This window comes from Neisseria sp. HMSC067G12 (genome assembly GCF_001812725.1).
Classification (GTDB): domain Bacteria; phylum Pseudomonadota; class Gammaproteobacteria; order Burkholderiales; family Neisseriaceae; genus Neisseria; species Neisseria perflava.
In genome coordinates this window covers 235,203-282,276 of record NZ_KV810182.1, presented here as the reverse complement: position 1 = coordinate 282,276, position 47,074 = coordinate 235,203, and the positions used below count along the sequence as shown (strand labels likewise).

General features: G+C 49.1%; 38 protein-coding genes, 2 tRNA genes and 1 pseudogene (1 of these 41 running past the window's edge). 24 read left to right on the top strand and 17 right to left on the bottom strand.

What is annotated here, in order from left to right; all coding sequences use genetic code 11:
- Positions 1 to 44: 44 nt before the first annotated feature.
- The 4 genes from HMPREF2871_RS01410 to tgt all read right to left on the bottom strand — a co-directional run bounded on the left by HMPREF2871_RS01410 (position 45) and on the right by tgt (position 3,471).
- The gene (locus HMPREF2871_RS01410) at positions 45 to 536 is read right to left on the bottom strand and encodes a disulfide bond formation protein B (protein WP_049335519.1); all 492 of its coding nucleotides are present in this window, start codon (positions 534 to 536) and stop codon (positions 45 to 47) included.
- A 204-nt stretch (positions 537 to 740) separates the two neighbouring features.
- A complete protein-coding gene (locus tag HMPREF2871_RS01405; RefSeq protein ID WP_049335521.1) occupies positions 741 to 1,139 on the bottom strand; it encodes a c-type cytochrome in 399 nt (132 codons plus the stop codon).
- A gap of 120 nt (positions 1,140 to 1,259) precedes the next feature.
- Entirely contained in the window at positions 1,260 to 2,270 is a 1,011-nt protein-coding gene (gene hemH, locus HMPREF2871_RS01400) for a ferrochelatase (protein WP_049335522.1), read from the bottom strand.
- A gap of 85 nt (positions 2,271 to 2,355) precedes the next feature.
- The gene (tgt, locus tag HMPREF2871_RS01395; RefSeq protein ID WP_003745960.1) at positions 2,356 to 3,471 is read right to left on the bottom strand and encodes a tRNA guanosine(34) transglycosylase Tgt; all 1,116 of its coding nucleotides are present in this window, start codon (positions 3,469 to 3,471) and stop codon (positions 2,356 to 2,358) included.
- 238 nt (positions 3,472 to 3,709) lie between these two features.
- Here tgt and HMPREF2871_RS01390 point away from each other — a divergent pair.
- The 11 genes from HMPREF2871_RS01390 (at position 3,710) to accD (ending at position 13,511) form a co-directional block, all read left to right on the top strand.
- Positions 3,710 to 3,786 (top strand) — tRNA-Val (locus HMPREF2871_RS01390).
- Between the two features lie 52 nt (positions 3,787 to 3,838).
- Complete coding sequence (gene thrS / locus HMPREF2871_RS01385; RefSeq protein ID WP_049335607.1) at positions 3,839 to 5,752, top strand: threonine--tRNA ligase; 1,914 nt, start codon at positions 3,839 to 3,841, stop codon at positions 5,750 to 5,752.
- 17 nt (positions 5,753 to 5,769) lie between these two features.
- Positions 5,770 to 6,291, top strand: a complete 522-nt coding sequence (gene infC / locus HMPREF2871_RS01380) for a translation initiation factor IF-3 (RefSeq protein ID WP_079453677.1) — start codon at positions 5,770 to 5,772, stop codon at positions 6,289 to 6,291.
- Between the two features lie 143 nt (positions 6,292 to 6,434).
- The gene (gene rpmI / locus HMPREF2871_RS01375; RefSeq protein WP_003675505.1) at positions 6,435 to 6,632 is read left to right on the top strand and encodes a 50S ribosomal protein L35; all 198 of its coding nucleotides are present in this window, start codon (positions 6,435 to 6,437) and stop codon (positions 6,630 to 6,632) included.
- Positions 6,633 to 6,644: 12 nt separating this feature from the next.
- Entirely contained in the window at positions 6,645 to 7,004 is a 360-nt protein-coding gene (rplT, locus tag HMPREF2871_RS01370; RefSeq protein WP_003675502.1) for a 50S ribosomal protein L20, read from the top strand.
- Positions 7,005 to 7,252: 248 nt separating this feature from the next.
- Positions 7,253 to 8,242 (top strand): phenylalanine--tRNA ligase subunit alpha, encoded by a 990-nt coding sequence (gene pheS, locus HMPREF2871_RS01365; RefSeq protein ID WP_049335524.1) that lies wholly within the window; start codon positions 7,253 to 7,255, stop codon positions 8,240 to 8,242.
- Between the two features lie 103 nt (positions 8,243 to 8,345).
- Positions 8,346 to 10,709 carry a phenylalanine--tRNA ligase subunit beta gene (pheT, locus tag HMPREF2871_RS01360; RefSeq protein WP_049335526.1) on the top strand — a complete coding sequence of 788 codons (2,364 nt, stop codon included), beginning with the start codon at positions 8,346 to 8,348 and terminating at the stop codon, positions 10,707 to 10,709.
- Between the two features lie 114 nt (positions 10,710 to 10,823).
- A complete protein-coding gene (locus HMPREF2871_RS01355) occupies positions 10,824 to 11,126 on the top strand; it encodes an integration host factor subunit alpha (protein WP_003680933.1) in 303 nt (100 codons plus the stop codon).
- Positions 11,110 to 11,457: a hypothetical protein gene (locus HMPREF2871_RS01350; RefSeq protein ID WP_004519475.1), complete on the top strand. Its 348-nt coding sequence runs from the start codon at positions 11,110 to 11,112 to the stop codon at positions 11,455 to 11,457. Before HMPREF2871_RS01355 ends, HMPREF2871_RS01350 begins: the two co-directional genes overlap by 17 nt.
- 326 nt (positions 11,458 to 11,783) lie before the next feature.
- Positions 11,784 to 12,569 carry a tryptophan synthase subunit alpha gene (gene trpA / locus HMPREF2871_RS01345; protein WP_049335528.1) on the top strand — a complete coding sequence of 262 codons (786 nt, stop codon included), beginning with the start codon at positions 11,784 to 11,786 and terminating at the stop codon, positions 12,567 to 12,569.
- A gap of 75 nt (positions 12,570 to 12,644) precedes the next feature.
- Positions 12,645 to 13,511 carry an acetyl-CoA carboxylase, carboxyltransferase subunit beta gene (gene accD, locus HMPREF2871_RS01340; RefSeq protein ID WP_049331298.1) on the top strand — a complete coding sequence of 289 codons (867 nt, stop codon included), beginning with the start codon at positions 12,645 to 12,647 and terminating at the stop codon, positions 13,509 to 13,511.
- A gap of 63 nt (positions 13,512 to 13,574) precedes the next feature.
- Here the strand turns inward: accD and HMPREF2871_RS01335 are convergent, their stop codons facing one another.
- From HMPREF2871_RS01335 to HMPREF2871_RS01310, 6 genes are all read right to left on the bottom strand, one after another.
- On the bottom strand, positions 13,575 to 14,021 hold the full coding sequence (locus tag HMPREF2871_RS01335; RefSeq protein ID WP_049344106.1) for a GatB/YqeY domain-containing protein: 447 nt from the start codon (positions 14,019 to 14,021) through the stop codon (positions 13,575 to 13,577).
- A gap of 102 nt (positions 14,022 to 14,123) precedes the next feature.
- A complete protein-coding gene (gene rpsU, locus HMPREF2871_RS01330) occupies positions 14,124 to 14,336 on the bottom strand; it encodes a 30S ribosomal protein S21 (protein WP_003680926.1) in 213 nt (70 codons plus the stop codon).
- Between the two features lie 278 nt (positions 14,337 to 14,614).
- The gene (locus HMPREF2871_RS01325; protein WP_070629741.1) at positions 14,615 to 16,459 is read right to left on the bottom strand and encodes a lytic transglycosylase domain-containing protein; all 1,845 of its coding nucleotides are present in this window, start codon (positions 16,457 to 16,459) and stop codon (positions 14,615 to 14,617) included.
- Positions 16,460 to 16,637: 178 nt separating this feature from the next.
- Entirely contained in the window at positions 16,638 to 17,105 is a 468-nt protein-coding gene (locus HMPREF2871_RS01320; protein ID WP_049344110.1) for an FxsA family protein, read from the bottom strand.
- Between the two features lie 167 nt (positions 17,106 to 17,272).
- On the bottom strand, positions 17,273 to 18,790 hold the full coding sequence (locus HMPREF2871_RS01315) for a polyamine aminopropyltransferase (RefSeq protein ID WP_349267159.1): 1,518 nt from the start codon (positions 18,788 to 18,790) through the stop codon (positions 17,273 to 17,275).
- Positions 18,791 to 18,914: 124 nt separating this feature from the next.
- Entirely contained in the window at positions 18,915 to 19,985 is a 1,071-nt protein-coding gene (locus tag HMPREF2871_RS01310; RefSeq protein ID WP_049344113.1) for a porin, read from the bottom strand.
- A gap of 327 nt (positions 19,986 to 20,312) precedes the next feature.
- On the opposite strand from HMPREF2871_RS01310, the gene HMPREF2871_RS01305 reads away from it, so the two are divergent.
- The 5 genes from HMPREF2871_RS01305 (at position 20,313) to HMPREF2871_RS01285 (ending at position 27,567) form a co-directional block, all read left to right on the top strand.
- Positions 20,313 to 21,932 (top strand): ABC transporter substrate-binding protein, encoded by a 1,620-nt coding sequence (locus HMPREF2871_RS01305; protein WP_004519485.1) that lies wholly within the window; start codon positions 20,313 to 20,315, stop codon positions 21,930 to 21,932.
- A gap of 75 nt (positions 21,933 to 22,007) precedes the next feature.
- Positions 22,008 to 23,804: an aminopeptidase P family protein gene (locus HMPREF2871_RS01300; RefSeq protein WP_049335537.1), complete on the top strand. Its 1,797-nt coding sequence runs from the start codon at positions 22,008 to 22,010 to the stop codon at positions 23,802 to 23,804.
- A gap of 232 nt (positions 23,805 to 24,036) precedes the next feature.
- The gene (gene oppB, locus HMPREF2871_RS01295; protein ID WP_036472303.1) at positions 24,037 to 24,957 is read left to right on the top strand and encodes an oligopeptide ABC transporter permease OppB; all 921 of its coding nucleotides are present in this window, start codon (positions 24,037 to 24,039) and stop codon (positions 24,955 to 24,957) included.
- A gap of 72 nt (positions 24,958 to 25,029) precedes the next feature.
- A complete protein-coding gene (gene oppC, locus HMPREF2871_RS01290; protein ID WP_049335539.1) occupies positions 25,030 to 25,938 on the top strand; it encodes an oligopeptide ABC transporter permease OppC in 909 nt (302 codons plus the stop codon).
- Positions 25,939 to 25,962: 24 nt separating this feature from the next.
- Positions 25,963 to 27,567 carry an ABC transporter ATP-binding protein gene (locus HMPREF2871_RS01285; protein ID WP_049335541.1) on the top strand — a complete coding sequence of 535 codons (1,605 nt, stop codon included), beginning with the start codon at positions 25,963 to 25,965 and terminating at the stop codon, positions 27,565 to 27,567.
- A gap of 79 nt (positions 27,568 to 27,646) precedes the next feature.
- Here the strand turns inward: HMPREF2871_RS01285 and HMPREF2871_RS01280 are convergent, their stop codons facing one another.
- Positions 27,647 to 28,924, bottom strand: a complete 1,278-nt coding sequence (locus HMPREF2871_RS01280) for an O-acetylhomoserine aminocarboxypropyltransferase/cysteine synthase family protein (protein WP_049335542.1) — start codon at positions 28,922 to 28,924, stop codon at positions 27,647 to 27,649.
- A gap of 195 nt (positions 28,925 to 29,119) precedes the next feature.
- On the opposite strand from HMPREF2871_RS01280, the pseudogene HMPREF2871_RS12040 reads away from it, so the two are divergent.
- Positions 29,120 to 29,330 (top strand): annotated as a pseudogene (locus HMPREF2871_RS12040) (IS30 family transposase); the annotation flags it as partial.
- A 243-nt stretch (positions 29,331 to 29,573) separates the two neighbouring features.
- Here the strand turns inward: HMPREF2871_RS12040 and HMPREF2871_RS01270 are convergent.
- Together HMPREF2871_RS01270 and yaaA are read right to left on the bottom strand one after the other, a co-directional pair.
- Positions 29,574 to 29,664: transfer RNA gene (locus HMPREF2871_RS01270), tRNA-Ser, on the bottom strand.
- Positions 29,665 to 29,743: 79 nt separating this feature from the next.
- On the bottom strand, positions 29,744 to 30,523 hold the full coding sequence (gene yaaA, locus HMPREF2871_RS01265; RefSeq protein WP_049335610.1) for a peroxide stress protein YaaA: 780 nt from the start codon (positions 30,521 to 30,523) through the stop codon (positions 29,744 to 29,746).
- 170 nt (positions 30,524 to 30,693) lie between these two features.
- On the opposite strand from yaaA, the gene HMPREF2871_RS01260 reads away from it, so the two are divergent.
- Both HMPREF2871_RS01260 and HMPREF2871_RS01255 read left to right on the top strand, forming a co-directional pair.
- Entirely contained in the window at positions 30,694 to 31,083 is a 390-nt protein-coding gene (locus HMPREF2871_RS01260) for a RidA family protein (RefSeq protein WP_003746001.1), read from the top strand.
- 70 nt (positions 31,084 to 31,153) lie between these two features.
- Positions 31,154 to 31,984, top strand: coding sequence for a symmetrical bis(5'-nucleosyl)-tetraphosphatase (locus HMPREF2871_RS01255; RefSeq protein WP_004519496.1), 831 nt, complete (start codon positions 31,154 to 31,156; stop codon positions 31,982 to 31,984).
- A gap of 54 nt (positions 31,985 to 32,038) precedes the next feature.
- Here HMPREF2871_RS01255 and HMPREF2871_RS01250 read toward each other — a convergent pair whose 3' ends face one another.
- Positions 32,039 to 33,412 (bottom strand): FAD-binding oxidoreductase, encoded by a 1,374-nt coding sequence (locus HMPREF2871_RS01250; protein ID WP_049344121.1) that lies wholly within the window; start codon positions 33,410 to 33,412, stop codon positions 32,039 to 32,041.
- A 96-nt stretch (positions 33,413 to 33,508) separates the two neighbouring features.
- A complete protein-coding gene (locus HMPREF2871_RS01245) occupies positions 33,509 to 33,763 on the bottom strand; it encodes a hypothetical protein (protein WP_049335545.1) in 255 nt (84 codons plus the stop codon).
- Positions 33,764 to 34,272: 509 nt separating this feature from the next.
- Here HMPREF2871_RS01245 and HMPREF2871_RS01240 point away from each other — a divergent pair.
- The 4 genes from HMPREF2871_RS01240 (at position 34,273) to HMPREF2871_RS01225 (ending at position 44,185) form a co-directional block, all read left to right on the top strand.
- The gene (locus tag HMPREF2871_RS01240) at positions 34,273 to 34,755 is read left to right on the top strand and encodes an FKBP-type peptidyl-prolyl cis-trans isomerase (protein ID WP_003683125.1); all 483 of its coding nucleotides are present in this window, start codon (positions 34,273 to 34,275) and stop codon (positions 34,753 to 34,755) included.
- Between the two features lie 217 nt (positions 34,756 to 34,972).
- Positions 34,973 to 39,259, top strand: a complete 4,287-nt coding sequence (gene glgB, locus HMPREF2871_RS01235) for a 1,4-alpha-glucan branching protein GlgB (protein WP_070629739.1) — start codon at positions 34,973 to 34,975, stop codon at positions 39,257 to 39,259.
- 145 nt (positions 39,260 to 39,404) lie between these two features.
- Positions 39,405 to 41,390 (top strand): glycogen debranching protein GlgX, encoded by a 1,986-nt coding sequence (gene glgX / locus HMPREF2871_RS01230; RefSeq protein WP_070629735.1) that lies wholly within the window; start codon positions 39,405 to 39,407, stop codon positions 41,388 to 41,390.
- 314 nt (positions 41,391 to 41,704) lie between these two features.
- Complete coding sequence (locus HMPREF2871_RS01225; protein ID WP_049335548.1) at positions 41,705 to 44,185, top strand: glycogen/starch/alpha-glucan phosphorylase; 2,481 nt, start codon at positions 41,705 to 41,707, stop codon at positions 44,183 to 44,185.
- Positions 44,186 to 44,339: 154 nt separating this feature from the next.
- Here HMPREF2871_RS01225 and ribBA read toward each other — a convergent pair whose 3' ends face one another.
- Entirely contained in the window at positions 44,340 to 45,683 is a 1,344-nt protein-coding gene (ribBA, locus tag HMPREF2871_RS01220) for a bifunctional 3,4-dihydroxy-2-butanone-4-phosphate synthase/GTP cyclohydrolase II (protein ID WP_193388907.1), read from the bottom strand.
- A gap of 195 nt (positions 45,684 to 45,878) precedes the next feature.
- Between ribBA and HMPREF2871_RS01215 the strand changes: the two genes are divergently transcribed.
- The gene (locus HMPREF2871_RS01215) at positions 45,879 to 46,481 is read left to right on the top strand and encodes a DUF4230 domain-containing protein (protein ID WP_049344127.1); all 603 of its coding nucleotides are present in this window, start codon (positions 45,879 to 45,881) and stop codon (positions 46,479 to 46,481) included.
- Between the two features lie 65 nt (positions 46,482 to 46,546).
- Here HMPREF2871_RS01215 and HMPREF2871_RS01210 read toward each other — a convergent pair whose 3' ends face one another.
- A protein-coding gene (locus tag HMPREF2871_RS01210) for an N-acetylmuramoyl-L-alanine amidase (RefSeq protein ID WP_049344128.1) crosses the window boundary here: on the bottom strand, positions 46,547 to 47,074 show its final stretch. Its footprint extends 720 nt past the window's final position; the window shows 528 of its 1,248 coding nt (coding positions 721-1,248); its start codon lies off the right edge, out of view — the gene reads right to left on this strand; the stop codon is at positions 46,547 to 46,549.

Genomic DNA, 47,074 nt, shown 5'->3' with positions numbered 1-47,074 from the left:
AAGGCCGTCTGAAATTTCAGACGGCCTTTTTATATCGAAACCAATCAGATTTTTCTGGTTTTCAACCAAGCCCAAAGCAGCAGCAATACCACGAAGCTGAAATACAAAATACTCCACACCGGTAGGGCGACGCCGAATAGATAGTCCGGCTCGGCGCAGTTGCCAAAGCCGCGGACGATAGGTTCAAACCAATCGAACAAAGGCCAGTCGCGCAGGCGGAAGGTCCAAGGTGCGCCGCAAGAAGGGGCGGTGCCGGGCGGCAGGCTTTGCAGCCAAATTTGATAGGCGGCGACACCGGCGCCGTAAACGGCCGGAGTGGCAATCAACAATGCCGAGAGCGAGCGGGCAAATTTGGAAGATTGAGAACTGAATGCCGTAACAATGGCCAACAGCCCGACTGCCAATACGCACAAGCGTTGCAGGATGCACAATACGCACGGGTTCATGCCCAAAACGTATTGGGAAATAAAGGAGCCGCAGGCGGCAAATATGGAGAGGACGACTAAAAATAAAACAGTCTTGCGGAAAAAGTTCATGACATAAAACCTTTCAGACGGCCTGGACGCAAAACAGCCGATAAATAATGTTTACTTTAACACAAAACGCATATGCTTTTTTTCGGTTTGACGGTTTTTTGCGTATGTTTGTTGATGTTACGTAACCATAAATATAGAAACAAAAATGTGTCGTACAGAAAAGGCCGTCTGAAATATTCAGACGGCCTTTAGGGGAGAGACGTTTTATTTTTTCCCGTGAGATTTTTTGACATCTGTTTCAGTAATCGTACCGCCGCCATTATTAAAGGCGTTCATGATGTAAGTGGCAACGGCGGCAACATCGGCATCATTGATGGCGGTAGAAGGCATAAAGCCGTTGTAGGATTTGCCGTTTACTTTAATCGGGCCGTTGATGCCTTTGGTCATGCTTTGCAACAGCACTTGCGGTTTTTTATTAATATAGTCGGACTGGAATAAAGGCGGGAACATGGCACCCCGGCCTTCGCCTTTTTTCCCGTGGCAGGCGGCGCAGTTGGTTTCGTAAATTTTTTGTCCTTTGCTCATCAACGCGGCATCAGCGGCAAAAGCAGTTGGGAGGCTGAGTGCGGTCAGAAGGAGCAGGATAGGGCGGAGTGCAGTCATGATGTGTTCCTTTTTGAGTGGTATTTTTGATGGCCACACGCTTGGTTTGCGTTTTAATAGCTTGATGATAACGCTAAAGGCCGTCTGAAAGTGGATTTTTCAGACGGCCTTTGGTTTAAGTCAAATCCAGCCTTGCAGATTGGCTCGACTTAATTGTGCAAGTGCGGCAATCCAGTCGGCGGAATCGTTGAGGCAGGGGATGTAACGGTATTCTTTGCCGCCTGCGGCGTGGAATTGTTCGCGTCCCATAATGGCGATTTCTTCCATGGTTTCGAGGCAGTCGGCCAGGAAGCCGGGGCAGAATACGTCGAGTTTGGTTGTGCCTTGTTTCGGTAGCTGATCAAACAGGGCTTGCGTGCTGGGCTTGACCCATTGGGATTTGCCAAACTGGCTTTGGAAAGAAACGATGTATTCTTGTTCGGACAAGCCCAATGCCTGCGCCAGCAGTTTGGCAGTATGGTGGCACTCGTCAGGATAGGGGTCGCCGTCGTCGTGATGCTTTTGCGGAATACCGTGGAAACTCAACATCAGTTTTTCACCGCGTCCGTTTTGGGCCCAATAGGCTTCAATATGCTGCTTCATGGCTTGAATATAGGCGGCATCGTCGTAATAACGGGAGACAGTGCGGACGCTCATTTGGTTGCGTTGCAGCAATAACTCTTGAAACACTTTATCCAAAGCCGCGCCAGTAGAAGAGCCGGCATATTGCGGATAGAGCGGGATGACCAGCAATTTGCCCACGCCTTGGGCTTTGAGTTCCGCCAAAACATCGGCAACGCTTGGATTGCCGTAAGTCATGGCATGACGGACGATGACATCGGGCAAATGTTTGGCTAGGGCTTCTGCTTGGCGGTGTGTGTAAACCTCAAGCGGCGAACCTTCTTTAAACCAAACTTTTTCATAGGCATGCGCGCTTTTTTTCGGGCGAAAAGTCAATACCAAGCCGCGCAATATCGGTTGCCATAAAAGTTTAGGCAGTTCGACAACGCGTTGATCGGACAGAAATTCTTTCAAGTAAGGCTTGACTGCGGCAGCCGTCGGCGCGTCAGGCGTGCCGAGGTTGAGCAGCAGGACGGCGGTGCGGTTTTGTGCGGTGTAGGCTAAGGGAGGTTCGGTATGGAAACGGGACATGATTGTGCTTTATTAATTAAGAATATTGAGGCCGTCTGAAAAGCAGTTTGAATTAAAACCTGATTTCAGACGACCTTTTAAAGGATTAATCCACACCGCGGGCGCGGTTTTCATGGAATTGCGCCTGCCAATCGGCAAATTTGCCTTGTTCGATGGCTTCGCGCATTTCTGCCATGATGACTTGGTAGAAGTGCAGATTGTGGATGGTGTTGAGCTGTGCGCCCAAGATTTCGCCGACACGGTGCAGATGGTGCAGGTAGGAGCGGCTGAAATTCTGACAGGCGTAGCAGGTGCAGCTTTCATCAATCGGACGCTTGTCGAGTTTGTGTTTGGCGTTTTTGATTTTCAAATCGCCAAAACGGGTAAACAGCCAGCCGTTACGCGCATTGCGGGTAGGCATGACGCAGTCGAACATATCCACGCCGTGTGCCACGCCGTACACCAAGTCTTCAGGCGTGCCGACGCCCATCAAATAATGTGGCTTGTGTTCCGGCAGGATAGGGCCGACGGCGCGCAACATGCGGTACATTTCGGGCTTAGGTTCGCCAACGGACAAGCCGCCGATGGCCAAGCCGGGGAAGTCGAGCTCTTCCAAACCTTTCAGCGATTCTTCACGCAAATCTTCATACATCGCGCCTTGTACAATGCCAAACAGCGCATTTGGGTTTTTCAGGTCTTCAAAAGCCTTTTTGCTTCGTTCCGCCCAGCGCAGGCTCATTTGCAGCGATTTTTGCGCTTGGCTGTGCGTTGCTTCTCCAGGGGTACATTCGTCTAACTGCATCACAATGTCGGAATTCAACACAGTTTGGATTTTCATCGACACTTCGGGCGAGAGGAACAGTTTGTCGCCGTTGATCGGGCTTTGGAAGGTACAGCCTTCTTCGGTCAGCTTGCGCATGTCGGACAACGAGAATACTTGGAAGCCGCCTGAGTCGGTCAAAATCGGCTTATCCCAACCGATAAATTCGTGCAGGCCGCCGAATTGTTCGATGACTTCCAAACCGGGGCGCAGCCACAGATGGTAAGTGTTGCCTAAGATGATTTGTGCTTTGATGTCATGCAGGTTTTGCGGGTTCATCGCTTTGACCGAACCATATGTGCCGACCGGCATAAATACAGGCGTTTCGATTTTGCCGTGGTTCAGTTCCAAAGTACCGCGTCGGGCATGACCGTCTTTTTTGTGTAAGGTAAATTTGAGCATAATAATAAGAGATTGGATGTTCGCGTGTGTGCGAAATGAAAGGGCAGATTATAAAGGATTTTTCGCTGGTTGACGGCTGGATTTTATCTTCTCTAAAACAATGCTTCAGACGGTCTGAATAATAGAAGAAATAAAACAATGAGGCATAAATCAAACAAAATTATCTAGGCCGTCTGAAAAGTATTTACAGATGCTTGCAAAAGGGAACACGCTTCGTTACAATAAGCGCCTTAGATGAAGGCACATAGCTCAGTTGGTTAGAGCACCACCTTGACATGGTGGGGGTCGTTGGTTCGAGTCCAATTGTGCCTACCAAATTTCCATAACGGCTTTATGCCGTTATTTTTTAATGTTTTGGAGCTTTCTGATGTTGAACATTACCTTGCCGGACGGTTCGGTCCGCCAATATGAATCACCCGTTACCGTGGCGCAAATTGCAGCGTCTATCGGTGCAGGTCTGGCAAAGGCAACGGTAGCGGGCAAGGTTAACGGCAAATTGGTGGATGCTTGCGATCCGATTACCGAAGATGCCCACGTTCAAATCATTACGCCTAAAGACAAAGAAGGTGTGGAAATTATCCGCCACTCCTGCGCGCACTTGGTCGGTCATGCGGTCAAGCAGCTCTACCCTGATGCCAAAATGGTTATCGGCCCGGTCATTGAAGACGGATTCTATTACGATATCGCAACTGAAAAACCATTTACGCCTGATGATGTGGCCGCCATCGAAGCGCGCATGAAAGAGTTGATTGCACAAGACTATGACGTCATTAAAGTGATGACGCCCCGTGCAGAAACCATCAAAATTTTCCAAGATCGCGGCGAAGAGTACAAATTGCGTCTGATTGAAGACATGCCTGAAGTGGAAGCAATGGGTATGTATCATCATCAGGAATACGTCGATATGTGCCGCGGTCCTCACGTTCCCAATACCCGTTTCTTGAAAAACTTCAAGCTGACCAAACTGGCAGGCGCATACTGGCGCGGCGACAGCAATAATGAAATGTTGCAACGTATTTACGGTACGGCTTGGGCAAGTAAAGACGAATTGAAAGCCTATATCCAACGCATCGAGGAAGCAGAAAAACGCGACCACCGTAAGCTGGGTAAACAATTGGATTTGTTCCACCTGCAAGATGAAGCGCCGGGTATGGTGTTCTGGCATCCTAAAGGCTGGGCTTTGTGGCAGGTGATTGAGCAGCATATGCGCAAAGAGTTGAATGCTGCCGGTTATAAAGAGGTGAAAACGCCTCAGATTATGGATAAAACCTTCTGGGGAAAATCTGGCCACTGGGAAAACTATAAAGACAATATGTTTGTGACCAGTTCGGAAAAACGCGAATACGCGGTTAAGCCGATGAACTGTCCGGGTCATGTACAAATTTTTAATAACGGCCTGCGCTCATATCGCGATTTACCAATGCGTTTGGCTGAGTTTGGTTCTTGCCATCGTAATGAACCAAGCGGTGCGTTACATGGTCTGATGCGTGTTCGCGGTTTTGTGCAAGATGATGCGCATATCTTCTGTACCGAAGATCAAATCGTTGATGAAGCACGCGCATTCAATGAATTGCTGGTTCGCATTTACAAACAATTCGGCTTCCATGATGTTGCCGTGAAGCTGTCACTCCGCCCTGAACAACGTGCAGGTTCTGACGAAGTTTGGGATAAAGCCGAACAAGGTCTGCGTGATGCATTGACCGCTTGCGGCGTAGAGTGGGAAGAGCTGCCTGGCGAAGGCGCATTCTACGGTCCTAAGATTGAGTATCATGTTAAAGATGCTTTGGGTCGTTCTTGGCAGTGTGGTACCCTGCAGTTGGACTTCGTATTGCCGGAGCGTTTGAATGCCGAATATGTAACTGAAAACAACGACCGTGCGCGTCCTGTAATGTTGCACCGTGCTATTTTGGGTTCATTGGAGCGCTTCATCGGTATTCTGATTGAAAACCATGCAGGCTCATTCCCATTGTGGCTTGCGCCGGTTCAAATGGTGATTATGAATATCACCGAGAACCAAACAGATTATTGTCGCGAAGTGGCTGCCAAATTGCAGGCTGCAGGCTTCCGTGTCGAATTGGATTTGCGTAACGAAAAAATCGGTTACAAAATCCGTGACAACAGCCAATACCGTTTCCCTTATCAAATCGTTGTCGGCGATAAAGAGAAACAAGAAAACAAAGTTGCGGTACGCCGCAAAGCAGAAGACTTGGGTTCTTTGAATGTCGATGATTTTATTGCGCAATTGCAGCAAGAAATCACTGACGCCCTCGTCAATCATTAATTTTTATAGGAGTATTCATCATCGCTCAAGAACGCGAAGCACGAATCAATGGTGAAATTACCGCCAAAGAAGTGCGATTAATCAGTGAGTCAGGCGATCAGCTTGGTGTCGTTTCAGTTCGTGAAGCTCTGGCTATGGCCGAAGAGCAAGATGTCGATTTGGTAGAAATTTCCCCGACTGCCAAACCGCCCGTATGCAAACTGATGGATTACGGTAAATACAAATACCAACAAGCCAAGAAGCGCGACGAAGCCAAGAAAAACCAAAAGCAGGTACAAATCAAGGAAATTAAATTCCGTCCGGGTACTGATGAAGGCGACTATCAAATCAAGATGCGCAACATCAACCGCTTCCTTGCCGATGGTGACAAAGTCAAAGTGACATTGCGTTTCCGCGGTCGTGAGATGGCCCACCAACAATTGGGCGCCCAACTGCTTGAACGCGTAAAAGAAGAGTTGGCTGAAGTGGCACAAATCGAGTCCTTCCCTAAAATGGAAGGCCGCCAAATGGTGATGATGATTGCGCCTAAGAAGAAATAAAGCTATAATGCAAGGCTTATTTCGATTGCCGCTCGGAATAAGGTTTAATTAGCGGCAAAAACCGTGGTATTTTGGGTTCCAAGTGTTTGAAATTTTATTTCAAAACCCCTTATACCTTATCTAATAACGAATGGAGTTTTCCAATGCCTAAAATGAAAACCAAGTCTAGCGCGAAAAAACGCTTTAAAGTACTGGGTAACGGTGGTGTAAAACGCGGTCATGCGTTCAAAAGTCACATCCTGACCAAAAAAACCACTAAAACTAAACGTCAATTGCGCGGCACCGCTATGGTGGATTCACGCGATTTGGCTTCTGTTGCTAAAATGTTGCCCTACGCTTAAGGAGTTTAGAATATGCCACGCGTAAAACGCGGTGTTACCGCTCGTGCTCGTCACCAAAAAGTCTTCGCGTTAGCCAAAGGCTACCGCGGTCGTCGTAAAAACGTTTACCGTGTTGCCAAACAAGCGGTAATGAAAGCCGGTCAATACGCATACCGTGACCGTCGCCAACGCAAACGTCAATTCCGTCAACTGTGGATCGTTCGTATCAACGCAGGTGCCCGTGAAAATGGTCTGTCTTACAGCAAATTCATGAACGGCCTGAAACGCGCTGCTATCGAAATCGACCGCAAAGTATTGGCTGATTTGGCTGTATTCGACAAAGCTGCATTTGCACAATTGGTTGAAAAAGCTAAAGCTGCTTTGGCTGCTTAATTCGATAAGATTATTTAAAAAGGAAGCGTATGCTTCCTTTTTTCTTTTCTTAAAGAAATCCTATGTAGTTGATTTTCTTTCTTTAAACTCTATTTTTTTATACTAATTTGCGATAAAATAGGCCTCTCTTATCAAACGGATTGGCCGCAGTAAGACAAAAGGCCGTCTGAACGGGTTTGCAATCAAATCCAACAGACGGCTTTGTTGTTTCAGACGGCCTGCCATCAACAAACAGACGATAAACCACCATGGAAAATGTAAACCGTATCGTTGCAGAAGGTATTGCCGCTATTGAAGCCGCGCAAGACTTCAATGCCTTAGAACAAATTAAAGCACGCTATCTTGGTAAAACCGGCGAATTGACCGGACTTTTGAAAACTTTGGGTCAAATGTCTCCTGAAGAGCGTAAAACCATAGGCGCGCACATCAACGAATGTAAAAATCAGTTTCAGACGGCATTTAATAGCAAACGCGATGCCCTGAATGAAGCCAAGCTGCAAGCTCAATTGGCTGCAGAGGCCTTGGATATTACTTTGCCGGGCCGTGCACAAGAACATGGCGGTTTGCATCCAGTTACTTTGACTTTGCAACGTGTGGTTGAGCTGTTTCACGGTATGGGTTTTGAAGTGGCGGACGGCCCTGAAATCGAAGACGATTTCCATAATTTCCAAGCCTTGAATATTCCTGCAAATCACCCAGCGCGTGCGATGCAAGATACTTTCTATGTTGAAAATGGCGACGTTTTGCGCACACACACTTCGCCTATTCAAATCCGCTATATGCTCGACAAAAAAGAGCCACCTATCCGCATTATTGCTCCCGGCCGCGTTTACCGCGTGGACAGTGATGCCACTCACTCGCCTATGTTCCATCAGGCCGAAGGTTTGTGGGTAGAAGAGGGTGTGACTTTTGCCGACTTGAAAGCAGTGTTCACTGACTTTATCCGTCGCTTCTTTGAACGCGATGACCTGCAAGTACGTTTCCGTCCGTCTTTCTTCCCGTTCACCGAGCCTTCTGCCGAAATCGACATCATGGGCGAAAACGGCAAATGGTTGGAAGTCGGCGGTTGCGGTATGGTACATCCTAACGTGTTGAAAAACGTCGATATCGACCCTGAAAAATATACCGGTTTCGCTTTCGGTATCGGTCTCGACCGCTTTGCCATGTTGCGCTACAACGTCAATGACTTGCGTTTATTCTTCGATAACGATTTGAACTTTTTGAAGCAGTTTAAATAAATTTCAGATGGTCTTTTGATAGTCCGTCTGAAAAGTGAATAGATATTACTGATTTCGTCTGATAAAAATTTGTTTCAGACGGCCTGATAGTAGAGAAAATAATATGCAATTTCCTTATTCATGGCTGAGAACCCAAGCCAATCCTGATCTTTCTGCCGATAAACTGGAACATCTTTTGACCATGGCCGGTTTGGAAGTGGAAGAAATCGATACTGCTGCCCCTGCTTTCAGTGGCGTGGTTGTTGCCGAAGTAAAATCCGTTGAAAAACACCCTGATGCAGACCGTTTGAACGTTACCCAAGTTGATGCCGGTACGGGCGAGTTGGTTCAGATTGTTTGTGGTGCGCCGAATGTCAAGCCGGGCATTAAAGTGCCGTGTTCGTTGCCAGGTGCCGTTTTGCCGGGCAATTTCAAAATTAAGCCGACTAAAATGCGTGGTGTGCCATCAAACGGTATGCTGTGTTCGACCAATGAACTGGGTTTGCCTGATGACGGTGTAGACGGCCTGCACATTCTGCCTGAAGATGCGCCTGTCGGTACCAATATCCGTGAATACTTGGATTTGGACGATACGCTGTTTACATTGAAAATTACGCCTAACCGCGCTGATTGCTTGAGTGTTAAGGGTATTGCGCGTGAGGTTTCTGCGTTGACTCAATGTGCGTTTACGCCTGTTGAAATTCAGACGGCCTCTATCGACAGTGAGAAAAAACAGGCTGTCCGTATTGATACACCGGCCGATTGCGGTCGTTTTATCAGCCGCATTATTGAAAATGTCAATGCGAAAGCGGCTACACCCGATTGGATGAAACAACGTTTGGAACGCAGCGGTATCCGCAGCATTTCCGCATTGGTGGACATTGGCAACTATGTGATGCTGGAAATCGGTCAGCCTATGCATGTTTTCGATGCTGACAAGCTGTCAGGCAGCTTGATTGTCCGCCGTGCTCAAAATGGTGAGACTTTGGCGTGTCTGAATGAGAAGACGGTTACTTTGGCGGACAATACACTGGTGGTCGCTGATGAAAAAGGTGCGTTGAGCTTGGCCGGCTTGATGGGCGGCGAGGCAAGCGCGGTTTCTGATGAGACGCAAAATATTGTGTTGGAAGCTGCTTGGTTTGCCCCGGAGATTATTGCAGGTAAATCCCGTCAATACGGTTTTGGTTCGGATTCTTCTTTCCGTTTTGAGCGTGGTGTGGATTGCCGCTTGCAAGCTGATGCCATTGAGCGTGCTACCGAATTGGTGTTGCAGATTTGTGGTGGCGCAGCCGGTGAAATGGTTGAAGCACAAGGCAAATTGCCCGAGGCAAAACAGGTCGAATTGCGTTTAGGCCGTCTGAAAACGGTATTGGGCGTTGAAGTCCCTGCCGATCAAGTCGAAATTATCTTGCAACACTTGGGTTTGAAGCCTGAGAAAACTGCAGAAGGCTTCCGTGTCACTTCTCCTAGCTTCCGTTTCGACATCGAAATCGAAGCCGATTTGATTGAAGAAATCGGCCGCGTTTACGGTTATGAAAATATTCCCGACGACTATACTTCAGGCCGTCTGAAAATGTTGGCTTTGCCTGAAACCAAACGTCCGCGTTTTGCGGTTTATAATGAAATGGCGGCTCGCGGTTACCGCGAAGTGGTCAGCTATGCGTTTGTGGATGAGCAATGGGAGCAAGACTTTGCTGCCAATACCAATCCTATCCGCCTGCAAAATCCGTTGGCGGCGCAGTATGCCGTCATGCGTTCTACGCTTATCGGCGGTTTGGTGGAAGTTTTGCAAAACAATTTGAACCGCAAGCAAAACCGAGTACGCGTGTTTGAGATTGCCCGCGTGTTCAGCAAAGATTCGGCTGATCAATTTGTTCAAAACGAACGTATCGGCGGTTTGTGGTATGGCTCCGTGCTGCCTGAGCAATGGGGCGAGAAAACACGCAACGTGGATTTCTACGATATGAAAGCTGATGTTGAGAGCCTTTTGAAAAGCAAGGAAGTATCCTTTGTTAAGACCGAACATCCGGCATTGCATCCTGGACGTGCTGCTAATATTGTTTCAGACGGCCGAGTAGTTGGTTTTGTTGGCGAGTTGCATCCGAAATGGCTGCAAAAATATGATTTGCCACAAGCGCCGCTGGTATTTGAAATCGATATGGATGCGGTATTGGGTCGTGAGAAAACCCGTTATCAATCCGTATCCAAGTTCCAACCTGCACGCCGAGATTTGGCATTTGTAATGCCTGAAGCTGTGACGCATGATGATTTGTTAAATGTCCTGAAAGCGGCGGCGAACAAGCTGGTTCAAGAAATCAGTGTGTTTGACGTTTACCGCGGTACGGGCGTGCCTGAAGGCATGAAGAGCGTTGCCGTCAAAATCATTTTGCAAGATATGGAAAACACGTTGACAGATGAGGTCATCGAGCCTTTGGTTGCGAAAATGATTAAAGCGGCAGCCGAAAAAGACGCACAGCTTCGCGCTTAAAATAAGATAAAAGTTGTCGCTAAAAATCACTAATAATATTTAATTTTTTGGTGAGGACTTGATTTTTAAAAGAATTTTGGTAATAATTGCACCAGTTTGAATGAAGGTAAACACATGACACTAACTAAAGCAGAATTGGCTGATATTTTGGTCGACAAAGTCAGCAACGTCACCAAGAATGATGCCAAAGAAATCGTCGAGCTCTTTTTTGAAGAAATCCGCAGCACTTTGGCGCGTGGTGAAGAAATTAAAATTTCCGGTTTCGGCAATTTCCAATTGCGCGACAAACCTCAACGCCCTGGCCGTAACCCTAAAACAGGCGAAGAAGTGCCGATTACCGCACGCCGTGTGGTAACTTTCCATGCCAGCCAAAAACTCAAAGGCATGGTGGAGCATTACTATGACAAACAACAATAATCCGGTTATTCCTGCCAAGCGTTATTTTACGTTGGATGAAATGTGCCAATTGGTGCAAATCAGTCCGGCTCAGTTTGCCCAATGGCAACATGAAAATAATGTTGTGATTGGATACGGTGGCGATCGATATACGCGCTCAGATGTTGTTAAGTTGTTGAAACTGAAAGATACGTTTGAACCGTATATCGATACGTTCAGCCGTGGCGCTTTGGATGCAAACGGCAATCCTGCCGCCAATGCGGAAGAAGTCCGTCATGGTCTGACGCAAATTTTGTCTGATTTGGAGCGTCATCTAGGTTCTGAACAACAAAACCATCATGTTGAGCTGTAATCGATAGGGAAACTCTGATCAAAAGTGCGAAAGCATACAAAGATTTGCATAATTGATTCTAATAAAGGCTGTTTGAATGATTTTCAGACGGCCTTTATTGTTTTATATTGCTTTCAAAATATCAGAATCTTGATTGCAAATGATTCTATGAAATAGCCGTAAATGTTATACTTAGCCTCTTGTTTGCCGATTGGGAAGAAACAGTCATTAGATAATGCGGATAAATGCCGCTTTTTCATGGCAGACTGAGGTTTTTAAAACAAATGTAACGGCAGAATAAACAGGCTGCCGGACAACATTCAAATCGATGAAATGGATAGCAGAAAATGAGCAGAATCCAACAAACTTTCTCAGTGCTCAATGGCGCAAAAGCACTGATTCCTTATATTACAGTGGGTGATCCCAACCTTGAGACAACCTTGGCATTGATGCATAGCCTGGTGGCTAATGGTGCTGATATTTTGGAACTGGGTGTGCCGTTTTCTGACCCGATGGCGGATGGCCCGACTATTCAACGTGCGGCTGAAAGGGCGTTGGCAAATCATGTTTCTTTGCACGACGTATTGGAAACAGTACGCTTGTTCCGTCAAACCAATGATAAAACGCCGGTTGTCTTGATGGGCTATTTGAACCCTGTACATAAAATGGGCTATCAGGCGTTTGCGCAAGCGGCTGCCGACGCGGGCGTGGATGGCGTATTGACTGTGGATTCTCCGGTAGAAACCATTACCCCGCTGCATGACTCATTGAAAGCGCAAGGTATTGATTGTATTTTCCTTATTGCGCCAACAACGACTGAGGAGCGTATTCAAACGATTGCCAAAGTAGCCGGCGGTTTTGTGTATTATGTATCGCTCAAAGGCGTGACCGGTGCGGCAAGTTTGGATACTGAAGAAGTTTCGCGTAAAATAGAGCTTTTGCGCAAATACATCGATATTCCGATTGGTGTCGGCTTCGGCATCAATAATGCGGAGAGTGCGCGTAAGATTGGTGCGGTAGCGGATGCCGTTATTGTCGGCAGCCGTATCGTCAAAGAGATTGAAAGCCACGCAGGTAGCGAGGCCGAAGCAGTAGGCGCGTTGGTTAAAGAGTTGAAAGACGCGATTCGCTAAATTTTTCCATTCCATTGTTTCAGACGGCCTTACGTTCAACTGGCCGTCTGAATTCTGAATTCCAAGGAGTCATTCATGAGCTGGCTAGATAAAATTCTTCCTCCGAAAATTAAAAACCGAAGCAGTTCGTCCAGCGTCCCTGAAGGCCTGTGGCACAAATGTCCGTCTTGTTCGGCAACGGTTTATTCAACCGAGTTGAAGCAAAACAGCGAAGTCTGCCCGAAATGTAATCACCACAATCCGCTTTCTGCGCGCGAACGTTTGAATCTACTTTTGGATGAAGAAGGCCGTGAAGAGATTGCAGCCAATATTAAACCGACCGACCCGCTGAAATTCAAAGACAGCAAAAAATATCCCGACCGCCTCGCGGCTGCGCGTAAAGCAACCGGTGAAGACGATGCATTGGTTGTTATGAAAGGCACCATGAACGGCCTGCCTGTCGTAGTGGCTGCGTTTGAATTCCGTTTTATCGGCGGCTCTATGGGTTCGGTCGTGGGTGAGCGTTTCGTTCAGGGTGTACGTCGTGCCGTTGCAGATAATTGTTCGTTTATTTGCGTGGCGGCTTCCGGTGGTGCGCGTATGCAGGAAGGGATTAACTCTTTGATGCAGATGACGAAGACCAGCGCGGCTTTGCATTTGCTGACTGAAAAACGTCTGCCGTTTATTTCCGTATTGACTGACCCGACCATGGGCGGCGTGTCTGCCAGCTTTGCCTTCTTGGGTGATGTGGTTTTAGCAGAACCGAATGCGCTGATTGGTTTTGCCGGTCCGCGCGTTATCGAGCAGACTGTACGCGAAACCTTGCCGGAAGGTTTCCAACGTGCAGAATTCTTGTTGGAGAAGGGGGCAATCGACCAAATCGTCGATCGCCGTTCCATGAAAAAACGTATCAGCGATTTGATTACTTTGTTGCGTCATGAAGGTAAAGTAACTGCTGCTTGATTGGCACAATAAGAAAGGCCGTCTGAAAATAATATTTCAGACGGCCTTTTTGATTATTGAGGATTAAGCAGTCAATGCGGCTTTTAAAATCTTGTTGACTTCACCCATGTCGGCTTTGCCGGCCAGGCGGGTTTTCAATACGCCCATGACTTTGCCCATATCTGCCATGCCTGATGCACCGGTTTCTGCAATGACTGCTTCAACAACAGTCTTGATTTCTTCTGCAGACATCATTTGCGGCAGGTAGCAGTTGAGGATTTCGATTTCCGCGTTTTCTTTGTCAGCCAAATCTTGACGACCGGCTTCGGTGTAGATTTTGGCGCTGTCTTTGCGCTGTTTTACCATTTTGGTCAGGATAGAGATGACTTTTGCGTCATCGGCTTCAGTGCGCTCATCTACTTCAAATTGTTTGATGGCGGCATTAATCAGGCGGATGGTGCTTAAAGACACTTGGTCTTTGGCACGCATGGCGGTTTTCATGTCTTCGGTTAATTGTGTTTTTAGGCTCATAATGTTCTCACTTTATATCAATAAAAAAGTGCCGTCTGAAAAATAAAACACACCGCAAAGCTGCCCTTGCGGTGTGTCGTTTATCACAGGGCAGGCCTGTAATTAGTACATTTTAGGAGGCAGTTGTTGGCTGCGCAGACGTTTTTGCAGACGTTTGGCTGCAGCAGCTTTTTTGCGTTTGCGTTCGGTAGTTGGTTTTTCGTACGCTTCACGGGCGCGCAGTTCGGTCAACAGACCGGTTTTTTCTACGGCACGTTTGAAACGACGCATGGCAACTTCAAATGGTTCATTCTCTTTAACACGAATAGCAGGCATTTTATTTCCTTTAAATTTTGTTCAATCAAACCGTTTTAAGAAATAGGGGACGGTTTGTCATATATAGGGGAGTTGTTGTATCGCTGGTTTGCCGAGGGCAGGGCGGGATACGCGCCGTGATGTAAACATCACCTCCTAACAAGTCGGCTTTTGCCGTGCAAGTAACCTTTTCGGTCAGAAACAATCGGGCGATTATCTTATAAACCCGATAGCCTGTCAAGGTTGCAGGCCGTCTGAATGTTTGATTCTGTCTCACTTTTCAGACGGCCTATCGGGTATTAATAACGGCCGGGAACCGTACCCATACGTTGTTTCAACGAAGTTTGCGGTTCGTTGAACAATGACGCGTAATAAGTCGCATTGGTCATGACTTTTTTCACGTAATCGCGGGTTTCGGTAAATGGGATGGTTTCGGCGTAAATCGCGCCTTCCAACGGCGAAGAAGCCTGCCAGTTGCGGGCGCGGCCTGGGCCGGCGTTGTAGCCTGCGGTGGCCATCACTTCGTTATTTTGCAGGCGGCGTTTGGCATCTGCCATGTACCAAGTACCCATGCGGATGTTGCCGTCCATGGTGTAGAGTTCGCTGCTGCTCATGCCGATTTTGCCGGCGATTTCGCGGGCGGTTGCAGGCATGACCTGCATCAGGCCTTGTGCGCCGACGCTGGATTGCGCGCCCATGACAAAACGGCTCTCTTGACGAATCAAACCGTAAACCCATGCCGGGTCAACGCCTGCCTGTGCGGCATAGCGGACGGTCAGGTCTTTAAATGGAGAGATATAGCGCAATTTGTAGTTGAGTTTGTGGTCGGTACGGTCGGCGCTGTTGATTGCCATGTCGTAGAACTGGTTGTCGAAAGCGACTTGTGCGGCAGTCAGCAGGTTGTCTTCGTTGAAGTCGCGGGTGGCAAAACGCCATTCCGCCTGTGCCTGACGGCGCATTTTGGAATCGCCGTTGCTTTGGCTGTTTTTAAACAGAACCAATGCGCGTTTGATGGCACCGTCTTCGCTCATACGGCGGACGTCTCTGGCATCGGCAGAAACATTGTTGCGCGTATTGATGCGGCGGCCCAATTCTTCACCTGCCATTATGGCGTAGAAATTGCGGCCGGAAGCGGCGGCTTTTTCGTACATTTCTTTGGCTTGGCCGCTTTTGCCTTGTGCGGAAAAGCTGCGGCCCAGCCAATATTGCCATGTCGGGTCTTTTTGCAGTTTTTCAGGCATATGCTGAATCACGCTTGCCAATTCGTCCCAACGTTGCAGGCGCAAGGCGGCGCGTGCGTACCATTCCAATTGTTCGTCGGTCAGTTGTTTGCGGTCGGAAACGCGACCGTAGTAGCTCAAAGCGGTCGGCATATTTTGGTTTTGTGCATGGTAGTGGCCCAATACGCCCCATGCGAAGCTGCGTTGTTCGCGGCTGAGGCCTGATTCCATGTCGGACAGGGTAGTGGCGGCAGAAGCGGATTTGCGTGCATCTTTGCCGATTACGCTCAACAGGCTGTATTCGGTCGCACCTTGCGCACCACCTTCAAAGGGGCTGCCCAATGCGGCGGCGAGATTGCGTGCATCTGTGGTTTGACTGTTGCTCAACAGGCCGCGCACGCGACGCCATGCGTCGTTGGTGTTCAGACGGCCTGAAGCTGCCGCGCTTTCAACCAAGCGGGTACAACCGGCAGGCAGTTTGCCGGTGACGCGAACCAGCTCGGCGGCTTTGCTGTAATTGCCGCTGCTCAAATCGGCATAACATTGCACTTCTTGTGCGACGCCGGCGGCGTTCAATTTGCTGAATTCTTGACGGAACAAATCCCATTGGCCGCGCGCGCCCAAGGTTTTCAGCCATTCGTTGCGGACGTTTTCAGCCATTGCGCTGTCGCTGGCTTGGGATAAAAATTGTTGTACCCAAGCATCGTCGCCGCGTTTGGCGGCATCGATAGCGCTTTGGTATTGGCTGTAATCGGACAGGATTTTGGATTCGCTGTCGGCGCGGCGTGAAGGAATAGAAGTAGATTTAGGCTGAACGACGGTTTCGGTTTTCGAAGCAGTCGGTGTGTTTTGGGTGGCGCACGCCGATAAAACAGCGGCGGTAATCAAGCTGAGGGAGAGAGGGAAAAGACGTTGAACGTTCATTAGATACCGTGTCGTTTTTAGAATCAAAATAGTTGCTTATTTTAAATGATTTATGCGGAATAACCGAATTACAAACCGATATTTACATTTTCAAAGCCCAGAAATGACTAAGGCCGTCTGAAATATGAAACACTTTTGAGGTATTCCTAGTTCAGACGGCCTTTTATAAAGGAAGTCGTCAATCGGGTTTGTGTTCGATATAGTCTTGCGGTTTGTCGGCTTTGCTGGTGCGCGTAACCGTATATTCGCCTTCGATAATGTCTTCATCCTCTTTGGCGGAGCTGTAAGTCTGACGGCTTTGGAAAGACTGCGTAGAAGAAACGGCCGCGTTGCCTTTAAACGGAATCAGCAAGAGCAGGGCAACGGCGGTTGAAATAAAGCCTGGGCTGAGCAGGAAAACCGCGGCGGCGGTATAGCGAATCGGCCATAGCATTTGATAGAGGGAAATGTTTTGGCCGCTGCGGACGGCTGCGCCTGCGAGCAAAAGGCCGGAAATGCCGGTATGGCGCAGCATAAAGATACCGCTGATAAAGCTGAGAGCCATCACAAACAGCGTCCAGCCGCCACCTATCCAGTCGGCAACCCAGACGATGGACATGATTTCCAAAAAGATTAAAACCAAAAAACCGATTCCAAAATACTGCATAAGAGTTTGTTCCTTCATTCAACGGATAGTGTCGATTGTGTTCTATCTAGATAAAGATAAACCTTATTTTTTCAAGCAAATGCTGTGTGAAAAAGCGTAAACGGGCGAGGAGGCCGTTTGAACGGAGATAAAAAGAAGACAGATGTTTCAGACGGCCTTTAGATATTCTATCGCATCACATTGTTCCAATCGCTTTCAAAATAACTGACGAGAATTTGGTTGTTCAAATAATTTGCTTCCACCTTGCGCCTTGCCATATCAGGCGGAAAACGGAACATTTCGGCAACGGTCTGGGCATTGAGATAGCGGGTGGGTACGTCGAATTTTTGCGGAATAGGGAAATTTTGGTCAAAACCTGCCAACACAAATCCCCATTCGCCAAAGGAAGGGACGTAAACATGATAGGGCGCGGTATTCAATTTGGCCGCCTCGAGGGTGGCAACGACCGACCAGTAGGCATTGGGTGCGAAATAAGGCGAAGTGGATTGCACAACAATCTTACCCTGCGGCTCAAGATGGCGGGCAACGAGGCGGTACATGGGGACGGAGTAGAGTTTACCCAGCGAGAAATTGGACGGGTCGGGTAGGTCGATGATGATAACGTCGAATTTTTCAGACGACCCTTCCAGCCATTTGGCGGCATCGTCGTTGACGACGTGCATTTTGGGATGGGACAGCGAGCCTTGGTTGAGTGCGCTTAAGGTGGCGGAAGTTCTAAAAGTGGCGGTCATGTCGGGGTCGAGATCGACCAAAGTAACATTTTTGACCTGCGGATATTTCAAGGCTTCGCGTGCCGCCAATCCATCGCCGCCGCCGAGAATGAGGACGCGTTCGGCATTCGGCACCATCTGCATGGCGGGCAGAACGAGAGCTTCGTGGTAACGGGCTTCGTCGCGTGAGGAGAATTGCAAGTTGCCGTTGATGTAGAGGCGGGTATCGTCTTTCCAGCGGGTAACAACCAGCCTTTGGTAGGGCGAGTGGCTTTGATAAACGACGGGATCGCCGAAATAGCTTTGTTCGGCTTTAAAGGAAATACGGTCGGCGTAGACGAAGAGCGTAATGAGCGCGGTCAATACGATAAACGCACGCGTACGGATGGCGTGATAGCGGGGTAATTCGGATTTGAATACGCGGGCGGTCAGATAGGCGACGGCGGCGTTGAAGATGCCAAACAACAAGGCGGAACGCGCCATGCCGAGTTTGGGGGCGAGCAGGAGCGGAAATAATAACGAGACGGCAAGTGCGCCCAAATAGTCGAAGGTCAGGACTTTGGAAACGAGTTCTTTAAATTCCGCCCCTTTTTGGTTTAACACGCGCATGACCAAAGGAATTTCCATGCCGACAATCATGCCGACAATCAGTACAAAAGCGTAGAGCAGGGTGCGGAACGGGGCGGCGGAAAGCCCGAAGGCCACAAATAGTGCCAGCGCGGAAATACCGCCGATGATGCCGACTAGAAGTTCGATTTCGATAAAGCGGTGTAATACATCTTTATCTTTAATGTATTGGGTCAGGTGGGCGCCGATACCCATTGAAAACAGATAAAGCCCGATGACGGAGGAAAACTGCAAAATACTGTCGCCCAAAAGATAGCTTGCGAGCGCAGCGATGATGAGCTCGTAAGCGAGGCCGCAGCTGGCGACGATAAAAACGGAGATGATGAGGGTGCGATGGGCATTCATGATGACGTTTTTGTTGCTTGAGTGTGGGCAATGTAATGATTTTTAAGGTGGGCTGCAAGTTTAATTATAGGATGTAGAAAAGGCCGTCTGAACAAATTGTTTCAGACGGCCTTTAATCTGTTAGGCATTAATAGCGGTGTTTGAATACCATGCCCACGGCGTAAGAAGATTTTTTCGGCAAATCTTCGTCGTATTTCGGATTGACGTTTTCTTTCAACCAGCCGGCGCCGAGTGTGGCGGTTGTCCGTTTGGAGAAGCTGTAATCGGTGCTGACGGCGACGTGTTTGTAGTCTTCGCCGACAGAGCTTTTACCGTAGGCAAAGCCGATTTGAGGTTTGAAATTGCCCACTTTGTATGAGCCGGACACCATAAATTCTTTGGTGTTGTTGATTTCTTTGTCGTAAGAACCGGCTACGTTGCCTGCCGCATCTTTCCATACGCCCCAGCAGCTGAAGCCGTCGCAAGTATTTTTGGCGTATTGGAACGCGGCATCGACGGAGATTTTGTCTTTGCTGTATCCGGCCATGAATGCATGGGCTTGGAAGTCTTTGGTTTCGGTTGGAGAGTCGTTGGGTGCGTATTCGGCAGCGTAGTGGGCGTTAAAGCCGTTGTTGGGGTGGTAGTAGTCTACACCCCAGCCAAAGACCCAGTCGCCGTCACGTTTTTTGTCCGGATTCCAGTCATTGTTGTTGCGCGCGGCATTGGAACCGGGGGAAACGTTGAATTTGAATTGGAAACCGTTTTTCCAAGGCGACTCATAAGCCATGGAAACGCGGCGTTGGCCGAAACGGGAAATTTTACCGAATTCCAAAATCGGGCTGTTGGTGTCGAACGGATTCAGATAGATGCTGTTCATAGGGGTACTGATGTAACCCATTTTGACGGTGCCGAGGTTTTTGTAGCTGTTGAGCGCAACGTATGAGTCGGCAGTACCCCAGCCGCCCCAGCGGTCGGAATCGAAGTAAATAAAGGAGCCAAGTTGCCATTTCAACCATAAGTCGTTGTTGAGCGGTACTTCATCGGAGAGATAAAGACTGGAACTTTTATCGGAAATGGTTGTAGAGGTTACACCGGTTTTATTGTTGTGTTCGACCTCGGTCATGATGTAGATGGTGCCGCTCATTTTAGGTTCGGCGTGGGCGGCGCTTATGGAAGAGCCTATGAGGGCAGTGGCAATAAAGTAAGATAACTTCTTCATTTGATTCTCCTTTTTATGTCTTTTTCTTGCTTATGGCGAAAGAGTTCGGATAATCTTATTTGACAAATCATAAAAAATCAATACATTTGTAACTTATTGTAGGATAAATTGAAAAATAGTTTTCAGTTACGTATTTTTGTGTTAATTTGCCGACAATCTTAGACGGCTATTATTATTTCGATGGAATATGTGGTTTAAAACACTATTTTCATGGTTTGAAATAGATGATTTAACTATGCTGGAGAACTTCTAAATAAATGTAGTTGAGTGTAGTTTGAATAATTAGGCCGTCTGAAAAAGAAGAATACCCAAAAGAAGGAATGAAATATGGCCGGAAAAACCTATCCGCTGTTGGCTGCATCATTGGCTGCCGTATTCGCATTGTCGGCGTGCAGCCGCGATGTTAAGCCTGCTCCTGAGTTTAAACGTACCGATTATGAGCGCGTGGTGGTCAGCAACGGTGTTGAGCCGGGTACGCTGGATCCTCAAATGAGTGGCGATATGGCGGCCGGTGCGATTATCCGTCAGTTGATGGATGGTTTGGTCGGTACGGATGCCGAAGGTAAAACCATTCCTGCTTTGGCGGAAAAATGGGAGAGCGAGGGCGAGCGTATTTGGACCTTCCATCTGCGTGATGCCAAATGGAGCAATGGCGATCCGATTACCGCCGAAGATTTCGTGTACAGCTTTCGCCGTCTTGCCGATCCAGCCACCGGCGCACCTTTCGGCAGCTATTTGGTCGATGCCCAAGTGGAAAATGCGGAAGATATATTAAACGGCAAAGCCAAGCCTGAGACATTGGGTGTCAAGGCGTTGGACGCAAAAACCCTGCAATTTACGCTGATTGCGCCGGTACCTTATTTCCCCGATATGCTGATTCAGCAATTCACTTTCCCAGTTCATCGCGCCACTGTCGAAAAATACGGCAATAAGTGGACGCAGCCCGGTCATTATGTTTCCAGTGGCGCTTATCTGTTAACGGATTGGAAAGTCAACAGCCACATCAATATGGAACGTAATCCCAATTATTACGATAAAGACAAAGTGGCCATTCCAAAGGCGGTTTTTCTGTCAGGCAGCGGCGAGTACAACCGTTATCGCGCCAATGAAATTGATGTGACTTACGGCATTCCCAGCGATCAGGTCAAAGTGGCGGATATTGAGTTTCCAGGCCAAGTAAGACGCACGACTTCTTTGTGCAGCTGGTATTTGGAGCCGAACCACGAAGCGGCGCCGTTTAATGATCCGCGCGTCCGCAAGGCGCTCAATATGCTGACGCGCCGCGACATTGTCGTTAAAGTGGGCGGCCGCGGCGATACGCCTGCGTTCCAATTGACGCCGCCGCAAATGCAGGGCGTGATTCCCGTTTATCCTGAGTGGAAAGAGTGGACGCCTGAAAAACGCATCGAAACCGCGCGCAAACTGTTGAACGAAGCAGGCTACAACGATGACCATCCGCTTGAGTTCGATATTTTGTACAGCACCAGCGAAGCGTCCAAAAAACAAATTACTGCCGTGCAGTCGGTGTGGAAAGCCGCCATTCCGTTTATCCGTCCGACTTTGTCCAACGAGGAATGGAAAACTTATTTGGATACGCGCGCGCAAGGCAATTTCAAGGTTTCGTTCAGCGGCTGGTGTTCCGATTTCAACGATCCGGCGGGCATGCTCAATATCTTGAAATCCAACAACTCAAACAATGCATTCCGCTACAAAAGCGCGGCGTTTGATACATTTATGAACAATACGCTGAAAGATGGTGTCAGCAAGGAAGCGCGCAGCCAGCTCTATGCCGATGCGGAGAAGCAGCTTCAAGAAGACGCTGCACTGATTCCGCTGTATCATCAGGTTGAAGTGCGTATGGTCAAACCCGATATTATCGGCTATTCCGACAAAGACCCTTTGCGGAACTACACGGTCAAGAGCTGGTCGTTCGCACCGAAAAAATAGATTGATTATAGACAGTACAAGTTTTCAGACGGCCTTAATGACAGAGGCCGTCTGAAACAACAGGAGACATAACACATGAAATCTGTACAACAACGTTTGTCCGCTTTACACGAAGCCATGAAAAAACATGGCGTGGACGCGTTTGTCATTCCTTCCGCCGATCCACACCTTTCCGAATACCTGCCCGAGCATTGGCAGGCACGCCGCGATTTTTCCGGCTTTACCGGTTCGGCCGGCACTTTGGTGGTAACCGCCGATAAAGCAGGCGTGTGGACCGACAGCCGCTATTGGGAACAGGCTGGCCAACAGCTTGCGCCAAACGGCATCGAGCTGCAAAAAATGGGCGTTGATGCGCCTTATACCGAATGGTTGGCACAAAATCTGCCCGAGGGCGCCGTCGTCGGCGCGCCTGCCGATATGTTCGCACTCAGCGGCGAGCGCGGTTTGAAACAGGCACTTGCCGCCAAAAACATCCGCCTCGAATATCCTGAAACTTTGTTGGACGAAGTATGGGACGACCGTCCTGCATTGCCGACTCCGGAAATCTACGTTCACCATCCCGACTACGTTTCCGAAACTGCGGCCGAAAAACTGGCCCGTATCCGTACGGCCATGAAAGAGCAGGGCGCAGATGCACATTTGGTTTCTTCTTTGGATGACATTGCTTGGATTACCAATCTGCGCGGTGATGATGTGCCGTTCAACCCTGTGTTCTTGTCCCATCTGTTTATCAGTCAAGACAAAGCCGTATTGTTTACCGATGCAGGCCGTCTGAAAGCCGAATCTGCCGAAGCTTTGAAAGCGGCAGGTTTTGAAGTATTGCCTTATGCGCAAGCGGCGGACTATTTGGCAGGCGTTAAGGGCGCATTGCTGATTGATCCGAACAAAACCGCTGTCGGTACTTTGCGCCGCCTGCCTGAAGACGTCCGTTTGATTGAAGCCATCCACCCAAGTACATTCTTCAAATCAGTCAAATCCGATGCCGACATTACCCATATCCGCAATACCATGGCGGAAGACGGCGCGGCATTGTGCGGCTTCTTTGCCGAGTTTGAACAAATCTTGGCAGACGGCGGCGAATTGAGCGAGCTGGACATCGACGGCATGCTCTATAAACACCGCAGCCAACGTCCCGGCTTTATTTCGCCAAGTTTCGACACCATCGCCGGCTACAATGCCAATGCCGCCTTGCCTCATTACAGCGCGACACCGGAAAACAACAGCAAAATCAAAGGCGACGGTATGCTGCTGATTGACTCCGGCGGCCAATACTGGGGCGGTACGACCGACATCACGCGTGTGGTGCCTGTCGGCAATCCGAGTGCGGCCATGAAGCGCGATTACACTTTGGTGTTGAAAGCGCATATTTCTCTGGCGGAAACCATTTTCCCTGAAAACATCAAAGGCCCGATGATTGATGCCATCTGTCGTAAATCACTCTGGCAGGCGCAATGTGATTACGGTCACGGTACAGGTCATGGCGTGGGCTATTTCCTCAATGTGCATGAAGGTCCGCAAAGCATTGCCGTTGCCGCCGTGCCGCAACCGCATCACGCGATGAAGTCAGGCATGCTGACTTCCAACGAGCCGGGTCTTTACCGTCCGGGCAAATGGGGTATCCGTATCGAAAGCCTGGTAATCAACCGTCCGGTTGAAAACCCAGAGGAAACCGAGTTCGGCAAATTCCTGTATTTTGAGACCGTTACCCTCTGTCCAATCGATACGCGCCTGATCGATACCAAACTGATGACCGGCAGCGAAATCGAATGGCTGAACCAATATCACGCCGAAGTGCGCCGCCGTCTCGAGCCTTTGACAGAAGGCGCGGCCAAAGCATGGCTGATTGAACGCACCAAACCTTTGGCGCGTTAACGTGAAAGGCCGTCTGAAACGGCGGATACAAAGTTTCAGACGGCCTTATCACAACAATTATCTAAAAACTAAAAAACCTTACCCGACTCCGAATAAAAACAATAACCCGGTCGGAATAGAGAGAGAAACCGGCGCGGCGACGTTACAGACGCCTGCTGCCATTCATCCGATTTCCGCTTCAGGTCAGCTTTGTTTTCACGAGTCCGGTATGTTCAGACAGGACAGCCTGATTATGTTGAAATTCATCATCAAACGGATATGTGCTTCCATCCCGACCATGCTGGTGTTGATTACCGTATCGTTTTTTCTGATGCGGCTTGCACCGGGCAGCCCGTTCACAGGCGAACGCAATTTGCCGCCTGCGGTCATGGCCAACATCGAAGCCAAATACCACCTCAATGACCCGATGTACCTCCAATATTTCCACTACCTCAAGCAGTTGGCGCAGGGGGATTTGGGGCCGTCGTTCAAATATAAAGATTTCAGCGTTAATGAGTTGCTTGCCCAATCCCTGCCAGTATCGGCAGAACTTGGTTTCTACGCCTTTTTGATTGCCGCCATCTTCGGCATGTTTATCGGCATCATCGCCGCCTTAAAACAAAACAGCTGGCTGGATTATTCGCTAATGAGCGGCGCGATGACCGGTATCGTTGTTCCCAGTTTTGTGATGGCGCCGGTATTGGTGCTGGTGTTTGCTGTCAGACTGCAATGGCTGCCTGCAGGCGGCTGGAACGATGGCGCACTGATGAATTTGATTCTGCCTGTCGTTACTTTGTCCATCGGTTATGTGTCCAGTATCGCGCGGATTACGCGGGGTGCGATGATTGAAGTATTGAACAGCCCCTTTATCCGTACGGCACGCGCCAAAGGCCTGCCCATGAGCCGCATCATCCTGCGCCATGCGCTGCGTCCCGCCATGCTGCCGATTGTTTCTTTCTTAGGCCCGGCATTCGTTGGCATCATTACCGGCTCCATTGTGATTGAAAACGTGTTCGGTATTCCCGGCGTCGGACAATTATTTGTCAACGGCGCGCTCAACCGCGACTACGGCATGATTTTGGGTTTGACGATTTTGGTGGGCATTATGACCATTTTGTTCAACGCCATCCTCGATATTCTGTATGCCATTATTGACCCGAAAATCCGTTATTAATCCCATTTGCGCAAAGGCCGTCTGAAACGTTCAGACGGCCTGAAGAAAGAATAAAAAGCGAGAGAGAACATTATGTTATTCAAAAAGAAGCAGACTCAGGCCCTCGCAGAGGCAGCAGAATACGCCCAAGTGCACGGCAAAAGCCTGTGGAGCGACGCATGGCGGCGTTTTAAACAAAACAAAGCGGCGGTGTACAGCATTATTATCCTGTTGCTGATCAGTATTTTTGTGATTGTGGCACCATGGATTGTCCGCTACACCTACGACTTCACCGACTGGGACAATATGCAGATTCCGCCGTCCCTTTCTACTCATCACTATCTGGGTACGGACTTGCTCGGCCGTGATTTGCTGTCGCGTGCGGCAACCGGCGGACGTATTTCCTTGCTGGTCGGTGTGGCCGGCGCATTGGTGGCTGTTGTCATCGGTACGCTTTATGGCGCGATTGCCGGCTTTATCGGCGGTAAGCTCGATTCGCTGATGATGCGCTTTTTGGAAATTTTGAACGCGTTTCCGTTTATGTTTTTCGTCATTCTGCTGACCACATTCTTCGGCCGCAACTTGCTTTTGATTTTTGCCGCCGTGGGTTTGGTGTCTTGGCTGGACGTGGCGCGTATCGTGCGCGGCCAAACCTTGAGCTTGAAGCATAAAGAGTTTGTCGAAGCGGCACGTGTGAGCGGCGTGGCAAAACGTAAAATCGTAACGCGCCACATTATTCCGAATGTTTTGGGTGTGGTGATGGTGTATGCCTCTTTGCTGGTACCGGGCATGATTATGTTTGAATCCTTCTTGAGCTTCTTGGGCTTGGGTGTGCAAGAGCCGATGACCAGTTGGGGTTCGATGCTGCAAGAAGGCGCAATTTCGATGGAAGCCGCACCATGGCAGCTGCTCGTGCCGAGTTTCTTCTTGGTAACCACTTTGTTCTGTTTCAACTTTATCGGCGACGGCCTGCGCGATGCGCTCGACCCGAAAGACCGCTAAACCACAACCAAAAGGATAATCAAAATGACAAAACAGTTACTGGTTGTAGAAAATCTGGACATCAATTTTGAATTGCATGAAAAAAACGTGCACGCCGTGCGTAATGTCAGCTTTAAAGTGGCAGAGGGCGAAACATTGGCTTTGGTCGGCGAGTCCGGCTCGGGCAAGTCTGTAACATCTATGTCCGTTATGCGCCTGTTGCCTGAAAAGTTTGCCCGTTATGGCAAAGATTCGCGCATTACTTTTGACGGCATTTCCATTTTGGATGCCGATGAGAAAACCCTGCGTGATTTGCGCGGCAACCGCATCAGCGTGATTTTCCAAGAGCCGATGACCTCGCTCAATCCGTTTATGCGTATCGGTGCGCAACTGATTGAAGCGGCGCGTGTGCACAATAAAAAGCTCGGCCGCAAAGAAGCAGGGCTGAAGGCATTGGCATTGTTGGAGCGTGTGGGCATCAAAGAAGCCGAACGCCGCATGAAACAATATCCACACGAGTTTTCCGGCGGCCAGCTGCAACGCATCATGATTGCCATGGCACTCATTAATGAACCTGACCTGCTGATTGCCGACGAACCGACCACGGCTTTGGATGTAACCATTCAAGCCGAGATTCTCGATTTGCTCCACGATTTGCAACAGCAAATGGGCATGGCGATTATCTTCATTACCCACGATTTGGGTTTGGCGGAACACTATTCCAAAACCGTCTGCGTCATGCGTAACGGCGAAATTGTCGAGCGCGGCAAAATCAAAGAAGTTTTTGCCCATCCGAAGCACGAATATACCGCCGAACTCATCAATGCCATTCCCAAAGGCATGAAAGAGCCGGAAGAAAACAACGCCGGTGTGTTAATCGATGCCGATAATGTCAATGTTTCTTTCGTATTGAAGCAAAGCTTTTTTGGCAAGCCGCTCAAAACTTTCGACGCCGTCAAAGGCATCAGCCTCAAAATAAAAGAAGGGGAAACATTGGGCGTTGTCGGCGAGTCCGGTTCCGGAAAATCCACGCTGGGCAAAGCCGTCATGCAGATGCTGCCTTATACCGGCCATATCTTCTTTGAAGGCAAAGACCTGAAAAACTATACAGCCGAGGAAGCATGCCGTCTGAAATCGCAACGGCAAATTGTGTTCCAAGATCCGTTCGGTTCGCTTTCCCCACGCCTTACAGTTGGTGAAATTATTGGTGAAGGTTTGACGGTTCATCATCCTGAGATGACTAAAAAAGAACGTATCCAGCGCGTTTTGGAAGTCATGAAGGAAGTGTCCCTGCCGCTTGACGCGCTCAACCGTTATCCGCATGAATTCTCCGGCGGCCAGCGTCAGCGTATAGCTATTGCACGCGCCGTTATCCTGCGCCCGAAATTCATTCTTTTGGACGAGCCGACTTCTGCACTTGACCGTTCCGTACAATCCAAAGTAGTCGAGCTTTTGCGCGATTTGCAAAAGAAATACGGCCTGACTTATATGTTCATCAGTCATGATTTGTCTGTCGTGCGCGCCGTTAGCGATAATGTGATCGTGATGAAGCAGGGCGAAATGGTTGAGTACGGCAGCGCGGATCAGATTTTCCACCATCCGCAAAACGATTACACCAAACGTTTGATTAACGCCGCATTTGATTTGTAGAAAAGGAAAAGGCCGTCTGAAAAGAAATTTTCAGACGGCCTTTTTAAGCGGAGGCTTTTTTCATCTAATGAGCGATTGCTTATGCCTGTACGGCATCCAATGCCTGCGCCAAGTCGGCAAGCAAATCGTCGATATGCTCGATACCCACGCTCAGGCGTACCATGTCGGGGCTGACGCCTGCTGCGGCGAGTTCTGCATCGTCAAGCTGACGGTGGGTCGTTGTGGCAGGATGGGTAGCCAGCGATTTGGCATCGCCGATATTCACCAAACGCAGGAAGAGTTGCAGTGCGTCAATGAATTTCGCGCCGGCTTCACGACCGCCTTTAATACCAAAACTCAGCAAACCTGAGGCTTTTCCGCCGTAGTCGCGGTCAATCAAAGCTTTATACGGACTGTCAGGCAGTGCAGGATAGTTCACCCATTCGACCCGCGGATGTTTCTTTAAGAATTCGGCTACTTTTAGGGCGTTTTCGCAATGACGTTCCATACGCAGGGCGAGGGTTTCCAAACCTTGAAGCAGTAAAAATGCGCTGTGCGGAGACAGGGCGGCACCGGTATTACGCAATGGGACGACACGGGCACGGGCGATATAGGCTGCCGCACCAAAATGTTCGCAGTAGTTTACGCCGTGGTAAGACGGATCAGGCTGATTGAAGGTTTTTTCAAAACGCGGATTGCCTGCCCATTGGAATTTGCCGCCGTCGATAATGGCACCGCCAATCGTTGTGCCGTGGCCGCCGATGTATTTTGTCAGAGATTGGATAACAATGTCGGCTCCGTGTTCTATCGGGCGGAACAATGTAGGCGTAGCAACGGTGTTGTCCACCATTAGTGGTAGCCCTTGAGCGTGCGCGGCTTGGGCGAATGCTGGAATATCAACGACATTGATGGCAGGATTGCCGATAGATTCGCAATACACCAGTTTGGTGCGGCTGTCGGTATTGGCGGCGATTTCTTCGGGTTTGGCCGGATCGATAAAGCGTACTTCTATGCCTTGGCGCGGCAGGCTGTGAGCAAAGAAATTGTATGTGCCGCCGTAGAGGGTTTTGGTTGCAATGATGTTGTCGCCTGCTTCAGCCAAGGTTTGAACGGCATAGGTAATTGCCGCCATACCGCTGGCGACAGCCAATGCGGCGATACCGCCTTCCAAACGGGCAACGCGTTCTTCCAAAACGGCAGTGGTCGGATTCATCATACGGGTGTAGATATTGCCCGCTACATCAAGGTTGAACAAGTCTGCGCCGTGTTGCGTGTTGTCGAAAGTGTAGGAAGTGGTTTGGTAAATGGGGACAGCAGCGGATTTGGTAGTTGGTTCGGATTGATAGCCTGCATGCAGGGCAATGGTTTCCCGTTTCATTTAAATATCCTTGTAGCGATTAAATAATGATAAATAGAGGCCAGCAGATTCGGATTTGAAGGGCAAACTTTCCATAACGGAAAAGTTCGGTATGTAGCAGCATACAGCCTTTCCTATAAGAAAGATTACCCTGAGCGACACTCAACTGACCCAAGAAGAACGATATCACATTCAAGACCTGTCCTACCACCACACCATCATCGAATGACACCCCATCATAATGCCGTTTACCGCGACCTTCTCCAAGATAAAAGCAACGGCAGTACTCTTTGGCAACAGCTCAGAATATGCAGCAAACCCTACCGCAAATGATACGGCAGCACACGGCTCTGAGGCAAAATGCACGATCGCGTCGGCATAGGAAAAGCCCCACATGGTTGAGCAAAAATTCCGCATTGGTGATGGGTAGGCAGATACCATTGACGGCAAAGATTAGAAAAGCGGAGACCTTGGCAAAAATCCCTCAAATTCCTAAATGTCTGGGTAGGACTTTAGGGATTTGGGGGAGTTTTAAAGGTTTTAGGCCGTCTGAAACTGCGTTATAGAAAGTTTCAGACGGCCCTTGGGTATTCTTTGGATTTGAAAATAAAAAAAGACTTGAATCATCAAGTCTCGCATTTCATTTTTACTGGATAAAAAATATCAAGAATGGCGGAAGCGGTGAGATTCGAACTCACGGAGGGCTATCAACCCTCGACGGTTTTCAAGACCGTTGCATTAAACCGCTCTGCCACGCTTCCGTTCTTGAAGCCGTAATACTAATGGAACTTACGGCCTTTGCCAAGAGGTATTTTAGAAAAAATATCTAGGATTCTGTTTTTATTTAGATTGTTCTTTACGCATGAATACCCATTCGGCTTCGTTTGAAGCTGCTTCATTGAATGAATAGCCTTCGTAGTCGAAGTTTTTGAGCATTTCAGGCTCGGTAATGCCGTGTTCTGCCGCGTAGCGCACCATCAAACCGCGCGCACGCTTGGCGTAGAAGCTGATGATTTTGTATTTGCCGTTTTTCTCGTCTTTAAAAATCGGCGTAATCAGGCGTGCGTTGAGTTTTTTGGTGTTGACGGATTTGAAATATTCTTGTGAGGCGAGGTTGATTAAAACGTCGCTGCCTGCCTGCTTCAGCGTTTGGTTGAGCAGGTCGGTGATTTTATCGCCCCAAAATTCGTAGAGGTTTTTGCCGCGCGTGTTGGTAAAGGCTGTGCCCATTTCCAAGCGGTAGGGCTGCATCAAGTCGAGCGGGCGCAGTACGCCGTATAGGCCGGAGAGCAGACGGACGTGTTGTTGCAGGTAGTCGATTTGTTTCGGTTTGAGCGTATCGGCGGCAATGCCTTCATAGACGTCGCCGTTGAACATAAATACGGCTTGTTTGGCGTTTTCAGGCGTAAACGGCGTGTGCCATGCGGCATTGCGTTCGGCGTTGAGCAGGGCGATTTTGTCGGAAACATGCATCAGCTCGGCGATTTGTTGGGGGGCAAGCTGACGCAACTCCTGCATCAGGATTTCCGCTTCGGGTAGAAGGTCGGGCTGGGTAAAGCTGCTGACGGGGGAGGGGTCTTTTTCGTTGAGGTTTTTGGCTGGGGATAAGACAAAAAACATAATAATTTCGGCTTTGAAATGAATAATGTGTGGGATTGTAGGTTTAAAATCGAGGAAGAACAAGACGGGCTAAACGCATTAATTGAATGCTTTTATTGAAACGTATTTCTGTTGAAAGTAAAATTCGAAGCTTCCCCCTGTTTCTGACATTTCTACTTGAGGAGAATATCATGTCTAAAACCATTATTCATACCGACAAAGCCCCTGCCGCGATTGGCGCATACAGCCAAGCAGTCCGCGCAGGCGATACGGTTTATATGAGCGGTCAGATTCCTTTGGATCCGGCTACGATGACTGTGGTCGGCAATGGCGACTTCCGGGCAGAAGCCGTGCAAGTATTTAAAAACCTGCAAGCCGTAGCCGAAGCAGCCGGCGGTTCTTTAAATGATATCGTCAAACTCAATGCTTATTTGACTGATTTGGCTAACTTTGCCGTGTTCAATGAAGTGATGGCTGAATTTATCGAACAACCTTTCCCTGCACGTGCGGCGGTTGGCGTGGCCAGCCTGCCTAAAGGCGTTCAGGTTGAAGCAGAGGCAGTATTGGTTTTAAATGCATAATTGATGTTTTCAGACGGCCTGGGCTGGGCTTGAGGCCGTCTGAAAAGAATAACAACGGAAAACAATAATAATGGCACATTACGCAATCGGAGACATTCAAGGCTGTTTTGACGAGCTGACTTTGTTGCTTGCCAAAATCGGCTTTAATCATGGTACGGACACCCTTTGGCTGGTCGGCGATATTGTCAATCGCGGCCCAAAGTCATTGGAAACCCTGAAATTTGCCAAAGAGCATGACAGCAGCGTGCAAATGGTTTTGGGCAATCATGATTTACATCTTTTGGCCGTCGGTTGCGGTGAAGGAACGCTCAAGCGCAGCGATACGGTTGAGCCGATTTTGACCCATCCCGAGAGTCAATCCCTATTGGACTGGCTGCGTCATCAACCGCTTTTGGTGCGCGGCGACAGGCATGTGATGGTGCATGCCGGTATTTTGCCTCAATGGTCGGTTGATAAGGCCGAAAGCCTTGCCCGTGAAGCTGAGGATGAATTGCAAGGTAAAAAGTACAGGAAATTTTTTGGCAAAATGTACGGCAACAAGCCGACCGAGTGGACAGATGATTTGACAGGCTATGAGCGTCTACGCATGATTATCAACGTCTTTACCCGTATGCGTGCGCTGACGTACAAAGGCGAATTGGATTACGAATATAAATCCACTTTAAAAAAAATGCCGCTTTACCTGCGCCCTTGGTTTAAAGCGCCTGATAGGCAGAATTTGGATTATATTACCGTGTTTGGACATTGGTCGTCATTGGGCTACGTTAATACCGATCAGGTCATTGCTTTGGATACCGGCGCGTTGTGGGGCGGAGAGCTGACAGCGGTCAATTTGGATACCAATGAAGTGATACAGGTACCGTCGTTGGGCGGATTGGATTGGAAAACGGCATTGAAATAGTTTGGATAAGATAAAAGGCCGTCTGAAATGTTTCAGACGGCCTTTTTGTATTGGTTAATCCAAAGAAGGCAGGAGTTTGTCTGGATTCATAATGCCATAAGGGTCAAGCTGATTTTTGATGGCATGCATCAGAACGAGTTCGGCCTGCGTACGTACGCGGGGCAGCCAATGTTTTTTGATGATGCCTACGCCGTGTTCTGCGGCAATCGTACCGTGGCAGGCAAGGATGTTTTCATAAACAATGGTATTGACGGCGTCTTCGTATTGGTAGGCTTCATTGCTCAATACATTGGGCAGGAATGTATTGTAATGCAGGCTGCCGTCGCCTAAATGTCCGAAGCAAACAATTTGTATGCCGGGAAAGCGGGTTTCCAAGGCAGGGGCGCATTGGCGGACAAAGGCGGCTACTTGGGCGATAGGGACGGCGATGTCGTGTTTGATGCTGGTGCCGAGTTTGCGTTGGGAAGCGGAAATATTTTCACGCAAGGTCCATAAGTCGGAGCGCTCTTGCTCGGATTGCGCCAAGATACTATTTTCCCATCCGTTTTGATAGAGAAATTCGGCAAGTTTTTCATCCAAACCTGCGTCGGGAACGGAGTCGGCAAGTTCAATCAAAATATGCCATTCCGCATCGGCAGGCTTTTTGAGTTGGCTGAATTCTGAAGATAAATCGAGGGCAAAGCGGCTGATCAGCTCGAAGCTGGTCAAGCGTTCGGCAAAATGACCTTGCACCGCAGTCAAAAGCGAGACGGCGGATTCAATATCGTCTAAACCTACCCATGCTGTCGCTTTGGTTTTGGGCAGGGCAAAGAGTTTGAGTGTGGCGGCGGTAATGATGCCCAATGTTCCTTCGCTGCCGATAAAAAGATGGCGTAAGTCGTAGCCGGTTGTGTTTTTGTGCAGGGGCTGAAGGTGGGAAACCAGTTCGCCGTTGGGTAAAACGACTTCCAAACCTAATACCAAATCGCGCATGCTGCCGTAACGCAAGACATTCAAACCGCCGGCATTACAGGCGATATTGCCGCCAATTTGGCAAGAGCCTTCGCTGGCAAGGCTGAGCGGAAACAGTCGTCCGGCTTCGGCTGCCGCCTTTTGAGCATCTTGCAAAATCACGCCAGCTTCAACCGTCATGCTGTTGTCGGCAAGGTTGATATCGCGGATGCGGTTGAGCTTGGAGAGGTTGAGCAGTACGCCTTCGGTGGTTACCGTTGCGCCACATAATCCGGTATTGCCGCCTTGCGGGGTTACCCGGATGCGGTTTTCAAAACAGAAACGCATGATTTTCTGTACGCTCTCGACAGAGTTCGGCTGTAAGACAATATCCGGCGAAGAAACAAAACGGCGGCGTTGGTCGTTTAACAAGGCCGGAGTGGCTTCGATGATTTCAGAGGCGGAAAGAAACTCAGCAAAACGGTCGTGAAGGTGCATGGCGGTCAGGTGGGAAAATCGGGAAGGGGAGTGTGAGGAATGTAAAAAAAGCAGGATACGCAATGGTATCCTGCTTTTCTTATATTCAAAAGAATATTATTTAGCAGCTTCAGAAGCAGCAGAAGCAGCGGCTTCAGTAGCAGAAGCAGCAGCTTCAGTAGCAGAAGCAGCAGCTTCAGTAGCTTCGGTAGCAGCAGAAGCGGTAGCTTCGGTAGCAGATGCAGCAGCTTCAGTAGCAGAAGCAGCGGCTTCGGAAGCAGCAGAAGCGGCAGTTTCAGCAGCTTTATCAGCACCGCCACAAGCGGCCAAAGCTAAAGACAACAAAGCAGCAGCGAACAGAGATTTTTTCATTTTTAAGAACCTTTTTTAAATCGATTTAAACTAAAAATAGCCGTCAGACGGCCTATACAGTAGAAATTCATTGCTGAATTTTTCAATATTATGCCCCACGGGATAGGTCAATGCAACGTTGCGTAACCGTTTGCCGGCTAAAATCAATACGAAAATAGTGAAAATAATGTAAATCATATTGGCGCGCGAAAAATCATCTAAAAATATTCATTATTAATGAAGATTTTAAAAATACATTGTATTCAATGAGTTGTGTATTTTTATTTGTTATAGGTTTTAAGGGTTTGGAATGTTTTTGCGTTTAGGGAAATTTTTGTAATTTAGCAACTTTGTGTTGTGAAAAAGCAACTTTTATGGATTGGAATCATTCGATTTTGTTTTTTATATGGACTTTTTCGGTTTTGTTGTGTTTGCTAAAAGTATTTGTTTAAGGTAAACCGATTGTTTAGTTACAGCTGTGATAGAATAGCCTGAACTTGACTTTATAAATATTGATTAAGGACGACATGATGTCTATTGTTAAAAATTCCGTAGTTTCCCTGCATTATGAAATGTACGATGCAAACAACCAGTTGTTGGACAAAACCGAAGAGCCGATTGCTTACTTGCATGGCGGTTATGACGGTATTTTCCCTTTGGTGGAAGAAGCGTTGCACGGCAAAAATGTAGGCGATACCGTCGAAGTGGCTTTGTCGCCCGATGATGCTTTCGGCGAGCAAGATCCTGAGTTGGTGCGCATTGAAGATGTAAGCGTATTTCCTGTTGAAGTTGAAGTCGGCATGATGTTTGAAGCCGATGATCCGGAAACAGGCGATGTATTGATTTATCGTGTAACCGATGTTGCCGACGGTAAAGCCGTAGTAGACGGCAACCATCCTTTGGCCGGTATGAAAGTATTGTTCAAAGCGACCGTTGAAGGTGTACGCGATGCGACTGAGGAAGAAATTGCCCACGGTCACGTACATGGCCCGCACGGTCATCACCACCACTAATCAGGCTTGAAGCATGATGAAGGCCGTCTGAAAAGGAATGAAACCTTCCTTTTCAGACGGCCTTTAAGTTTTTACAAGACAGATAAATAGGAAATTTTGGCTCAGGTCAAATCAAGCGGGGAAATATGGGGTTTGTTTGATACTACAATGAATTACATATCACGGTGCGGCAGAATCTGTATTAAGATTCTGATATTGGTAAAACAGGCAGAATACAATGAGTGAAACATTGGAGCAGCAGGCGGTACAGGCCGGTATTGATTTAGGTTATCACGACATCAACGGCACTTATCGTGTGACCAAAACGGAAGTTTTGGAATCGATTGTTGCTGTTTTGGATAAAAGCAAACCGGATTCAGATGGCCTTTATTTGAATACGATGGTTGCGCATGAAAATGGCGAAGAATCTTTACAGATGCCGTCTGAATTTCATGGTGCGGAAGCGGTCGTATTGATTGATGAGGCGGATGAGTGCCAGACCTTGACTTTGTATCTGGGCGACAACGATACGCTTTGGATTAAGCTGCCCCAACTGGCTTGCGGTTATTACACTTTGTCGGCCGAGACCGGCGGCAAATGTCGCCTTGTACGCCTGATTGTTGCGCCTGAATCGGTTTATCAACCCAAACTGCTTGCCAATGGCGGACGGATGAATGGTTTGACCATGCATTTGTACAGCCTGCGTTCCGAGCGCAACTGGGGCATAGGCGACTTTACCGATTTGCTGAGCCTGATGAAATATGCTGCAGAGAAAAAGCTGGATTTTGTCGGTATCAACCCTTTGCACGCCTTGTTTACCAGCAAGCCTGCCTTTGCCAGCCCGTATAGCCCTTCTTCGCGCGAATGGCTCAATCCGATTTATTTGGATATAGAGAAAGTCGGGGCGTTTACTTATAACGAGCAACTGAAAAACTGGCTGGCGCAACCGAAAATCCGTCAGCGCATCGCTGCTTTGCGTATCACGGAAACGGTGACTTATACCGCGGTTTGGGCATGCAAACGTGATGCGCTGCAAATGGCGTTTAATGCATTTGAACAAGATACTTGTGAAGCCGCGGAAAATGAGCGTGCTGCATTTGAATCGTTTGTGATGGAAAAAGGCAAAGCCTTACAGGGCTTCGGTTTGTTTGAGGCTTTGGACCAGTATTACAGCCGTCCTGGACAAGTGGGTTGGCAGTCATGGCCGTCTGAATTTCATCAACCTGATGGCGAAGCAGTAGAAAAATTCGAGCGCAGTCATGAGCGGGAAATCCGTTTTTATATGTGGCTGCAATGGCTTTGCGCGGAGCAATTGCAAGAAGTTAACCAAGCCGCTGCCGAATACGGTGTCAAACTCGGCATTTACGGCGATTTAGCGGTCGGCGTGGCGCGAGGTAGCGCGGATACTTGGTTAAACCGCCAAGATTATTGTATGGACGTATCGGTCGGTGCGCCGCCCGATCCTTTAGGGCCGACAGGGCAGAATTGGGATTTGCCGCCGCTTAATCCGTCGATGTTGAAGCATACGGGCTATGAAAAGTTTGCCCATCTGTTGCGCGAAAATATGCGTCTGTATGGCGTGTTGCGGATTGACCATGTGATGGCATTGTGTCGTTTGTGGTGGGTTTTAAAGGATAAAACAGCAGATTTCGGCGCATATGTGCATTACGATGCCGAAGTGACTTTTGCCATTTTGGCATTGGAAAGCCAGCGCAACCGTTGCGTCATTATCGGCGAGGATTTGGGGACGGTACCCGATCAAGCGCGTTATCTGCTCAACCGCTATCAAGTGTTCTCCTACAAAGTGATGTATTTCAGCAAGGGCTGGAACGGTTTTCAATTACCTGACGAATACCCCGAGCAGGCGATTACGGTCATCAGTACCCACGATGTCGCACCCTTGGCAGGTTATTGGATAGGCAAAGATTTGGATACGATGTTCAAACTCGGTACTTTGCCTGATGCAGCCGCTTTTCAGACGGCCTTGGATGAGCGCGAACACGATAAAGCCGATTTGCTGGACAAATTGAAAGAAACCGGCTGTCTGGGTGCAGACGTACAAATGCCGGCAAAAGCCGATGAAACCTTGCTGGCGGCTTTGCACAAATACGGCGCATTGAGCCGCAGCAAGCTTTACGCCGTACAACTGGAAAACCTACTGGGCGTCATCGACAATCTGAATGTCCCGGGTGTAACCGAAGGCTATCCGAACTGGGCGCAAAAAATGCCGGTTTCTTTGGAAGATTTCCTACAACACCGCCTCATGGGCGGCCAACTTGCCATTATTGACGAGGTACGCATGAAAACAAACAGCCAAATCAAGGCTTATCATGAACTTGACCAAATCGAGCGCGATACGGTCGAAAGCCTGTTTCTTGCCACCCATAGCGATGTGTTCGCTTATCTGGGACGACACCGCCTTGCAGAGGGCGATGAAGTAGTGCGCGTTTTGATTCCCGGCGCAGTAAGCGTGGATATCGTGAACCGCCGCAGCGGCGAAGTCATCGTGCCGTCTGAAAAAATTGATGAACGCGGTTTCTTTGTGGCTGTCTTGCCCGATGATGCGCCCGATTACGCTTTGCGTATCCGTTACACCGAAGACACCGAGCCTGTGATTGAAGAAGACCCTTATCATTTCAGCTCTGCGTTGCAAGACATGGATTCCTGGCTGTTGGCCGAAGGCAAACACCTGCGTCCTTATGAGACTTTAGGCGCGCATTTTGCCGAGTTGGACGGCGTGAAGGGCGTACGTTTTGCCGTCTGGGCGCCCAATGCGCAACGCGTTTCCGTTATCGGCGAGTTCAACAACTGGGACGGCCACCGCCATGTGATGCGTTTCCACCGCGACAACGGCATTTGGGACATCTTCATTCCTGCCGTCAAACTCAACGCCCTCTACAAATTTGAAATCCGCGATGCCAACGGTAATGTACGTGAAAAAGCCGACCCATATGCTTTCGGTGCGGAACTGCGTCCAACCACGGCATCTATCGTGCGCGGTTTGCCTGACGAAGTGGAAGAACCGGCCTTCCGCGCCCGTGCCAACGCTATTGATGCGCCGATCAGCATTTATGAAGTACATTTGGGTTCGTGGAAGCGCAATCCGGAAAACAATTTCTGGCTGACTTACGAAGAGCTCGCCAAAGAGCTGGTGGCATACATCAAAGACATGGGTTTTACCCATATCGAGTTCCTGCCTGTTTCCGAATATCCGTTTGACGGCTCATGGGGCTATCAAGCAACCGGCTTGTATGCGCCGACCAGCCGTTTCGGTTCGCCGGAAGAATTGCGCGCATTGATTAAAGCCGCGCACGACGAGGGCATCAGCGTTATCCTCGACTGGGTGGTCGGACACTTTCCGACCGATGATCACGGCCTGGCCAAGTTTGATGGCACCGCGCTGTATGAACATGCCGATCCGCGCGAAGGCTACCATCAAGACTGGAATACCCTGATTTACAACTTCGGCAGAAATGAAGTGAAAAACTTCCTGCAAGGCAACGCCCTGTATTGGATAGAACGTTTCGGCTTCGACGGTATCCGCGTTGACGCGGTTGCTTCGATGATTTACCGCAACTATTCGCGCAAAGACGGCGAGTGGATTCCGAACCAATACGGCGGCCATGAAAACCTTGAAGCCATCGCTTTTCTGCGCGATACCAACACCATGTTGAAAGAGGAAGTTCCGGCAGCGACTGAAATCGCCGAAGAATCTACTTCGTTTGCCAATGTGACCCGCCAAGAAGGTTTGAACTTCAGCTTCAAATGGAATATGGGCTGGATGAACGATACTTTGCGTTACATGATGGAAGACCCCATCAACCGCAAATACCATCACAACAAAATGACCTTCGGCATGATGTACCAGTACAGTGAAAACTTTGTCCTGCCACTTTCACATGATGAAGTCGTGCACGGCAAACGTTCGCTGCTCGGACGTATGCCAGGCGACTGTTGGCAACAATTTGCCAACCTGCGTGCCTACTACGGCTTTATGTACGGCTTCCCCGGCAAAAAACTCTTGTTTATGGGCAATGAGTTTGCACAAGGCCGCGAGTGGAACTACAACGAAGGACTGGATTGGTTCCTGCTGGAGCAAGAGGGTGGCTGGCACAAAGGCGTACAAGACTTCGTACGCGAGTTGAACCATGTCTATAAAGACACTGCGCCGCTTTACCAACTGGACCAATGGCCTGAAGGCTTTGAATGGCTGGTTGCCGATGACGGCGACAATTCCGTATTTGTCTTCGAGCGCCGCGACCGTGAAGGCAACCGCGTTATCGTCATCAGCAACTTCACGCCTGTGGTACGCGAAGGCTACCGCTTTGGTGTGAATTCTGCCGGCGAATACCGCGAAATCCTCAACTCAGACGACCTGCATTACAAAGGCAGCGGCGTTTCTGCCGGCGCAACGGTAGAGACAGAAGAAGTTTGGTCGCATGGCAAACCAAATTCCCTGTCTGTTACCGTACCGCCGTTGGCAACCGTTTACCTGTATCAGGCGGCAGTCAAAGACGAAGCGTAAATCAACTTTGAGGATGGGTATCGTTCCTGCCTAATCAGCTGAAAATTAAAAGATAGTGATATCAATATGATTCAAGGCCGTCTGAAAGATTTTCAGACGGCCTTATATTGGACACGAAACCAAATACATACCAAGGAATCATTCTATGACTGCCAAATCATGGCATATCGAGGAAGGCAAGCCTTATCCCATGGGCGCGACCCTGACAAGCAAGGGTACGAATTTCACCTTGTTTTCCATCAATGCCGAAAAGGTCGAATTGTGTCTGTTTGATAAAGATAAAGAAACCCGTTTGGAGATGCCTTCGCGGCGCGGTTCGGTATTTTACGGATTTGTGCCGGACGTTAAGGCAGGACAGCGATACGGTTTTCGCGTGTATGGACGTGAAAACGCAGAATACGGCTCATGTTTTAATCCCAACAAATTGCTGATTGACCCGTATTCCAAAAAAATTGACGGCAAACCAAGCTACCGTACCGCTGAAGAAATGGCATGGTTCAGACCGGAAGATGAGCGCGACAATGCCGCTGTTGCGCCGAAAAGCGTCGTGATCGGACGCAGCCGATTTAATTGGGCCAAAGATTGCCGTCCAGAAATACCGTGGGGCAAAACCGTTATTTATGAAGCCCATGTCAAAGGGTTTACCAAGCAGTTCCCCGATTTGAAATATGCAGGTACTTATAAAGCCTTGAGTGATAAACGGGTTTTGGCCTATCTGCAAGAGTTGGGGGTAACGACGGTCGAGCTGCTGCCGATTCATTATCATTTGGACGAATACCATCTTCAGCAGATGGGCTTGAGCAATTATTGGGGCTACAACACTTATTCCCATTTTGCCGTTGAGCCGTCTTATGCCGACAATCCCGAACGTGCGGCGGCAGAATTTAAACAAGCGGTCAAAGCCCTGCATCAGGCAGGTTTGGAAGTGATTTTAGATGTTGTGTACAACCACACGGCCGAGCAGGACGACAAAGGCCCGATGCTGTGTCAGCGCGGTATCGACAACACGTTATGGTATTGGCACACCCCTTACGGCAATTATGAAAACTGGTCGGGTTGCGGCAATACGCTCAATATCGTCCGTCGCGATGTTACCCGTTGGGCAACAGACAGCCTGCGCTATTGGGCTGAAGAGTTTCATGTCGACGGCTTTCGTTTCGACTTGGGAACCGTATTGGGACGCGAGCCCGATTTCCAATCGTATGGCCGTTTTTTCCAAGTCCTGTATCAAGACCCGGTCTTGGCCGATTTGAAGCTGATTGTCGAAGCATGGGACATCGGCGAGGGCGGCTATCACTTGGGCAATTTCCCGCAACCTTTTGCCGAATGGAACGGCCGTTTCCGCGATGATATGCGCGCGTTTTGGTCTTGGGAAAGCGGTAATTTGGGTGCATTTGCCGAACGTTTGGCCGGGTCGTCCGATATTTTCAACCACAGTGGCCGCCACCCGTCCGCCAGCATCAACTTCATCACTGCACACGACGGCTTCACTCTGCGTGATTTGGTCAGCTACAACGAAAAACACAACGAAGCCAACGGCGAAAACAACCGTGACGGGCATAATGAAAACATCAGCTACAACCACGGCGTAGAAGGTGAAACCGATGATGAAGAGGTTTTGCTCAACCGCGAATACACTTCCAAAGCGCTGCTTGCCTCCTTATTTTTATCTAACGGTACGCCCATGCTTTTGGCCGGCGATGAGTTTGGCAACAGTCAGCACGGCAACAACAACAGCTACTGCCAAGATAATCTGATTACATGGTTGGATTGGCAAAATGAGTCCCATATGTTGCAGAATTACACCCAAGAGCTGATACGCATCCGCAGTCAAATCAAGCTGCTGACAGATGATTGCTGGTGGGAAAAAGAGCGTGTGCAATGGCTTAATGCCGATAGCATCCCGATGACCGAATATTGTTGGCACAACAGGGGCAGTAAAGCGATTCAGATTGTTTTGGACGATAAATGGCTGCTGTTGGTCAATGCCAAACGTAGTCGTCAGTTATTTAACCTGCCTCAAGGCAATTGGGAAATTTCTTGCGTACCATCTGAGAAATTTAATTACGAAGAATCAGGAAAATGTGTTGTTGAGCATATGGGGATTTGGATTTTACATAAAACAAATTAAATGAGAATCAAACTATTATTTTACTAACTTTTTGATATTTTGTCGGTATTTTCTGATTTGCAGCTTAGTGGTATAAATTGAAAATGCCAATAAGATGATGAATGGTTTAATTGTTAATTGAATGTTTTATAAAGAAAAATATATCCTTTTTTTGAATCTTTCCGCTATAATCTCCTTAGTTTGTAACAAATCTACGCACCATTCCTTTCAGACGGCCTGTTGCCGTTGTCAGGCCGTCTGAAAACCGAGTTTCGTTGTTTTTAATAAAACCATCAGGCGCGTTGTCCAGTGCCTCACGCTAGAGAAAGGCTTCCATGGCTAAGAAAAAACTCCCCATCTCCGGTTACGATTATGTAATGCCTAAACCGGACGCCGAAACCATCCGTAAATCCATCGTTTACAAGCTGATTTTCATCTTGGGCGTAGATCCGAAGGAGGCAACTTCACACCAATGGCTCAACGCCGCCATGCTTGCCGCGCGTGACCTGATTGCGGAAGATTTCCTCAAAACACGCCGCGCCCACATTGATAACAGTAAACGCATGGTTTATTACCTGTCTATGGAATTCCTGCTCGGCCGTTCGTTTGTCAACGCGCTGATTAACGAAGGCGTTTACGCCGAATTTGAAGAAGCCTTTAAGCAACTGGGCAAAGAATTTGCCGATGTCTGCGAACAAGAAGAAGATCCGGGTTTGGGTAACGGCGGTTTGGGCCGTCTGGCCGCCTGCTTCCTCGACTCTTTGGCAACCCTGCGCATTCCGGCCATGGGCTACGGCATCCGTTACCAATACGGTATGTTCAAACAAGAAATCGTGGATGGCCAACAAGTTGAAAAACCTGATTTGTGGCTCGACCAAGATTTGGCATGGCAGTTTGCCCGTCCGAACAAACAATATTCCGTCCGTTTCGGTGGTCAAGTGTTGAACTTGGGCGACAAAAAAGAATGGCAGCCAAGCGAAGAAATTTCTGCTTGGGCATACGATGAAATCATTCCGGGCTATGGCGGCGAATGTGCCAACCCATTGCGTTTGTGGACTGCACACGCAGGCAACCTGTTCGACCTTGCCGACTTCAACCGAGGCGACTATGCCTCTGCCGTTCGCGCACAAAACAGCGACGAAAACATCTCACGCGTTCTGTATCCGAACGACTCTACCGATTCCGGCCGCGAATTGCGCTTGAAACAAGAATACTTCTTGGTTTCCGCTTCCGTTCAAGACATCGTTGCCCGCCACAAATGCCGTTTCCCAAGTATCCGCACTTTGGCGGACGAAGTCGCCATCCACTTGAACGACACCCATCCGGTACTCGCTATTCCAGAATTGATGCGTATCCTGATTGACGAAGAGGGCATTGCATGGACTGAAGCATGGAATATGTGCTGTAAGATTTTCTCTTACACCAACCACACATTGATGAGCGAAGCCTTGGAAACTTGGCAGGTTGACCTGATGGGCCGTCTGCTGCCGCGCCACTTGGATATCATCTTTGAAATCAACGCCTACTTCCTCAATGCCTTGCGTGCCATCGGTAACTTCGACGACGACTTTGTCCGCCGCGTATCCATCATTGACGAAACCCACGGCCGTCGCGTTCGCATGGCATGGCTTGCCGTGATCGGTTCGCACAAAGTCAACGGCGTGGCAAAAATCCACTCCGATTTGATGACCACATCCATCTTTGCCGACTTTGCCAAAGTGTTCCCAGAACGCTTTACCAACGTAACCAACGGCGTCACCCCGCGCCGCTGGATCAACATCGCCAACCCGGGCCTGACCAAATTCTTGGACAAACATCTGGGCGACGAAGACTGGCGTCTGCATTTGGACAACCTGACCAAGCTCAACGACAAAGTGGACGATGCCTCCGTACAGGCAGAATTCGGCGAAGTGAAAAAAGCCGCCAAAGAGCGTCTTGCCAAATACATCGAAACCGAGCTGGGTATCAAAGTTAATACCGATGCACTTTTCGACATCCAAATCAAACGTATCCACGAGTACAAACGTCAAGCATTGAACGTGATGCACATCGTCGACCGTTACAACAAAATCCTGGAAAACCCGGATTTCGATTGGCAGCCGCGTGTGTTCATCTTTGCCGGTAAAGCCGCTTCCGCCTATTACATGGCGAAGAAAATCATCCGACTGATTAACGACGTTGCCAAAGTCATCAACAACGACACCCGTATCCGTGACCTGATTAAAGTCGTTTACATCCCGAATTACAGCGTCAGCCTCGCCCAAATCATCATTCCTGCCGCCGATTTGCACGAACAAATCTCACTGGCAGGTACAGAAGCATCCGGTACCAGCAACATGAAATTTGCCCTCAACGGCGCAATCTGTATGGGTACACTGGACGGCGCGAACGTTGAGATTTTGGAAAAAGTCGGTGCGGACAACTGCTATATCTTCGGTAACACCGTAGAACAAGTCGAAGAAATCCGCCGCAACGGTTACGACCCGTTGAGCTATATCGAGCGAGACAGCGACCTGCGCCGCGTCGTCAACCAAATCAGCCAAGGCACTTTCTCTCCGGAAGAGCCAAACCGCTACAACGACGTGTTGCAACCATACGGCGACTTCTATCAACTGATGGCCGATTTCCGCAGCTACATCGACACGCAATACAAAGCGGACGAACACTACCGCAACGTATCCGCATGGCGCAAATCAGCCTTGATCAATATCGCCAACATGGGCTTCTTCTCATCCGACCGCTCCATCGCCGACTACTGCCGCGATATTTGGTACATCAAACCATTGAGCGAAAAAGAATTGCCCGGCAGAAATTAAGCGTTAAGCAGATAACGAAAGCCGATACATCGGAAAGGTGTGTCGGCTTTTTTTATATTCGCTGTTTTTGAATTGGATAATAAACTTAAAAGGCCGTCTGAAAACTTTCAGACGGCCTTTTGTTTCATTTGCTTTGAGCATCAATCAAGCAAGATTATTTTTCAGCTTCTTCAAAGCCGACGACTTCGAGGCCGAAGCCGGTGAGGCCGGTGAAGGATGACGGCTGGCCGAGGACGCGCAGTTTTTTGACGTTGAGGCCGGCGAGGATTTGTGCGCCTATGCCGTAGCTTTTGCTGTCCCATTTGTAGGCTTGGTTGGCGCCTTTGGGCAGGGTGCGGTCGAGCAGGGTGGCGCCGTCTTCGGTACGGTGCAGGAGGATGACTACGCCGCTTTCGGCTTGTTGGATGCGCTCAAGGGCTTTGGGCAGCGACCATGAATGGCGCGGGTTGGCTTGGATGAAGTCCATGACGCTGAAGGGTTCATGGACGCGGACGAGGGTTTCTTCTTCGGCGGAGGGTGTGCCTTTGACAAGGGCGAGGTGGGTTTCGCCGGAGAGTTTGTCGACGTAAACGTGTTGTTGGAACTCGCCCCACGGGGTTTGTACGGGTGCGTTGCCCATGTCTTCGAGCAGGCTTTCGGTACGGCTGCGGTATTCGATGAGGTCGGTAATGGTGCCGATTTTGAGATTGTGTTCTTCGGCGAACTTCATCAGTTCGGGCATACGCGCCATGGTACCGTCGTCGTTGATGATTTCGCAGATGACGGCGGCGGGAATCAGGCCGTTCATTTGTGCCAGATCGACGCCGGCTTCGGTGTGTCCGGCGCGGACGAGTACGCCGCCTTTTTGGGCGCGCAGTGGGAAGATGTGGCCGGGTTGGACGATGTCTTCGGGTTTGGCGGATGGGGAAACGGCGGTTTGAATGGTCAGGGCGCGGTCGGCGGCGGAAATGCCGGTGGTAATGCCGTGGGCGGCTTCGATGGAGACGGTAAAGTTGGTGCCGTATTGCGCGCCGTTTTTCTGGGTCATCATGGGCAGGCCGAGTTTTTCGACCATTTCGCCGTCCATCGGCAGGCAGACCAGGCCGCGTGCGTTTTTGATCATGAAGTTGATGGCTTCGGGGGTAACGAATTGGGCGGCCATCAGCAAGTCGCCTTCGTTTTCGCGGTCTTCGGCATCGGTGATGATGACCATTTTGCCGGCTTTGATGTCTGCTAGGATTTCGGGGATGGTGGAGATGTGGGACATGGTATTTCTTTCTTGGCTGATGGTGGGGGCGTGGCGGTCTTGGTGGTCTTGATCCAGCCACATGTCAGGCATATTGGCTGCCTGCTCGATTTTTCGGGCTTTTTTCTCGCCGAAAGATTTGTTTTTCAGCAGGGCGGACAGCTCGCCTTGGTTGATGGCGATGGCTTGTGCAAACTTGGTCTGCTGGCCGTTGTGGTGTTGTGTTATCCATTGCCGCAGGTTGTGGCGGCGCAGGTCGGTGGTATTCATGATGAGATGAAATTGAATTGTGTGTAATGGATTGTAGTCTTGTCTTTACCAAAAGGCAAACTTTGTTTGTTGAGATTTTTTATTACTTTTTGGTAATGAAATTTATTGTTTCAGACGGCCTGGGTATGGCTTGAAATTGACGGTTTTGGGAGAATATGGGGAATGTTTTGATGATTATTTTAACGGGGGATATTTGAAATGAAAATGTTTGGGCGCGGATTGGTCGTGCTGGTGTTGTGTGCGCTGACGGCTGCGGGCGGCTGGTTTTATGCCCTGCATGGTCAGAACGAAGAACATCAGGTTTTGTCCCGCGAGGGGGTTTTGATGCAGATTAAGCAGATGAACCGCTTGGAAAGTACGGCATTTTATATCGATACGATTATCCGTACGGAGAAAAAAGGGGATTGGCGCAGGCTGTGGCAGGATTCGCAAAGCGGTATTTTTATTGTGCGCGGCAAGGTGTTGGCCGGTTTGGATTTGGACAAGTTGAACTCGGACAATGTCAATATTGTGGACGACAAGGTATTAATCAGTCTGCCGGCGGTGGAAATCTTGAGCGTGGATTTGGAAAATATCGAAGTGTACGATATTCAGACCGGCTCGTTTAATTTGCTGCCTATGGATAAGTCGGTATTTAAGACGGTGCAGGAAGAGGCGAAACGGCAGGTATTGCAAAGCGCATGTAAGGCTGAGATTTTGGAACATGCCAACCGTCAGGCGCAAACGCAGTTGGAAAACCTGTTTGCATTGACGCAGACGAAGGTATCCGTCTATCCGGCTGCGGTAGGGAAGTGCGGTTAAATAGATTGCTTGAAAAGATAAGGCCGTCTGAAAAATTTTCAGACGGCCTTTGTTTCATTAAGCCATTAACCGCGTCGTAAAACGGCGGTATTGATGTATTTTTGAATACCGGTGGCAATGGCTTGGGCGCATTGCTGGCGGAATGATTCGCTGCCGAGCAGCCGCTCTTCGGTAGGGTTGGAGAGGAAGGCGGTTTCCACCAAAATGGACGGAACATCCGGCGCACGGAGGACAGCAAAGTTGGCCTCGTCAACGCGGCCTTTGTGCAGTTGGTTGAGTTTGCCCAATTCGGTCAAGACGGAATGGCCGAGCTTGCGGCTGTCGCGCAAGGTTGCGGTTTGGGTCATGTCCAAAATCGTGTTGTCGACGTTGCGGTTGCCGCTGGATTGTACACCGCCGATGGCGTCGGCGTTGTTTTGGGTTTGGGCAAGGAATTTTGCCGCCGAGCTGGTTGCGCCTTTGGTATTGAGCATATATACGCCGGTACCGCGAGCGGACGGGCTGGTAAAGGCATCGGCGTGGATGGACACGAATACGTCGGCATTGCGCGCACGGCCTTTGGCAACGCGTACGCCCAATGGGATAAAGATGTC

Bases quoted from the DNA above. Each gene is read 5' to 3' on its own strand.
- HMPREF2871_RS01410 (WP_049335519.1), bottom strand. From the start codon at position 536: ATGAACTTTTTCCGCAAGACTGTTTTATTTTTAGTCGTCCTCTCCATA.
- HMPREF2871_RS01405 (WP_049335521.1), bottom strand. From the start codon at position 1,139: ATGACTGCACTCCGCCCTATCCTGCTCCTTCTGACCGCACTCAGCCTC.
- hemH (WP_049335522.1), bottom strand. From the start codon at position 2,270: ATGTCCCGTTTCCATACCGAACCTCCCTTAGCCTACACCGCACAAAAC.
- tgt (WP_003745960.1), bottom strand. From the start codon at position 3,471: ATGCTCAAATTTACCTTACACAAAAAAGACGGTCATGCCCGACGCGGT.
- thrS (WP_049335607.1), top strand. From the start codon at position 3,839: ATGTTGAACATTACCTTGCCGGACGGTTCGGTCCGCCAATATGAATCA.
- rpmI (WP_003675505.1), top strand. From the start codon at position 6,435: ATGCCTAAAATGAAAACCAAGTCTAGCGCGAAAAAACGCTTTAAAGTA.
- rplT (WP_003675502.1), top strand. From the start codon at position 6,645: ATGCCACGCGTAAAACGCGGTGTTACCGCTCGTGCTCGTCACCAAAAA.
- pheS (WP_049335524.1), top strand. From the start codon at position 7,253: ATGGAAAATGTAAACCGTATCGTTGCAGAAGGTATTGCCGCTATTGAA.
- pheT (WP_049335526.1), top strand. From the start codon at position 8,346: ATGCAATTTCCTTATTCATGGCTGAGAACCCAAGCCAATCCTGATCTT.
- HMPREF2871_RS01355 (WP_003680933.1), top strand. From the start codon at position 10,824: ATGACACTAACTAAAGCAGAATTGGCTGATATTTTGGTCGACAAAGTC.
- HMPREF2871_RS01350 (WP_004519475.1), top strand. From the start codon at position 11,110: ATGACAAACAACAATAATCCGGTTATTCCTGCCAAGCGTTATTTTACG.
- trpA (WP_049335528.1), top strand. From the start codon at position 11,784: ATGAGCAGAATCCAACAAACTTTCTCAGTGCTCAATGGCGCAAAAGCA.
- accD (WP_049331298.1), top strand. From the start codon at position 12,645: ATGAGCTGGCTAGATAAAATTCTTCCTCCGAAAATTAAAAACCGAAGC.
- HMPREF2871_RS01335 (WP_049344106.1), bottom strand. From the start codon at position 14,021: ATGAGCCTAAAAACACAATTAACCGAAGACATGAAAACCGCCATGCGT.
- rpsU (WP_003680926.1), bottom strand. From the start codon at position 14,336: ATGCCTGCTATTCGTGTTAAAGAGAATGAACCATTTGAAGTTGCCATG.
- HMPREF2871_RS01325 (WP_070629741.1), bottom strand. From the start codon at position 16,459: ATGAACGTTCAACGTCTTTTCCCTCTCTCCCTCAGCTTGATTACCGCC.
- HMPREF2871_RS01320 (WP_049344110.1), bottom strand. From the start codon at position 17,105: ATGCAGTATTTTGGAATCGGTTTTTTGGTTTTAATCTTTTTGGAAATC.
- HMPREF2871_RS01310 (WP_049344113.1), bottom strand. From the start codon at position 19,985: ATGAAGAAGTTATCTTACTTTATTGCCACTGCCCTCATAGGCTCTTCC.
- HMPREF2871_RS01305 (WP_004519485.1), top strand. From the start codon at position 20,313: ATGGCCGGAAAAACCTATCCGCTGTTGGCTGCATCATTGGCTGCCGTA.
- HMPREF2871_RS01300 (WP_049335537.1), top strand. From the start codon at position 22,008: ATGAAATCTGTACAACAACGTTTGTCCGCTTTACACGAAGCCATGAAA.
- oppB (WP_036472303.1), top strand. From the start codon at position 24,037: ATGTTGAAATTCATCATCAAACGGATATGTGCTTCCATCCCGACCATG.
- oppC (WP_049335539.1), top strand. From the start codon at position 25,030: ATGTTATTCAAAAAGAAGCAGACTCAGGCCCTCGCAGAGGCAGCAGAA.
- HMPREF2871_RS01285 (WP_049335541.1), top strand. From the start codon at position 25,963: ATGACAAAACAGTTACTGGTTGTAGAAAATCTGGACATCAATTTTGAA.
- HMPREF2871_RS01280 (WP_049335542.1), bottom strand. From the start codon at position 28,924: ATGAAACGGGAAACCATTGCCCTGCATGCAGGCTATCAATCCGAACCA.
- yaaA (WP_049335610.1), bottom strand. From the start codon at position 30,523: ATGTTTTTTGTCTTATCCCCAGCCAAAAACCTCAACGAAAAAGACCCC.
- HMPREF2871_RS01260 (WP_003746001.1), top strand. From the start codon at position 30,694: ATGTCTAAAACCATTATTCATACCGACAAAGCCCCTGCCGCGATTGGC.
- HMPREF2871_RS01255 (WP_004519496.1), top strand. From the start codon at position 31,154: ATGGCACATTACGCAATCGGAGACATTCAAGGCTGTTTTGACGAGCTG.
- HMPREF2871_RS01250 (WP_049344121.1), bottom strand. From the start codon at position 33,412: ATGCACCTTCACGACCGTTTTGCTGAGTTTCTTTCCGCCTCTGAAATC.
- HMPREF2871_RS01245 (WP_049335545.1), bottom strand. From the start codon at position 33,763: ATGAAAAAATCTCTGTTCGCTGCTGCTTTGTTGTCTTTAGCTTTGGCC.
- HMPREF2871_RS01240 (WP_003683125.1), top strand. From the start codon at position 34,273: ATGTCTATTGTTAAAAATTCCGTAGTTTCCCTGCATTATGAAATGTAC.
- glgB (WP_070629739.1), top strand. From the start codon at position 34,973: ATGAGTGAAACATTGGAGCAGCAGGCGGTACAGGCCGGTATTGATTTA.
- glgX (WP_070629735.1), top strand. From the start codon at position 39,405: ATGACTGCCAAATCATGGCATATCGAGGAAGGCAAGCCTTATCCCATG.
- HMPREF2871_RS01225 (WP_049335548.1), top strand. From the start codon at position 41,705: ATGGCTAAGAAAAAACTCCCCATCTCCGGTTACGATTATGTAATGCCT.
- HMPREF2871_RS01215 (WP_049344127.1), top strand. From the start codon at position 45,879: ATGAAAATGTTTGGGCGCGGATTGGTCGTGCTGGTGTTGTGTGCGCTG.